Source organism: Faecalicatena faecalis (assembly GCF_012524165.2).
Lineage (GTDB): Bacteria > Bacillota > Clostridia > Lachnospirales > Lachnospiraceae > Faecalicatena_A > Faecalicatena_A faecalis.
In genome coordinates this window covers 1-57,671 of the sequence record NZ_JABACJ020000009.1, presented here as the reverse complement: position 1 = coordinate 57,671, position 57,671 = coordinate 1, and the positions used below count along the sequence as shown (strand labels likewise).

The window sequence follows — 57,671 nt, the reverse complement described above, 5'->3', positions numbered from 1 at the left end:
TTATATAATTCATCTACAGTCTTTGCATGATGGATGTTTCTGGATAACTTCCATGCTGCATCTACAGAGACATATGGATCATAACCGTATACTTCCATTCCCAGATGGGTCGCAGCATTTGCCACCAGCACACCGATTGCTCCCAGACCGATGACACCGAGTGTCTTTCCTTCCAGCTCGGTTCCGGCGAAGGCCTTCTTCTTCTTTTCTGTCATCTTCACCAGGTCACCGTCTTCCTCATGCTCCTGTACCCAGTTGATACCACCAATAATATCACGGGCTGCCAGCAGCATTCCGGCAATCACAAGTTCCTTCACCCCGTTTGCATTTGCTCCCGGTGTATTGAATACAACGATTCCCTTTTCTGCACATTTGTCCAATGGAATATTGTTGACTCCGGCTCCAGCACGGGCGATCACCTTTAGATTCTCACTGAACTCCATCTCATGCATAGCAGCACTTCTGACGATCACTGCATCTGCTTCTTCTACTTTATCAGTCTTTACATAGTTTTCATCAAATTTATCCAACCCTACCTGGGCAATTGGATTCAGGCAATTATACTTATACATATTACAGATTCTCCTCCTCGAATTTTTTCATGAATGTAACCAGCGCTTCTACTCCTTCATACGGCATTGCATTGTAAATGCTTGCACGCATACCGCCCACACTTCTGTGGCCTTTCAGATTCTCAAGTCCGGCAGCCTTAGCCTCTTTGACAAACTTCGCATCCAGATCTGCATCTCCTGTAACAAACGGTACATTCATCAAAGAACGGTCCTTCTTTTCTACAGTACCCTTGAACAACTTGCTCTCATCCAGGAAATCATACAGAAGCTTTGCTTTTTTCTCATTGCGTGCTTTCATTGCTTCCAGACCGCCCATGGCCTTTAACCATTTGAATACCTTTCCACAGATATAAATTCCATATGCCGGCGGTGTATTGTACAGAGATTTTGCATCTGCATGTGTCTTATATGTAAGCATAGTAGGTGTTCCCGGAAGAACATCCTCTGTGATCAGGTCTTCGCGGATAATTACAATGACCATACCAGCCGGTCCGATATTTTTTTGTACGCCGCCATAAATCACACCGTACTTGGTCACATCCACAGGTTCGGATAAAAAGCAGGAGGACACGTCTGCTACCAGGGTCTTTCCCTTTGTATTCGGCAGCTCTTTGAATTTTGTTCCGTAAATTGTGTTGTTCTCACAGATGTAAACATAATCGGCATCCTCGGAAATAGGCAGATCAGAACAGTCCGGGATATAAGAAAATGTCCGGTCTTCAGAAGAAGCAATCTTATTCACCTTTCCATATTTTGCCGCCTCGCTGGCCGCTTTTTTTGCCCACTGTCCTGTCACAATATAATCTGCCACCTTATTTTTCATCAGATTCATCGGAATCATCGCGAACTGTTGGGATGCTCCGCCCTGAAGGAACAGTACTTTATAGTTGTCAGGAATATTCATCAGCTCTCTTAAATCAGCCTCTGCCGTTGTAATGATCTCTTCGAAAGCTTTTGAGCGATGACTCATTTCCATAACCGACATCCCGGTCCCGTTGTAATCTAACATCTCTTCTGCTGCTGACTTTAATACTTCCTCCGGTAATACTGCCGGTCCTGCTGAAAAATTGTACACTCTACCCATCTCTAATTTCCTCCTGAACATTTTAAATATATTAGCACCTTAACATACAGCTTTGCCGCATACCCGGGTAAAATGCCTCCTTACCAGAATAGCCTTAGGATGCATACCGATATGCTGCAAAGCTGCAGGAAAAGATATTTAACTGTGACTGATATCGTTCTCGTCAAAAGCCTCGCTGATTGCTGCCCCCGGTGCTACCATCGGCCATACCTTATCATCACTGTCGATCTGGCAGTCAATTACAACCGGTGCATTCATCTTCACCGCTTCTGCAAATGCTTCTTTAAATTCTTCCTGTGTAGTAACACGGATTCCTTTTGCTCCCATCGCCTCTGCAAGCTTTACAAAATCTACTGCATCATTCAACACCGTCGCAGAATAGCGCTGTTCGTAGAACAGGTTCTGCCACTGGCGCACCATACCGAGTACATGGTTGTTGATCACCACCTGGATCACCGGAATCTGATGTCTGACTGCCGTTGCAATCTCATTCATATTCATGCGGAAACAGCCATCCCCTGCAATGTTGACAACAAGCTTATCTGGACATCCCATCTTAGCGCCCAGGGATGCTCCAAGACCATAGCCCATCGTCCCAAGTCCTCCAGAAGTCAGGAAGGTCCGCGGGTTTGTATATTGATAGAACTGTGCGGCCCACATCTGATGCTGTCCGACTTCTGTGACAATGATTGCATCTCCGTTTGTCTGTTTATAAATCTCCTCTACCACAAATGGTCCTGTCAGGACATCTGTATGGTAGGTGAGCGGATACTTTTCTTTGTATTCCTGAATCTTCTTCATCCAATCTGGATGAGACTGCTGTTCCAGCTTCTCATTGACTCTCTTTAATACTTCTTTCAGATCACCGACCACACCGTCCGTGATCAGGACATTTTTATTCATCTCCGCCGCATCAATATCGAACTGGAGAATCTTCGCATTTTTTGCGAACTTCTTTGTATTACCCGTCACCCTGTCGCTGAACCTGGCGCCGATCACAATCAAGAGATCGCATTCACTGACCCCATAATTGGACGTTTTTGTTCCATGCATTCCGAGCATACCAGTATAGCGGCTATCGGTTCCCGGAAATGCGCCTTTCCCCATCAGAGAATCTGTGACTGGAGCATCCACCTTATTGACGAACTCCATCAATTCACCGCTGGCACCTGAAAGGACTGCTCCGCCTCCCACAAATATGTAAGGCCGCTTCGCCTTGCTGATCATAGCAACCGCAGTATCCACGTCTTTTTGGCAGATATCCTGCGGGTCCATCGGCAGCACTGGTTCAATCTTCACCGGCTTATACTCTGTCTTATTTCCTGTTACATCCTTCGGGATATCAATGAGGACAGGTCCCGGCCTTCCAGTCTGTGCGATACGAAATGCCTTGCGGATCGTCTCTGCCAATTTGCTGACATCCTTTACAATGTAATTATGCTTTGTGATAGGCATGGTGATTCCCGCAATATCAATCTCCTGGAAACTATCCTTTCCAAGGAGTGAGACACCCACATTACATGTGATTGCGACCACTGGAATAGAATCCATATACGCCGTGGCGATTCCTGTCACCAGGTTCGTTGCCCCCGGTCCACTCGTAGCAAAGCATACTCCCACTTTGCCAGTTGCCCTTGCATACCCGTCTGCCGCATGCGCAGCTCCTTGTTCATGGGAGGTCAGGATATGCCTGATCTCATCACTATGTTTATATAATGCATCATATACATTCAAAATTGCTCCGCCCGGATACCCGAAAACCGTATCCACGCCCTGCTCTTTCAAACATTCGATGACAATTTCTGCTCCGGTTAAATGCATAGTAAAACCTCCTAATTCTTCTTTGGTACTTCCAGGATGGCTCCTCTATTGCCTGAAGTTACCATTGCTGCATATCTGGCAAGGTACCCTGTTGTGATCTCAGGCTCTTTTGGCTGCCATTTTGCCCGTCTTGCTTCGAGCTCCTCATCGGAAACATCTAATTCCAGCTTCAGTTCTGGGATATTGATCTTGATGATATCTCCCTCTTCTACCAATGCAATCGGGCCTCCCACTGCTGCTTCCGGTGAAACATGACCGATGGATGCTCCTCTGGATGCTCCGCTGAAGCGTCCGTCTGTAATCAGGGCAACGGTAGAACCGAGTCCATATCCGGCGATTGCAGAGGTCGGATTTAACATCTCCCGCATTCCAGGGCCGCCTTTTGGTCCTTCATAACGAATGACAATGACATCACCCGGATGAATCTGTCCTGTCTTGATAGCCTCTGTGGCAGCCTCATCACTCTCGAAAATCCTTGCCGGGCCTTCATGTACCAACATCTCCGGTACGACTGCAGAACGTTTTACGACACTGCCGTCTGGTGCAAGATTTCCTTTCAGAACGGCAATTCCGCCCGTCTCACTGTATGGGTTGTCAATTGGACGAATAACCTCAGGATTCTTGTTGAGACATCCTTCTATATTCTCTCCCACTGTCCTTCCTGTTACAGTCAAACATTCTGTATTCAGAAGTCCCTTCTTATTCAATTCATTCATCACCGCATAGACGCCGCCCGCTTCGTTCAGGTCTTCGATATAGGTCGGACCTGCTGGTGCGAGATGACAAAGATTCGGTGTTTTCTCACTGATCTTGTTCGCAAAATCAATTTCAAAATCCATTCCGATTTCATGAGCGATGGCTGGAAGATGCAGCATACTGTTCGTAGAACAGCCAAGTGCCATATCCACAGTCAGTGCATTGAGTATCGCCTCTTCTGTCATGATGTCTCTCGGACGGATATTCTTCCGAAGCAGTTCCATGACCTGCATACCAGCATGCTTTGCGAGCTGGAGTCTTGCAGAATAGACCGCCGGGATTGTTCCATTCCCCTGAAGGCCCATTCCCAGAGCCTCTGTCAAACAGTTCATGCTGTTGGCCGTGTACATTCCTGAACAGGAACCACAGGTCGGGCATGCCTTGTTCTCATATTCACATAAATCCTCTTCTGTCATGGTACCTGCCGCATAGGAGCCTACTGCCTCGAACATACTGGAAAGGCTGGTCCTTCCACCCTTTACGTGTCCTGCAAGCATCGGGCCGCCGCTGACAAAAATGGTCGGTACATTGATTCTGGCCGCTGCCATCAAAAGTCCCGGTACATTCTTGTCACAGTTCGGAATCATGACAAGTGCATCAAACTGGTGTGCCATCGCAAGAGCCTCTGTGGAATCTGCAATCAGATCTCTTGTTACAAGGGAGTACTTCATTCCCACATGCCCCATAGCAATTCCGTCGCAGACAGCGATTGCCGGCACCATGATCGGTGTGCCTCCTGCCATTGCAACGCCCATCTTTACGGCTTCTGTAATCTTATCCAGGTTCATGTGTCCCGGAACGATCTCGTTGTAGGAGCTGACAACACCTACGAGTGGTCTGTCCAGTTCCTCCTGCGTCATTCCCAGCGCGTTGAACAATGAACGATGTGGGGCCTGCTGTGTCCCTTTAGTTACTGTATCACTTCTCATCTTAAAAACCTCACTTTCTACTTATGCCGTACTGGCTAATGATATGCTTATTCTATCTACTTAATGTAAGAACAGATTCTGTCGCCCATCTCACTGGTTCCGATCTGTGTCTTTCCTTCTGACATAATATCAATCGTACGATATCCATCTTTTAATACCTGTGCGACCGCATTTTCAATTGCATCTGCCTCTTTGTCCAGATCAAATGAGAACCGCAGCATCATTGCTGCTGATAAAATCGTCGCGATCGGATTTGCAATACCTTTTCCTGCAATATCCGGTGCGGAACCACCGCTTGGCTCATAGAGTCCGAACTTTGTCTCGTTCAGGCTGGCGGATGCCAGCATTCCGATGGACCCTGTCACCATGCTTGCCTCATCTGATAAGATGTCCCCGAACATATTCTCTGTTAAAATGACATCGAATTGTCTTGGATCTTTCACGAGCTGCATTGCACAATTGTCGACCAGCATATGCTCCAATGTCACCTCCGGGTACTCTGTGGCGACCTCTTCTACAACCTTACGCCAAAGCCTGGAGGAATCCAGTACATTCGCTTTATCGACACTTGTCACTTTCTTCCGGCGTTTCATTGCGATATCAAAACCACGCTTCGCGATTCTGCGCACCTCATTCTCGTTATATGTAAGCTCATCATATGCTGTCAGCACGCCATCTACTTCAACTGTCTTTCTCTCTCCAAAATACAGTCCTCCTGTCAGCTCCCTCATGATCATCATGTCAAAGCCGCCATCCGTGATTTCTTCTTTCAGAGGACAGGCACCCTTTAACTCATCATACAGAACAGCCGGACGTAAATTTGCAAAAAGATTCAATTCCTTGCGGATCTTCAAAAGTCCTGCCTCCGGTCTCTTGGAAGGTTCCAACTGATACCATGGGGAAGTCTTCGCATCCCCTCCGATCGATCCCATCAGCACAGCATCGCTTGCCTTCGCCGCTGCAATCGTCTCATCTGTAAGAGGAATCCCGTGTACATCAATCGAAGCTCCTCCCATCAATAACTGTGTATAAGAACACGCATGTCCATATACCTCTCCTACTTTATCCAGAACCTTCATGGCCTCCGTCACGATCTCCGGTCCAATACCGTCCCCTTTAATCACTCCAATATTCAATCTCATAACCCATTACTTCCTTCCAAAAATAGAATTAAAAAATACTAATCTTTATGATAACTTATTTTTCGGCACGTTTCAACCCTTTAATTCGTAAAAGTGTGAAATTAGGGGGTGGGACTTGTTGGATATAGGGGACGCTTTCAGGAGTGGGATGGGGGCTTTGGGGGCTTTTTTGCGGGATAAGCAGCCCTAATGAAAAGGACGCAGGAAATGACAGACACCGCAGACATGCGGGTAAACGCTGGATGCGTTTACCCTGTAGGTCGGCTTGAAATAAGGCGTTGTAAGCCTGATTTCAGCCTGCATTTCCTGCGTCCTTTTCATGAAGGGCTGCTAATCCTGCAAAGATCCCCCCAACGCCCCCATCCCACTCCTGAAAGCTACGTGCATCCAATGGGAAGTTCTACTCCCCGGAGAATTTCAAGGCAGATCAATTCGGATAGGCCTCGTGATTTTTTTTGTTCCACTCGGATGAGCGCAGCCCGTCAGGATGCATATCGTGCTTCCTGGGAGGGCTTAAAGTGCGCGAATAGAGGCACTAACAGGGAAAGAGCTGAATGAAAGGGATGGAAATTGTTTTCCAGAACAATTTCCAAGGCAACACGTATCGAGTAATCATCAAGATTACTCGATATATGTTGCCGCGTCCTTCCATTCAGCTCTTTCTCTGTTAGTGTCTCTTCGCAAACGGTCCGCCCTCCAGGAAGCACGATATGCATCCTGACGGGCGGACCGACTCTACTTACTCATCAACCTTCTGCTTACTCTGCAGATGGTTTCTCTATCTGTGCGATTGCAGCTTTCTGCATTGGTATACGGCAGTTCTTGTTATTGCCGAACTCTACGATTACGTCTTCATCTGTGATATCGATAATGACGCCATAAAAACCGCTTGTTGTCAGTGCGGTATCGCCCACTTCCATTGTTGAAAGCATTGCCTGCACTCTCTTCTGCTCCTTCTTCTGAGGGCGCATCAGCAGGAACCACATACCACCGATGATTACTACATAAATCAGGATGATACCACCCATTCCTGTTGCTCCGCTTGCAGCTAATAAACCATTCATCTTACTTCCTCCTAACTACTATCTTCAAAACAATAAGTTAACTATACACAAAAATGGGGGATTCTTCAAGTATCTTTTGGAATTTCCGCCATTTTTTTTGCTTTTTTACGTTCCTATTTGGCATATCCTGTCTCTGGGTTACGATTCCTTCTGACTGTTCATGCCTTCTAGCTTCTTTTTCTTATATGCCTGGAACTCACCGGTCTCAATAGCAGCACGTATTTCTTCCATCATATGATTATAAAAATACAGGTTATGCAGGACACAAAGGCGCATTCCCAGCATCTCTTTCGCCTTTAAAAGATGACGGATATATCCTCTGCTGTAGCTACGGCATGCCGGGCACTGACATCCTTCCTCTATCGGTCTGTCATCCAGTTCAAACTTTGCATTGAACAGGTTGAGTTTCCCCTGGTTGGTATAGACATGTCCATGTCTTCCGTTGCGTGTCGGATAGACGCAGTCAAAGAAGTCAACGCCTCTTTCTACACCCTCCAGAATATTAGCCGGTGTCCCTACTCCCATCAGATAAGTAGGCTTCTCTACCGGAAGATGCGGTACCACCGCATCCAAGATCCGGTACATCTCTTCATGACTTTCCCCCACGGCAAGGCCTCCGACGGCATAACCGGGCAGATCCAGCTCTGTAATCTGCTTTGCATGTTCAATACGGATATCTTCATAAACACCGCCCTGATTGATTCCAAATAAAAGCTGATTCTTATTGATCGTATCGGGCAGAGAGTTCAGGCGCTCCATTTCCGTCTTACATCTTTTGAGCCAGCGTGTCGTCCTTGCCACAGAATCTCTCATATATTCCCGATCAGCAACACTGGACGGACATTCATCAAATGCCATTGCAATTGTAGAAGCCAGATTAGACTGTATCCTCATGCTCTCCTCTGGTCCCATAAAAATCTTCCGACCATCAACATGAGAGTGGAAATGAACCCCTTCTTCTTTGATTTTCCGCAGGTCTGCCAGTGAGAACACCTGAAAACCACCGGAATCCGTAAGAATCGGCTTGTCCCAATTCATGAACTTATGCAGGCCTCCCATCTTCTTCACGACCTCATCTCCCGGGCGGACATGCAGATGATACGTATTGGATAATTCTACCTGGGTCTTGATTCCTCTTAAATCATCCGTAGAAACTGCCCCTTTGATTGCCGCTGCAGTTCCCACATTCATAAATACCGGAGTCTCTATCACTCCGTGGACCGTATGAAAACGGCCTCGCTTAGCAAGACCGTCTCTTTTGATTAATTCGTACATAATTCCCTCGATTTCTTTTGATTCTAATATTTAAAATAATATCTTAGGCAAAGCGGATATCCAAAATCCGCTTCGCTGCTTCGATAGGGCTTAATAATGAACAATAACCGGCGTTCCTACTGATAACATGCTATACAGAGTTTCCGCCTGCCCATAAGGCATGTTCACGCATCCATGTGATCCAATGCTCGTATACAGATCTCCACCGAATCCTGGCTGCCAGTTCGCATCATGGAAGCCGATTCCTGACCATGTGATCCTCATCCAGAAAGTAACAGGTGTCTCATATTCCGGCTTCCCGGTATCTGGATCGATGTCACCGACAAGCGTCTTATCCCTCTGCATTTCCAGGATGCTGAATACGCCTGCTGTAGTCTCCTTCTCTGGAGTCGGAAGTCCTGTAACAACATCTGATTCCATCGCTACATTTCCATCTACAATATACCACATATGCTGTGCAGACAGATCCACCTCTGCATAAGTATTGCCCCAGTCCTGCGGTGCATGAGCCGCTGCAGTCTGATAGTATGCAGGCTCTTTTGTTACTGTCTCACCATTCTTGATACTGTTGACCAATGCTTCGAACTCTGTATCCTCATCGATCGACCATCCATAGGTTCCACCAGATACTTCCGTGGTCTTCCCTGTCGGAGTGGTTATGGTCCTTGTGGTTCCTACGGTATCATATTTGTCTCCAAATTCTGTAAGCCATCCCTTTACCGCATCCTCGTTAAATGTCACCTTCATATTGTCATCTACGGTAAGCCACTGTGAGATCAAGGCCTTATCCACGACCACATTCTCTGTCATCGTGTATGTAATGCTTGCACTGGCAAATTTATTCAGCTCATCACATGCCTTTTTGACCTCCTCGGAATCCGATGTATACTTCGGTTCAGAGTAGCAGCCTTCCTTTTCCATATCCAATTCCTTTTGGAATTCATTGATATGCTGATGCACCTTCTCTTTGAGCACGTCCACATTCACAGCAGTACCGATGACTTCCGGCTCGATCACATACTTCTCACCATCGAACTTAGGGTACGCGGACTTCGCCGGCACCTGTTCAGCAGTCACCGCCTGCAGGCTGGAAATGGCATTGTTCAGTTCGTCCTCATTATAGGATACCTCAATCGTCACCTTGGAGGAATTCTTGGAGAAAAACGCAGTCGGCCATGCAAAACCATTCTGCTTTTTCAATGCCTTCTCGATATCATCATTCTCTTTATAAGTCAGGCCAATATCCGTACCATCTATGGTATCCGATTTATTATCCTTTTCCTGAACGGTCAGTTTATAACCTTTTACTTGTGCTTTCAGATAATCTTCCACGTCGGAAGCAGTCTTGGCAGAAAAATCCTTGCCGTTAATCTCCGTATTAATATAGAAATGACTCATAAAAAATACAGAAACACCCACATATACAAGGACAAGAGCCGCTACAATAGAGCCGGAAATGATCCAGATCTTCTTACTGCTCTTTTTCTGGCCGCCTTTTCTTCTCCTTGATTTATGTTTCTTCGGTTCCTCATCCGGGAAAAGATCATCCAGATCTTCTGCAAAATCTGTTTCTTCTACAAAATGCTCTTTTTTCGCAGGACCTTTCTTTTTCACCTTTGTATCCACAGGAATCACATTCGGGGCCTTCTGCCTCCTCTGTTCAGTCTCCTGCCTCTGATCTGGCGCCCTATGATTGGGGTTCATTCCTTTCTTAGTGCCCTTCGTTTTCACCGGTTCCTCGTACTCGTCTTCTTCTGGCTCCTCTTCTTCGTCAAAGAAATAATCCTCATCATCTTCGTCTATCTCATCGTCCAGATAATAATCCTCATCTGTCTCATCTATTTCATCAAAGTGGTAGTCTTTATTTTCATCTTTCTCTTCTGCGTGGAAACCGTCTGATTTTGTCATGTCTCGTTCGCTCATTTAGTATTACTCCCCTTTTTTAAATCAATATCTAGTCCACATTATATTACGAATCATAGTAAATGTACAGTAAAAAAGTATGAATTTAAATGAAAATTAAGATTCCGGCTGGTCATGGAAAGGTTCCGTAAAATTTATGATTGCGTGTTGATGCAACTTCTTATATAATAGGTCTATATGCAAAAACAGAAGAGACAGAAAGGAGTATTTACATGAGTGGATCAACATTTGGTAAATTATTCCGCGTAACAACCTGGGGGGAATCCCACGGTGCAGCAATCGGTGCAGTCGTGGACGGATGTCCTGCCGGGCTTACATTATGCGAAGATGATATTCAACAATATCTGAACCGACGAAAGCCGGGACAGAGCAAATATACAACAAAACGACAGGAGGCGGACCAGGTCGAGATTCTTTCCGGTGTATTTGAAGGAAAGACGACGGGTACGCCTATTTCCCTGATTGTACGCAACCAAGACCAGCGTTCCCGCGATTATGGGAACATTGCTTATACCTACCGTCCGGGACATGCGGACTACACATTTACGCAGAAGTATGGATTCCGTGATTACCGCGGCGGCGGCCGTTCTTCCGGCAGAGAGACGATTGGAAGGGTCGCTGCGGGAGCTATTGCTTCCTTATTATTAAATGAGATGGGAATCACCTTTACATCCTACGCAAAATCAGTCGGTCCTGTCACGGTCCCTGAAAAAGAGTATCATTTCGAAGAAATTTCGGAAAATAAACTCTATATGCCAAATAACCAGGCTGCCAAGCAAGCTGCTTCCTTTCTGGATCAGATGATTCAGGACCAGGATTCCTGCGGCGGTACGATTGAATGTCTGGTTCAGGGCCTGCCCGCTGGACTCGGTGAACCTGTTTTTGAGAAACTGGACGCATATCTCGCACAGGCACTTATGTCTATCGGAGCAGTAAAGGCCGTGGAACTCGGCGACGGAATTCTTGCCGCCTCCTCTTTAGGCAGCAAGAACAACGATGCTTTCCTAAAAAAAGAGGACCGTATTGTCAAAGAGACGAATCATTCTGGCGGCGTACTCGGCGGGATGAGTGACGGTTCACCTCTTCTTGTCCGTGCATCAATCAAGCCGACTCCTTCCATTTCACAGAGCCAGCGAACTGTGACGGAATCTGGGGAAGAAACAGAGCTTGTCATACACGGGAGACACGACCCTGTCATTGTCCCACGCGCCGTTGTCGTTGTGGAAGCCATGACAGCAATTACACTTGCGGACCTGCTCCTTGTCAACATGAGCAGCCGGTTGGATAAAATAAAAGCCTATTATACGGAGGATTAGAATGTCAAATAAATTAATTGATATTGTGAATATTACAAAATCATTTGGTGAAAATGTGGTCCTGGATGAATTAAATTTGTATATCCGCGAAAATGAATTTTTGACCCTGCTTGGCCCGAGTGGCTGCGGAAAGACCACACTGCTTCGAATTCTCGGTGGTTTTGAGACCCCGAATTCCGGCGATATTATTTTCGATGGTAAGAACATCAATAACCTGCCGCCGAACAAGCGTCAGTTAAATACAGTATTCCAGAAGTACGCTCTCTTCTCCCACATGTCCATCGCAGAGAACATCGCGTTCGGGCTTAAAATCAAAGGGAAGACAAAGGGCTATATCCAGGATAAGATTCATTATGCCTTAAAACTGGTCAATCTGGAAGGGTATGAGGATCGCACCCCGGATTCCTTAAGCGGCGGCCAGCAGCAGCGTATCGCCATTGCCCGGGCAATCGTGAATGAGCCGAAGGTGCTTCTGCTCGATGAGCCGCTCGGCGCATTGGATTTAAAGCTGCGCCAGGATATGCAGTATGAGCTGATTCGTCTGAAAAACGAACTGGGAATCACCTTCGTTTACGTTACCCATGATCAGGAAGAAGCCCTCACTATGTCAGATACTATCGTGGTCATGAACCAGGGATATATCCAGCAGATCGGCACACCCGAGGATATTTACAACGAACCGCAGAACGCGTTTGTAGCCGATTTCATCGGTGACAGTAATATCCTTCCTGCCACTATGGTAGAGGATAAGGTCGTGAAAATGCTGGGAGCCACCTGGCAGTGCGTGGATGTAGGATTCGGCCGCAACAAACCAGTAGATGCAGTGATCCGTCCTGAGGACATTGACCTGGTCAAGCCAGAGGAAGGCATCATCGAAGGTGTCGTCACACACTTGATTTTCAAAGGAGTCCATTACGAGATGGAGGTCCTTGCCAATAATTATGAACTGCTGGTACACAGCACAGACATGTTCCCTGTCGGAACAGAAGTAGGTATCAAAGTAGACCCATTTGACATTCAGATCATGAAAAAACCAGAATCTGAAGATGCGGAGGCTGTTGGAATTGAAGAATAGAAAATTATTGACCGGTCCCTATCTTTTCTGGGCGGCATCGTTTATTATCATCCCTCTTCTGATGATTGTTTACTATGGTATGACCGACAAAGAGGGACACTTTACATTCATGAATCTTGCCAGGATCACCACGCCTGAGAACCTGAAAGCACTGGGCCTTGCTCTTCTGCTCTCCTTTATCAGCACGCTGATCTGCCTGATACTCGCGTATCCGCTGGCAATGATTCTTTCTGAGAAGTCTGTCAATCAGACCAGCTTTATCGTATTGATCTTCATCCTCCCGATGTGGATGAACTTCCTGCTCAGGACTCTTGCCTGGCAGAACCTGTTGGAGAAAAACGGAATCATCAATATGATTCTCGAATTCTTCCACCTGCCTGACCAGACGCTGATCAATACGCCATATGCAATCGTACTCGGCATGGTGTACAACTTCCTGCCGTTTATGGTGCTGCCGATTTACAATGTCCTCTCGAAAATAGACAAGGACGTTATTTTTGCTGCCCGTGATCTGGGCGCGAACAACATGCAGACATTTTCCAAGATCATTTTTCCGCTCAGTATCCCCGGGATCATCAGTGGAATCACGATGGTTTTCGTGCCATCACTGACCACCTTCGTTATCTCGGACCTGCTCGGTGGAAGCAAGATCCTTCTCATTGGAAATGTCATTGAACAAGAATTTAAACAGGGAAGCAACTGGAATGTCGGTTCCGGGCTTTCTCTTGTGCTGATGATTTTCATCATCGCAAGCATGGCACTGATTGCCAAATATGATAAAGACGGGGAGGGAACTGCATTTTGATAAAAAATGGTCTGAAACGATTTTACTTAATCTTAATTTTTATCCTGCTCTATGCTCCCATCGTCACGTTGATGGTGCTGTCCTTTAACAGCTCCAAATCACGTTCCAAGTGGGGCGGATTCACGGGAAAATGGTATATAGCCCTGTTCCAGAACCAGGATATCATGAACGCACTATACACCACATTGATCATTGCACTTGTGTCCGCACTCGTGGCAACGATCATCGGAACGGCTGCTGCAATCGGAATCCAGGCGATGAAGCCCAAATTCCGTACATTTATGATGGGGGTCACCAATATTCCTATGCTGAATGCCGATATTGTAACAGGTATCTCTTTGATGCTTCTGTTCATCGCATTTCGTTTTTCACTGGGCTTTAAGACAATTTTGCTGGCACACATTACGTTTAATATTCCCTATGTCATCTTAAGCGTCATGCCCAAGCTCAAGCAGACAAGCAAGCATACTTATGAAGCTGCCCTGGATCTGGGAGCTTCGCCGGTATACGCCTTTTTCAAGGTCGTCTTTCCAGATATCATGCCGGGCGTGTTCTCTGGGTTCCTGCTTGCATTCACCATGTCGCTGGATGATTTTGTTATCACGCACTTTACAAAAGGACCAGGCGTTGATACCCTCTCCACAAAAATCTACAGTGAGGTCAGAAAGGGAATTAAGCCAGAGATGTATGCGCTCTCCACGATCATGTTCATCACAGTGCTTGTATTACTGTTCCTGGTGAACATTACACCTGAGAAAAAAGAGAGCTCCTCCGCACAGAAGTTAGAAATAAAAAAGAGACACCGAGTAGCCAGATTTGTTTTCCGCAAACTGGTCCCGACTGCAATGGTGATCGTCATTATAGCCGGAGGATTTTTCTATGGTTCACAAAATGATGCTGCCGGAAATAATCAGGTCATTGTTTACAACTGGGGAGAATATATCGATCCCGATGTCCTGACCTTGTTTGAAAAGGAGACAGGAATCGATGTCGTCTACGAGGAATACGAGACGAATGAAATCATGTATCCCAAGATACAGTCTGGAGCAATTGCCTATGATGTGGTCTGCCCGTCGGATTATATGGTACAGCGAATGATCGAGAACGATCTGCTTGCCGAGATTAATTTTGACAATATGCCGAACATCAAATACATTGACAGTACCTATATGGAGCAATCCCGTCAGTTCGACCCGGAGAACAAATACTCTGTACCTTATCTTTTCGGGACAGTGGGAATCCTCTATAACAAGAAGATGGTCGATGAGCCGATAGACAGTTGGGGCGTGCTCTGGGACCCGAAATATAAAGACAGTATTCTGATGCAGGACAGTGTGCGTGATGCCTTTGGTGTGACTTTAAAATATCTGGGCTACTCACTCAACTCTACGGACCTGGATGAGCTAGAGGCCGCCAAAAAACTGTTGATCGAGCAGAAGCCACTGGTTCAGGCCTATGTAGTGGATCAGGTACGTGATAAAATGATTGGAAATGAAGCCGCTATCGGCGTGATTTATTCTGGCGAAGCGCTCTATACGAAGATGGAAAATCCAGATCTGGAATATGTAATTCCGAAAGAGGGGTCAAACCTCTGGATCGACTCCTGGGTCATTCCTAAGAACGCGAAGCATAAAGAAAATGCAGAGAAATTTATTGACTTCCTCTGCAGACCAGAAATCGCAAAGATGAACTTTGACTATATTACCTACTCTATTCCGAACTCTGAGGGACGTAAGCTGATTGAAGAAGACTGGATGAGGGAAAGCCGGATTGCATTCCCAGAACCGGAAGATCTAATCAACTGTGAGACATTCAAATTCCTGGGAGACGACAACGATGCAGTGTATAACCAGTTGTGGAGAGAAGTAAAATCTAAGTAAAGGTCTTTGAAGGAGGTCCGCCCACCCGAAAGAGGGGATGAGGGGGAGAAAGACCGTTTTCTACAGGCTTGCCGCTTGTGAAACAGCACTAAATAAGAAACAGCCGGATTTTGCCGCACTGAATGGATTCACCGTGTTTGCTGATGCAAACGCGGCTCAGCCATTCATGGAATTTGATTTTGGAGAATCAAATTCCATCGGCAAAATTCGGCTGTTTCTTATTAAGTGCTGCTAACACACGCTATTATGCCTGCTGAAAACGGCCTTTCTCCCCCTCATCCCCTCTTTTGGGCGGGCTGGGCTGCTTCAAGATTGGAAGTGCAGGAAGCATAGCAAAGGATTCATGTCTTAGTTTTTCTAAATAAAATTCAATTTTATACGTTAAAGCAACCGCCTCCGATGAATTCCCGCAATAATGAATTGGTCGGCACGGGCTCGCTTCCGATTCCTACGAAATAATCGAAGAATTTCAGCAGCCTCTTTGCCTCTACGTATTCGGGGCAGTCTTTTCCCATACCAAATAGCAATGGTTCCACGTACTGTTTTAGTACGGCCAGCTCATACACCAGGGAGGAATTGAACATGACATCTGCCTCCTCCTGATAGGGGAAGATGTTCTCCTCCTCTCCTCTTCTCACGGACGGCCACATTGCGATAGTATTCCTTGCGGATGTCCCGCGTGTCCTCGCATCTCTGACGATTCTGCGGATCAGACGGCCATCTGTGGATGGGATGCGGTTATGCTCATCGATGTTGAGCTGTGTCAGTGCACTGATATAAATCTTGAACTTATTATCGTTATTCAGGCTTTCCGTCAATTTGGGATTCAGACAGTGGATGCCCTCGATTACGAGGATATCATTCTTCTCTAATTTTTTCGGTTTGTTCCCATAGGTCCGTTTGCCGGCCTTGAAATCAAAAATAGGCAGAATGACCTCTTCCCCCGCAAGCAGTCCCTGCATATCTTCATTGAACTGCTTGACGTCTATTGCTTCCAAACATTCGAAATTATAATTCCCGTTTTCATCCTTTGGGGTCTGCTCGCGGTCCACAAAATAATTGTCTACCGCTATAGGATGCGGCCTCATTCCATTTACCCTAAGTTCAATGGATAAACGATGGGAAAATGTCGTCTTCCCGGAGGAGGACGGGCCTGCGATCAATACGAATTTTACATTTGGCCGGTCGGCAATCTGTTTCGCGATTTCTGCGATCTGGCGCTCCTGATATGCCTCCTGGACCAATACGACCTCACTCATATCATGCTGTGTCACCATATCATTTAGAGCTCCGACCGTGTCGATTCCCTGAAGATCTCCCCAGGCAATTGATTGTTTGAGGACCTCGAACAGCTTGGGCATAGGAACGAAGGGTTCTACCTTTTCCGGCTCTTCCTTCGTCGGCATCTGGATAATAAAGCCGCCATCGTATAAGTACAAGGCGTAGTATTTCAGATATCCGGCATCCGGCACCATATAGCCATAATAATAATCTTCAAATTCATTCATGCTGTAGATATTGACTTTAGAAACCCGCCTGTATTCAAACAGCCGTTCCTTATCATACATCCCGTGCTTTCTGAAAAGATCCACGGCCTCGGTAGTATGGATAGAACGCTTTTCGATCGGAATTCTCTCTCTAATCAGATCCTGCATACGCATGTCAACCTTATCCAAGAAGGACTGGTTCAATTCCACATTCCCTTCGATGGTACAGAAATACCCCTTACTTAATGAGAAATGGATTCTGACACGCTCGACTTTATCGTGTCCTCCGACATCATGCACTGCTTTTACCATCATAAAACAAAGACTTCTTTTGTATGTCTCGTATCCAATCGAGTCCGCTGTCGTCAAGAACTGGATCTCACAGTCCTCCTCCAAGGTCTTATCCAGCTCCTGAAGACGGAACTGGTTCACAAATACAAGCACGATCTGGTGCTCATACTTCTCCTGAAAATCCTGTGCGATCCGCTGATAAGTAACTCCTGCCTCATACTCCTTTGTCTCATTTTCGATCCGTACTGTACACATTCTCGCTGCCATAACGCATCCTTTCCGCAGGGGACCCCTGCCTGACATTTTTTACGGAAGATCCGATTCCTTGGATTCCATCCGACAGATATTCTCTATAATATATGCAGTTCCATCCTCTTATCAATCAAAATGAAGCTAAAATACCTGGAACGGGTGCACTACCGGTGCCGTCACAACATCCAGGCAGGGAAGCTTTTTCTCCAGGAATTTCTTCATATCCTCAATGAATATGTATTCTGTCCCATAATGTCCTGCATCAATAATGGAAAGTCCCTGTTCCACGGCATCCAGGCCGTCATGGTGGCCGATATCTCCTGTTACGAGCACATCGGCGCCTTTTTCAATCGCCGGCCTGACAGCGCTTTTACCGGAACCTGGTGAGACTGCCAGCGTACTGACCTCACCCTCCATGTCTCCAAATACCTTCACGGAACCCAGTTTTAATCTCTCTTTCACATATACACAGCATTCCTTCAAGGTCATGGGCGCAGCAAGACTTCCAACTCTTCCGATTCCTTCTGGCCCTTCATCCGTATCGGACGTAATATCGAGTACCTCTGTATCCGTAAGTCCCAAGATCTCTCCAGAGAGTTTGGCCATCCCCAGAACGTCATAATTGGTATGCATTGCATAGTAAGAAATATCTGATTGAATCAGTTTTACAATCCTTCTGCTTACAAAGTCTTCATCCGTCACACTTTTTAGTGGTGAGAAAATCAAGGGATGATGGGTAATGAGCATATCCGCCCCAGCCGACTTCGCCGCTTCGATGACCTGATCCGTAGCATCCAGCGCCAGATAGACTTTGTTTACTTCTTTTCCGGCTCTGCCAGCCTGCAGCCCCACATTATCAAAAGACAGTGCTGCACTCTTTGGATATGCAGCCTCAATCACTTGCATAATTTCTTTACACAGCATAATATTCCATTCCTTTCTGCGCCTGTGAAAGCTCCTGGTCCAGTTCTCTCATGCGCTGTCTTGCATGCTCGCTGTCCTGTCCTTCCAGGTTTCTCAGTATCTTCGTTTTCAACTGAATCTCTTTTTCCAGAAACTGCTTTAGAACCGGATGCTTCCCTTCCAACAGAAGCCTGCCGTAACAAACCTCTACGTCTGACCATTCTCTGTGGGGACACTCCTTTTGTCCTGCCCCGCAGGCCTCTTCTTTGTAAGACAGCTCACTGCCTGGCACTTCAATATTTTGCACTTCCCTCTTCACAGGAGGCTTTACCTTCATCATCGGATAGAACTTTCCATCCTCCAGCACCATATCTTCTGCCAGAAATAAAAAACCTTCCTCTAAAAGAAAGGCTCTCACTTTTGCGATCTCCGACTGCGGCTGCAGGATGCACTCCTTAAGTTGCAGCGTTACATCCCAATTTTCTTTCAATATCTTCATAACCAGAGCGCCGCCCATTCCTGCCAGAATCGCCGTGTCTGCCTCCCCCGGAACTAAAGCCTCAAAGCCGTCAGAAAGCCTTAAGGTTATCTTCTCTTCCAGGTGCTTCTCCCTGACATGTGCCCTGGCACGTTCCAGCGGTCCTGCATTTACATCCATGGCAATCGCGAACGGAGCAATACGATGCTCCACAAGATAAATAGGGATATAGGCATGGTCAGTGCCTATATCCGCTGTTTTATATCCGTCAGTCACCAGATCGGCAACTGCCTGTAATCTCTTTGATAATTCCATATTCTTAATCCAAGTAGTCTCTCAGCTTACGGCTGCGGCTTGGATGACGCAGCTTTCTGAGTGCCTTCGCCTCAATCTGGCGGATACGTTCACGGGTAACATCAAACTCTTTACCGACTTCCTCCAGTGTCCGCGCTCTTCCATCGTTCATTCCAAAACGTAAGCGCAGAACCTTCTGCTCTCTGTCTGTCAATGTATCCAGAACCTCATCCAATTGTTCTTTTAATAAAGTCTGTGCTGCTGCCTCCGCTGGAACAGGTACATTGTCATCCTGGATAAAGTCTCCCAGATGACTGTCCTCCTCCTCACCGATCGGAGTCTCTAAGGATACCGGCTCCTGGGAAATCTTTAAGATCTCACGCACACGGTCCACAGGCATGTCCAGCTCCTTTGCGATCTCTTCCGGCGTGGGTTCACGTCCTAATTCCTGGAGCAACTGTCTGGACACACGGATCAGTTTATTAATGGTCTCCACCATATGCACCGGAATACGGATAGTCCTTGCCTGGTCTGCGATGGCTCTTGTGATTGCCTGTCTGATCCACCATGTAGCATAGGTACTGAACTTATACCCCTTGTGATAATCAAACTTCTCGACCGCCTTGATCAGACCAAGATTTCCCTCCTGAATCAGATCCAAGAACAGCATTCCTCTTCCGACATAACGCTTTGCAATGCTGACTACCAGACGTAAGTTCGCCTCTGCCAGTTCCTTCTTCGCATCCTCATCCCCGTCTTCCATGCGCTGCGCCAATTCAATCTCTCTCTCTGCACTTAAAAGTGGAACCTTTCCAATCTCTTTCAGATACATACGGACCGGATCTTCAATACTGACCCCATCCGGCACAGACAGATCAATATTCTCCATATCCACTTCATCTTCGTCAGAAATAATGACCTCAACATCTACATCGTCATCATCTCCACTGATACGAAGCACATCGATATTATTTGACTCCAGATGTTCAAACACCTTCTCCATCTGCTCTGCGTCCAATTCCATGTCGTTGAAAAAGTCATTGATCTCCTGAAGCTCCAGGATACTCTTCTTTTTCTTACCTAACGCAACAAGTTCTTTTAGCTTCTCGTCAAATTTCTGTGTGTTTTCTTCCATGTGTCCTTCCTTCCTTTGCCTATTCCCTGCGAAATAGGGCTATCTTGTTTTATTTTATCCTTATTCAATAGAAATATGCAGTTTCTTTATATCATCAAGCTTTCTCTTCTCTTCCATCAATCTCTGCAATCCGGCCATATCTGTCGGTTCCAGATGCATCGTCCTGTAATCGATGCTGTTGTTCTTCACACGAAGGATGGTTTCTTTAATTGCCTGTTCCTGCTCCTCCTTCGTGGAAAGCTCCCTGATCTTTGTATGAAATAGAGATGCCGCTTCACGATGCTCTTCCTCCGCAGTAAAATGATTCAATATCTTTGCCGGATTCAATTCTCCTGCCTCATACTGTTCATACAAGAGTTCTGCGACCGTCCGGTACAGCTTTTCTGTAAAATCATCTGGACTTATGTACTTCTTGATCGTACCGAATAGCTTCACATCCTCAATCATCCAGGTCAAAAGCAGCTTTTGGGAGACAAGGATTCCGCTCTCCTTCGGCTTCTGTTCTCCAGATGCCGTCTTCGGACGCGCTGCCGGCTTTGCCATTCCTGCCGTGACCGCAGTCTTTGTCACAAGCTTCTGCAGACTTTCCGGGCTGACCTTATATGCTTTTGCCACGGCCTCAACATAATTGTTCCGCTCCAGTTCATCCTCAAAGCTGATCAGCCGCTTCGCCGCCTCTTTAAAAAATGCGGTCTTTCCTTCCGGGGAATCCATGTCATAATCCCTCGCCAGGATTTCCAGACTGAACAGGAATCCGTTTCTCGCATTGCCAATCCGTTTTTCAAACTCTTCCGCCCCCAGATTCTTAATAAACTCATCCGGGTCTTTATAGGGGTCCATGCGGATGACCCTGGCTGAAATCCCCGCATCCTTAAGAATCGGTACGGCTCTAAGAGCTGCCTTTGTTCCGGCCTCATCACTGTCATATGTCAGATAGACTTCCTGAACATATCTCTTGATCAAAGAGGCATGTCCTGTTGTCAGAGCAGTTCCCAGGGATGCCACCGCGTTTGTGAACCCAGCCTGGTGAAGAGAAATCACATCCATATATCCCTCACAGAGCAGGAAATACGGCTTCCTCGATGTACGTGCACGATTCAGTCCATACAGGTTCCGGCTCTTGTCAAAAATAGCGGTCTCTGGAGAGTTCAAGTACTTCGGCTTTCCATCCCCCATGACACGCCCGCCAAATCCGATCACCCGGTTATTGACGTCCATGATCGGGAACATGACCCGATTCCAGAACTTATCATACACACCGTTCTTTTCGTCCGTATTGATCAGTCCCGCCTGACGGATCAGGTCCTCGCTGTATCCCTTCTTCCTTAGATACTGAAACAGGTCATTGCTGTATTTATTCGAATACCCCAGACCGAATGCTTTGATCGTCTCATCTGAAAGTTCCCTGTTCTTTAAGTATGTATATCCGATCTTCCCTTGTTCTGATTTCAACTGCACATAGAAATACTGTGCCGCCACCTTATTGATCTCAAGAAGAGTAGCACGAAGATCCGCCTTCTCCTTTGCTTCCTTCGAATACTCCATCTCCGGGAGCTCCACTCCTGCCCGGTCGGCCAGGAACTTTAAAGCCTCCACAAAGGAAAAATTCTCATACTCCATCAGGAAGGTAAAAACATTCCCTCCGGCCCCGCAGCCAAAACAGTAATACATCTGTTTGGAACGGCTCACTGAAAAAGAGGGCGACTTTTCATTATGGAATGGACAGAGTCCAAAATAAGAACTTCCTTTTTTCTGCAAGCGCACATAACCGGATATTACATCCACGATGTCATTCTTCATTCTTACTTCTTCAACTAATTCCTCTGGATAATACATTCACTGCCCTCCTGCTTTAGACATGTAAGGTCCGGTCCTGATAGACCTTGCGTGGCAAAGACCCCTGCCGGCTAAGTCCCACACTTTACCGAGCCTTAGTGACATGGCATTTTGCCTTACTTTATATATATTCGACAAATCTTCCCGATTTCCTTTTATTTTTTTCACTTCCAGCGCAAAAAGTTCACTTTTTTCTTTTCTAATTCATCCATGCCTCCGGTACAAAAAATTCCTCATATTTTTTTACTGCATAATTATCTGTCATACCCGCTATGTAATCGCACACCACCTGCTCCTTACAGTTGCCCAGCCTGTCGATCGCTTTTAAGTATTGTTCCGGCATCAGCTCCAGATGCCGGATGTAATAATCATATAGCTGCTCGATCAGATGGACCGCCTTATCTTCCTCCCCTTTCGCTTTGGGATTCATATAGACATGCTCGAACATAAAGCTGCGCAGCCCGATCATCGCTTTCTTAACTGGATCTGACATGATGATGGACGGTTTATCCATACTATTTGTAATCACATCATGTACCATCTTGTTAAGACGTTCCTTACTGCTGCCGCCTAATATCCTCCTGTACTCTGCCGGGATATCCTCCTCCACAAGGATGCCGCCCCGGATGGCATCATCAATATCATGGTTGATGTAGGCAATCTTATCTGACAGACGAATCACCTGTCCCTCCAGGGTATGAGGATTTCCAGCCGTTGGATGGTTCAGGATTCCGTCCTTCACTTCCCAAGTCAGGTTCAGCCCCGCCCCCTGCTTCTCCACACAGTCTACCACTCTTAAGCTCTGCTCATTATGCGCAAAATGATACACCTCATTGAGGGCCCTCTCCCCTGCATGACCAAAGGGCGTATGCCCCAGATCATGGCCCAGTGCAATCGCCTCTGCCAGATCTTCGTTTAACCGCAGCGCCTTGGCGATTGTCCGGGCGTTCTGCGACACCTCTAAGGTATGTGTCAGTCTGGTCCTGTAATGGTCTCCCTTTGGCAGCAGAAAGACCTGGGTCTTCTGCTTTAAACGACGAAAAGACTTACAGTGCAGGATACGGTCTCTGTCCCGCTGAAAGACAGGACGGATATCACACTCGGCCTCAGGTCTCTTCCTGCCCCTGGAATTCCTGCTGAAAGTTGCATAGGGGCTTAAATACTCCAATTCACGTTCCTCAAGCTGCTCTCTGATTGTCATAGGCATTTCCTCATACTGAATCCTGACTGTCGGGAATAAAACGGTCTTCTATTTTTATGTTTCTTATTTACTATATTCTGTAATTTTTATTTATTTCCTTTTTATTACTCTTTGATCCGCTTTTCTATCGCTTCGACCACTGTCTCCAACACTTTAATCCGTGCATAGTACTTGTCATTTCCCTCGACCACGATCCATGGCGCATACTCTGTAGAGGTACGGATCAGCATTTCATTGACTGCCTCCTCGTATTGATCCCATTTTTCCCGGTTACGCCAATCCTCATCTGTGATCTTCCACTGCTTTTGTGGGTTCTCCTGACGTGCCTTGAACCTGCGTTCCTGCTCATCTTTATCGATCTGCATCCAGAACTTCATCACAATGGCACCTGCATTGACCAGATCCTTTTCCATATCATTCATTTCCTTGTAGGCCCGTTGCCATTCCTGTTTGGTACAAAAGCCCTCGATCCGCTCCACCATGACACGGCCATACCAGGTCCGGTCAAAAATGGCGATATGCCCGGCCTTCGGCATTGCCCGCCAGAAACGCCACAGATAATGATGTGCCTTTTCTATATCATTCGGAGACGCCGTCGGATTCACCACGAACCCGCGGGGATCCATCTTTTCCGTCAGCCTTTTGATTGCACCGCCTTTGCCGCCAGCATCCCATCCCTCAAAACCAAGTACTACAGGAATCCGCCTTCTATATAATTCGCCATGAAGCAGACTCAGTCTCTTCTGCAGCTTTTTCAATTTGTCCTTGTATTCCTTCTTTGTAAGGCTCAAACTTAAATCGGCCTTGGCAAGAACGGACTCTGTCAGCTCCTTCTGATCTATCTCAGCCGCTGTATTTTCTGCGGGGCTCTTCCCTTCCCCATCCATCTCTGCAATAGCTTCTGCTGCCCGTTCTTTTGCCTTTGACTTTTTCACATGTTCGATTTGCTCTTCCAATGCCTTAATTACGACCGTATAGATCTTGACCGTGGCGAACCTTCTGTCCATGGCTTCAATAATCGTCCATGGCGCATAGTCCGTATCCGTAATATGCAGCATCTCCTCCATCATCTGAGCATATTCCTGATATCTTGCATTACGCTCCAGATCTCCCTGGCTGACACGCCACGCTGTCTCTTTCGAATCCATCAGCTTTTGAAAACGCTTCTTTTGTTCTTTTTTGTCAATATCCAATAAAAGCTTGATCATGACATATCCGTCATCTGTAAGCTGCTTTTCAAAAGAACAGATGGATTGAAAAATATCAGGGATCTCTTTCTTCTTCGTCCTCTTATCGAAGCGTTCGATCAACACTTTCCTGTACCAGCTTCCATCATAGATAGCGATTCGTCCCTTTTCCGGGGTCTTGGTCCAAAACCGCCATAAAAAAGGATGCATCTGTTCTTCTTCTGATTCCTCCTTAATTGCGAACACCTTGAAGCCTCTCGGATCAAGGCTTTGAATCAGCTCTCCGATCTGCAGACCTTTCCCGGACGCTCCAAATCCCTCGAATACGATCATCACAGGGATATTCAATGTCTTGCACTGTCTCTGCAGCTCGCCGAGCCTTGCCATCAGCATTGGCATCTTTGCCTTGTACTCATCTTTGACCATAGATTTTGTAAGATCCACTTTCTCTAACATAATACCTTCCTCCCGACAATTACTGATACTTAGTATGAACGAGTTCCCTGTTTTATAACCGCTGACAGATGCATGCCGCTAAAACCCTTACACAGACTGCTTACTGGGTATGTATATCGCCGCATCCTTTGGGTATATTATTTTTATTATATCACAGAACATGTAAATTCAGCCTATTTTTTACATATTTTGACAATCTGTTTCGAATTTATCGAAAAAGGAGCAGAACTATCAAAAATTTCAAAATATCATATACAAAAAGGATGACATCTGAAATCACTGATATCATCCTTCTTATTATTTACCTTAAATCTGTTTTCATTCTTATTTTAATTTCATCCAGGAAGCAGCCAAGCGGATTCCGAATATTCGCTAGGACTGGCCCCGATTTCCAGGCCAAAAGTTCCTTAGATTCTGCAGAACTCGAGCACACCACTTGGCGGCACCTCATACTGTTTAAATCCTGCTTCCACTGTTGCCTGTTCCTTTTTCAGCAGGTGTCCCGTACAGTCATAACACCGTATCTCATATCTCCCAGCCGATTCTTTGCAGTCCAGATATAGTTTTCCTATGGCAGTCCCATTCACAAAAAGCATTTTCTCATAGATCTGTTCCAGCATGACCACTGCATTCTCATGCCAGACACAAGCCAACTGCCCGTTGCAGGCTCCCTTGATCACATTATAGCGGCTGATCGGGTTGAGCGGCTCAAATGTTCCGTTGATCAGCGGGTCCCGATACTTCTTCCAGATTCCCATATAGAACGCCAGCATCTCCTGATGTTCCTTTGACAGTTCATCCAGCCGCATGGAAATCTGCGGTACACTGAACAGAATGTTGATGATCTGCAGCGCAGCACTCTCGACCGTATCCTTGGGATGCCACATGATCATATCAGAATGTACTGCACTGTTGCGGCACAAAAGCCTGACATCTGTCACTCGGACCCGATTTTCCACCGCATCAAAGGGACAGTCCACAGCTCGGAAAATATTGCCATAGCTGCGCATCATCGGCCCGTTATATGTCTGTCTGAATTCCAGCAGGATATCCGGCTTTTTCGCTTTCAGCCTGCTTGTGCACTCCTTCATCATACAATCTGCTGCCTCGTGGAACGACTCGAAATCCCTCCTTGGATCTGCCTCTTTCCCGCCGAATGGAGTTACCACGAACTCGTCTATAAAATCCATCTTGAATCCGTCCACGTCCCACTCATCTAAAGCCTGTTCGAACAGAGAGATAATGAACTCCCTCACTTTCGGATACCGCGGATCCAGCACATGCCATTGTCTTTTAGCATCAGGGTCAATAAGCATGTCCTGAAAGTTTGAAAAATTCTCTGACTTTTCTCCAATAAACGGAAGGGAATACCAGGGAATCACCTTCATGTCCAGATCATGTACCTTTTTCACAAAGGCTGCCATATCTGGTATTTTAGATGTTGCATTCTGCCAGTCCCCACAGTAAGCATACCCCCGGTTTCCATCCTCCGTCTGCCAGCCATCGTCCAACAGAATACTTCTGCACCCTAATTCCCGGGAAAGGCGGCACTGCTTTAGCAGCGCTTTTTCTTCTACCATCTGATGAAAACTGTACCAGGTCGAATACATAGGCTCCTTTGCATCTGCCGGGACGGCTGCCGGATGATTCCTTTTTTCTTTCTCCCACCAGGCCGCCATCTCATCCAATACCCGGTAATAAGGAAGCCTGCGCAGATCCAGCCGAAGTTCCACATCATATGTCTTTTTAGGGATATGCTCCTCCATGAACATACAGATGCGAAATGCATACTCCCCAGTCTCTTCCACCGGGACTGCCTGGAACTCAAATGTATTCAGCGTATCTGAGATTCCCAGGGCAGCGCGGTTCTGATTGTCTATGCCGATCAGGCACTGGACGGGCGCCCCGGTAAAGCCATTCGTTTTCTTCAGATATTGAAACCAGTCCAGGTTCAACGCCTTGATCAGATGAATCTTGGGGCTCCATATTTCATGAATTTCACATGCCGGAACGACCACCGAGCATACAGTCGGCAAAAAAATCTGTTCTTCTTTACTTTCCACATGGAGCCGGATTGTGACAAGCTCCCCCTCCTCTGTTATCTGCGAGGAAATATGCAGACCCTCCGGCTTTTCTTCAATTAAAAACTGATATTTCCTGTTCTCCATCTTCTGCCTTTCCTATGCTTTCTTATACACTTCTCTTTGCACTGCCAATATAAAGTCGTACTAATCATCAAACTCTGTGATTCGATCCATCATCCTGCGATAACGGAATCGTGCCATCTCATTTTTTTTGAGCACATCCTCCTCATTCCCGGTATACTGGCACCGGATGCAATAGTACTCATCCTTTTCTTTATCATAGAACATATCGATATCCAGATCCCTCATAAAACAGGATGGACATCTGTAATTTAATCTGCCCTTTCCACTTTGAGCCATGTGTTCAGCACCTCCCCATTTTTCATCCTCTTCTTTAGTCCAAGTGTGTACATCGGTGAAAATGCATATCCCTCGCGGATATATGCTGTCACTTCCTCCTTCGCACCCACGGACGCCTTCGTATTGATATTTGGAATCACGACCTCTGCACATACTCCGTTCTCAACCTCCGCCTCCCGGCATTTGTATGCATAGTGGATCGACTCTTCCCGGTCAGTGGACCGGCAGCTTAGTATAATGTCGGTCATATCCTCTGGATATTCTGTTGTGCCATAGCAGCCCGTAAAATATTCCTGTATCTCTATTTCGGCTTCCGGTCTGCTCATCTCAAGAATCTTCCTTTGTATCTTGATCTCTGAGCTTCCCTCCTCAAAGTAGAAAATCGTTTGGAGCTTCACCGTCAGATCCGCAAATTCAATCTCTACCGGATCGAGTGTCAGGATCCTGGTATCACCCTCTTCTCTGAATTTTGCCTTTGTCCTGCACAGACACATATCCACCTCTTCTCCCTGATAGATGATCTTGCAGCTCTTAATCGTTCCCTCGCCAGCATAGTGGGTAAAATATCCGGCTCTGTACTTCTCCTGAATCAAGAAAGGGTAAGAAGCATCCTGCACATGTTTTGTGCCAATTCCCACGGGCCAGTCGATTTTCGCAGCATAAGGACGTAAGTCCACAAGTGCGCCGCCCTGGTTCATATCCACACAGGTGCGCAGATACGGGTCTACATACCAGAAAAGCTGTTTCTTCGATCCATACAGGATATCACGCCAGAGTGCGCACTCGGGCTGTGTGTAGGTCTTATTAGCACGGTAGAAATCCGCGAACTCTGCCATGGTCATCTCTTCTAACTCCCCCTGGTCGCGGAGACTGGCATAATATGCCATACCATCCTCATAACTCTTTAAAAGCAGCTCGTAGGGTGCCTCCCAGCGTCCCATCTTGTTCATCCAGCCCGGTCCTACGAACATCATATTGTAGGCATATCCGCGGTTATACTTTTTCAGGGAACGGTACTGGTCGATGAGGTTATACAGATAGGGATACTGTCCGTCTTTATAAATCATCCCCCGCAGTACATTCTGTGGATGGGTACCAAAATTAGAACCATTGCCGTCAAAGCACGCGATCAAATCCCTTGACAGATGCGGGATCGCCACGATTCCTGAATCCTGCTCCTCATTTTCTGCGGGAGCATGGGTATTTGCTTTAGAGGGAATCCATGGATTCCACGGACCGCCGTCAAACAATGTATACCAAGAATTATTGCAGGTATGATAAGCCTTAGGACCTTCCTCCCAGCAGGTAGCGACCGCACATTTTACGGATGGGTACTGGGTCTTTATATAATGGATCAGATCAGCATCCATATAATAAGAACCTGTCGACTCAGGATAAAATCCGAAACAGTCATAGAACTTCTCGAATACGTCCGTCACGATCGTCTTCTTATCCTCCATCGAGAACATCCAGATGCAGAAATCCTTTGTCTTATATTTTTCACGGAATTCTTCACAGGGAAGACCAAGCAACGTCAATCCGATCTCATCCCTATATGTTTCATGGTGTTCTTTTGCCAGAGCCACTGCCTCCTCATTAAAGAGACTGGCATATGTCATCTGGATGGTGGTCCTGAATCCATTTCTATGGGCGATTTCCTGCTGTGTCTTAAAGATATCCAATGACTCTGTCAGCAGTTTTTCACTCCCCAGATTCTCCTCTTTCCCATGCCCGGTCACTTTTTCTGCATATTCCGGCACCATCTCCGGGCGGTGTATGATATTCAGAATAAATCTATCCATAAATATTTGTCTCTCCTTTTGTTCATTTTAATTTTTTACTGCTCCGGCAATCATACCGTCTACAATATATTTCTGCGCACAACAGTATACGATCAGAATTGGCAGAATCGACAGTACGATGAAAGCACATACGTAGTTCCATTTGTATGTCATATATCCCACAAAACTATAGATACTAAGAGGCACTGTATTTTTTGCAATATCTGTCACGAAGTACAGAGAAATCTGGAAATCGTTCCATACTCCCATGAATACAATAATGACGTTTGTAAATATCGCAGGCTTTAACAGTGGAAATACGACCTGGAAAAACATCCGAAAGAAGCCACAGCCCTCCAGCATAGCTGATTCGTCCAATGACCTCGGGATTCCCTTTACGACACCGGAGTAGATCATGATACTAAGAGGCATCCTGGACGCTACATGAATCAGGATAATGGACAGATAGGTTCCGCTCAATCCAATCATCTTTACGATAATGACCTCGGGAATCAACGCCAGAGGCGCGATCATGCCGATCAGGAAATAATTGGACAGAACCTTGCTGAGCTTATCACTTCTTCTCGTGAGCACAAAGGCAGTTACCGAAGAGACCAGTACGGTCAAAAGCACACTGCAGCCTGTGATCAGAAGACTGTTCTTGAATGCCCTAAGCAAGTTTCCCTGTTCCATGACATAGGAAAAGTTCTCCCATAAGATCTGCTTCGGCATGGAAAGATCCACGATTGCCGCTTCTTCTACTGACTTAAAGGAAGTCAGGATGACCAGGAAAAATGGAAATAGTACCAAAAACGTAGCGATAATACAAATTATGTAGACTGCCGTTCTGGATAATGTTTTTTTTGTTTTGTAATTCATCAGATATCCGGCTCCCTTCTCCTTAAGAAATTCAGTAAAGGTGAAATCACGGCAATGATCAGAAGGAACTGAATCAGACTGATTGCGGATGCATATCCCAGTGTTCCGACTCTCATTGCATCATAGGACAGTTTGCTGATTACCTGGGTGGCGCCATTGGGTCCCCCGTTCGTCATGGACATGACAATATCAAAAATATTAAAACCTCCGATCACACAAAGCGTGATCGTCGTATTTACAGAAGGTCTGACTAAGGGAAGTGTAATGAATCTGGTCGTCTGCCATGCACTTGCCCCGTCGATCCTTGCTGCTTCGTACACATCCCCTGAGATGGACTGCAGGCCTGCCAGGATGATAGCTGTATTAAAACCGATCCACATCCAGGACTCCACCGCACATACCACATAAAGGACAATGTTCGTATTCCCCAGCCAGTTCAGAGCCAGCGAATCCAGGCCGATGCTGCGCAGCGCCTCATTGAGGATTCCTGTATCCGGCTGCAGAATGAAGGTGAATACATAACCTATTACAAGTGCCCCGATGGTACAGGGCAGAAATACAACGGCCCTAAAGAAATTTCTGCCTCTGAACTTCCGATTTAAAAGCAATGCAAAGAGCAGCCCGAACCCTACCTTTAACACGGTGGTCACAAGTGCAAATAAAAAGGTATGTCCCAATGCAGGCAAAAAGCTTTGTGATAAAAACAAATCCTTAAAATTGCTCAATCCTATAAAACTTGGAGATTCAAAATTATAAATACTCCAGTCTGTAAACGAAAATACGAACCCTCCTACGATGGAACAGATATAAAATATCGTAAAGATGATGACCCCAGGGATTGCAAAGGCCAGAGGATAATATTTCCGTTCCAGTTTACTGACATTTTTCCGTTTCACTTTTCTCCTCCTTTTCTGGAAAAAAGGAATGCCGCAATACTCCGCGCTTGGATGATTGCAGCACTCCTTTCTGATACATAGAGGGATTTATTTGAATCCGTCAAATCCCAATTGTTTTCCGACTGTAATTACAGAATCACTCCAGATCTTTGCGCATTCTTCTGGTGTCTTCTGTCCAAGTAATACTGACAGGAATGCGCTGTTCGCATCGTCAGAAGGGGTGATCACATAAGTCTGGTTATAGTGAATCTCTGTTTCTCCTGCGTCGATATAAGACTGTGTGTCTTCCAATGTCTTACTTAAGTTCGTAGCTTCGATATCCTTCCATACGGAAGTACATGCTCTTGTTTCCATATTCAGCTTAATGTTGTCATCTTCTGCCATGAAGCTGAGGAAATCTTTCGCTGCGTCTACATTCTTGCACTGATTGGAGATATAGTATCCACCAGGACCTGCGATTGCAAGCTTGCTGTCGCCGTCTTTAGACGGTGCCGCAAACATTCCGATCTTACCTGCTGCTTCTGGAGCAACCTTCGCATACTCAGGATCTGCCCAGTCGCCCATGTACATCATGGCTGCTTCGCCGCTTCCAATTGCTTTTTGTGCCATCTCATATTTTGCCGTAGCCATATCTGAATTGATATACCCTTTGTCTACATAGCTTTTCAGGCGTTCGAACATCTCATTGAATTCCGGCAGGGAATCCCAACGGATTTCATTCTTATTCAGTTTTTCCAGAGCATCTGGATTTGCACTTAAGATATTCGGCCATTCTCCATTCATGATCTGATTCACTGTCCATGCATCAGCCATAGAAACATAAAGAGGTGTAACTCCTGCACCTTTTAACTTTTCACAGACTGCATCAAATTCATCGAACGTCTTAGGTATCTCGATTCCATTCTTCTCGAACACTTCTGTGTTATAAACAATTCCAAAGGAGTTCACACCGCCGTTCGGGAAGCAGTAGATCTTACCGTCTGAGTTAGTCACAAACTCTTTTCCCGTATCTGTCAGCTTGTCTACCCATGCTTCATCAGACAGGTCTACCAGGTTCTTCTCATGCTGATATGAGCTTGCCTGTGTTCCGGTATCTCCGATGAAGATATCCCACATACCGCTGGTCGACATCTTCGTCTGCAGCAGAGAGTCGAACTGATTATCATCAATCGCCTGGACATCCACTTTGTTGCCCGTCTTCTTTTCCCATGCATCCTTATATGTATTGATATTTGAGATCTCCACATGTGATGCTTTCAGGCCTACGGTAATTGTCACGCCTCCGCCTTTGTCAGTGCTTTCTTTTTTCTCTTTGTCACCACTGTTTCCACAGCCTGCTGCGGCCGTTACCATGACTGCAGCAACTCCAAGTGCAGCAGCACGTTTTGCAACCATTTTCCATTTCATAGCTTTATTCCTCCCTTTTGTGATGGTTTTATTATATCGGCTTATTTTACTGAAAAGAATATAATTTTTTTCCATCTCGTATACACTTTTCTGACTTTTCCCCTTATTTTTTATTTTCCACTATCCCTTTTTACTTCAATCCATTATAATAAAAAAATAATACATACTGCTACACTTATAATTACAGGAGATCCTTAACTTATGAGAAAATCAAAGCTAAAAAACATCCCTTTTAAAACAAAGCTGTTTCTTAGTCTGGGTACTGTTCTGCTGACATTATCGTTGATTGTCTGCATCTTCTTTTCCAGAACCTCTATTCGGAATGCGATGAATAATGATAAGACTTCCATGAATATTGTTCTGGAGCGCATTTCCACCCAGATCAATGAGCTCTATGAACAGATGAACATTGCTGCAACCTCGATCACCAAAAATCCCACACTGAAATCCGTGATCTTAAAGCTGAATACAGCAGACGCCGGAAATGCAGAACTCTATGTGGAGCAGACGCGGCGGGAACGCACGATCCAGACAGCTCTTGGGAATATGATGTTTTCGCCCATCATCTCCAATGTCATCCTGTATAACCAGGACAGGGGCTATTTCTATTATTCCGGGACCTACTATGACGATATGGATTATGTGTATGACAGGCTAGAGAAACTTACCCTGCCCAATCCCGCAGATACGCTGATTTCTATCTACAAGCCTCCCCACCAGAGTGACTGGACGACAGATGAACGTATGGTGCTTTCTGTTCTGCGCAACTTTTCTGATATGACTACCACACAGGATACCATTGTTGAGATCCAGGTACCTGTAAGCCTGATGGATGCGATCTGTACACAGGATTCTTTTGAATCCCAAAAGGAAGTCATGATTCTGGATCAAAGCGGAAATATTGTCTATCCCTACAATAAAGAAATTTCCTCCCTGCCAGCAAAGACTGTCAAGCAGATTCAAAAGCAGATTTCTTCTGGGAAAAGCAGGGATTATACTTATTCCTATTCCTACAGTGCAATGAAAAGTGAGACGACCGGACTTACTATGGTCCTGCTCTCCAATAATACCTCCATCCGTGAACAGGTCATTAGTTACATCTTCACCACGATCATTGTCCTGATCCTGACACTTGCCCTGACGCTGCTGATCATATTTACTTTGATCACACAGATGACCAGGCCTTTGAATGAGCTGATTTCTTATGTGAATGAGCTGAGTCTGGATAGTGATACGAAGCTCAAGCTTCCAGCAGACTCCTTTAATGAATTCGAGCTATTAAATACTTCCATGAATCAGATGGTCACGAATCTAAAGGCATCCATCCAGGAAATCTATGAGCTCCAGATACGGGAAAGCATGGCGAACCTTGCTGCGCTCCAGGCACAGGTAGACCCTCACTTCCTCTATAATGCTCTGAACAGTATCAGTGCCGCCAGCGAGGTCTATGACAGCGAGGTCACTACAGAAATGTGTCAGGAGCTTTCCTCTATGATGCGTTATGTTACTTCCAAAAAGACCGAGGTGCATCTGATCGAGGAGCTGACCCATACAAAAAATTATTTGGAATTTATGAAGATCTCAAATGGGACAAATTTTAACTATCAGATTGAGGTATCCCCAGAGCTTCACACACTGCTGATTCCCAAACTGTCCATTCAGCCATTCGCCGAAAACAGCTTCCGGCACGGTTTTAAGAATACCCTTCCCCCATGGAATTTTTCCATCGTCTGCCGGGCAGAGAAAGATCAATGGGAGATTCTGATCACGGACAATGGCGGGGGATTTAGTAAAGAGGCACTGAACCAGATTTCTACCGCCCCGGTCGCTGCTGCGGGCCTGGAAATCAACGGGCTGGGCCTTAACAATACATTTTCCAGACTTGCACTGCACTTTGGCAGCTCTTTTACCTACCAGGTCGTCAATTTGACTCAGGGCAGCCAGATTATTTTGAAAGGAGTTTTCCATCATGATTAAGGTATTAGTTGCAGAGGATCAAGTCCTGATTCAACAGGACGTCTGCCAAAAAATAATGAAGACCAATAAAGACGTAGAAGTGGTCGGCACGGCCCTGAACGGACAGGAAGCATACAAAAAGATTCTTAAGTTCTGCCCGGATGTTCTGATCACGGATATCCGTATGCCGCTGCAAAGCGGTCTGGAACTGATCCGCCAGTTGAAGGAGGAGCATATACCGATCAAGACCGTCATCTTAAGCGGATACAAGGATTTTGATTATGCCAAAGAAGCTATCCAGCTTGGAGTCGACGAGTATCTGCTCAAACCGGTCAGTATTTCTGATTTGGAATATGTGCTCAACACATTGGAAGAGAAAATCCTCTGGGACCAGAACTCCCGCCTGCATCAGGCATTGTATCAAACTTTGAATGCTGGTGCTTCCATTCCGTCCTCTGTCCTCCATACACTTTCCTTTCAGGAATGCTGCCTTATCCTGCTGAATCTGGACCCCTGTGCTACCTTTTCCTTTCAGGACTGGCTGTCCTATGAGAATGAGCTGGACGAGCTTTTAAAAGGCCCCTTGATACAGAAGTATCTGAAAAAAGGAGAAAGCGTACATATTTGCAGCGGACAGACCTATAACCAGCGGATTCTCGTATTTCTGATGCAGAAGGCTTCCCAGGATAAGCTGGACATGATGATTTCCGAACTACAGAAGCAGCTGCGTCGTTTTACGGTCTCCTCTACATTTTGTGTCTCCAGACCTTTTGTGCATCTTGACAGCCTGCATCAGGAATATCAGCTTCTGAATACACAGTTGAAAAATCAGTTGATCTTCGGTCAATCCGCAGTGCTTCGCGGTCAGAACTTCCTGGAAGAACTCCAGAAGCCTAAAAAGACTTTAAGCGGCTCCTTACTTGAGGATTTCCGTTTTTCTGTAAAATCCAGGAACAGTACTGAATTCCTGAGACACCTGCATACCTTCCTAGAGACCTGCCGCCTGCAGAAGATGACACAAAAGCATCTCAGCGAATATTTAAAACAGTTATTGCACCTCTTTTATGAGGACACATTAAACAGCCAGCTTACCGGAAGAGAGATGGAAATTGATGAATATCTGTCGAATGCCAAGACCTATGAAGAACTGGAGCTGTCCCTGCAGATTCTGTTTGAACAGCTTTTCCGCCAGAAAAACCAGGACAGCGCCCTTTCTGCCTCTTCAGAAGCCTTAATAGAAGATGTTAAGGAATATATCCGTGCGAACTATGGAAAAGAAATGAATATCAATGATATTGCTATCCACTTTTCGATCACCCCTACTTACTTGAGCCGTCTGTTCAAGAAATACTCGGATATTCGTCCCATAGAATATTTGACCAATTACCGGATTCAGCAGGCCTGCGACTATTTTTCCCACTCCCAACTGACTGTGCGGGAGGTGGCCGAACTATGTGGTTACGCTAACCAGTTCTATTTCAGTAAAGTCTTCAAACAGATTACTTCTCTCTCCCCATCTGAATACCGCATCCAGCATCAAGCTGAGGAACAAAATGAGGACGCAGGGCGCATATAAAGTCAACACAAAAGGAGCCGAGTGCATATGCATGCCTCAGCTCCTTCTCAGTCACTATTCAAATTTTACATCTCAGCGATTTTTCGCACGATTGCTTCCATCTCGTCCCATTTCGCTTCCATATCCTCGATCAGCTTGAACTGTGTCCTCGCCCTGTCAAGGTTATGGTTCTCTCTATGAATCCTAAAATAGTGATCCCCCTCCAGGTAATCTGTGAGGAATCGCATTCCACATTCATACGTCATGACCTTTGCTCCCATAGGAAGCATCCTGATCTCGTTCTCTGTCAGACTTCCTCTGCATCCCTCTAAGAATCCCCTGACATAGACCTCAAATAACTCCAGATCACAGGAGACCTTTGTTAGGTCTGTCTCATCTTCGGCCGCCGTATTGGCGCCGAAACGGATAGAATCGCCAAAGTCATTCATCGCAAGACCTGGCATGACCGTGTCCAGATCGATGACACAGATTCCCTTTCTCGTTACATCATCAATCATAATATTATTGAGCTTGGTATCGTTATGGGTAACGCGCAATGGCAGCTCTTTCCTTTTCAGCATATCGCCAAAAACGTCCGCATCTGCCTCCCTATCCAGCACGAAACGAATCTCATCCTGAACAAGTTCTGCCCTTCCCATCTTATCTTCCTCCACTGCTCGTCTAAAATCATTGAATCGTTTCCTCGTATCATGGAACTGCGGAATCGTCTCATGCAGTGTCTCTGCCGGGTAATCAGCAAGGAGGTGCTGGAAGTTTCCGAAGGCAAGCGCGCTCTGGTAGAAATCTTCCTTCGTCTCTACCTGATCGTAACAGGTTGCACCCTCTATGAATATGTATGCTCTCCAATACTCTCCCCTGGAATCGACATAATAACTCTCTTTTTCCTGGGTCGGAATAACATTTAGAGTCTCTCTTTCCGGGTCACCGCCGTTCTCAATAATCCTACGGCGCAGATAGGAAGTCACTCCAATGATATTCTCCATCAGTTCCTTTGGCTTCTGGAACACTTCCTGATTCATCTCCTGTAAGATGACTCTCTTTTCCCCATGCCCTGGAATATCATATGTCAGGAGAAATGTATTGTTAATATGTCCATTTCCATATGGTGCTCTGGACTTTAATGTCCCGATATACTGATACGCTTTCAGCACCTCTTCCAGTTCTGTTTCTGTAATCTTTGTCATAACTTCTCCTTACCTTGTTACTGGTATTTCTTATTGTAGCCGTACAGCATAGCCAAAATTCCAGCCAGCCCTACAAGCTGCAGCAGAAGATGTTTCACTCCAATCGTCTTCTGCCCTACGATGATCAGGGCGAGGCAGACACAAAATACCAGGATATAAAGTATTATTTTCACCCATTTATTCATATCAACTTCCCCCTATCCTTTCAATCCGCCGAGGCTCATGCCCTGTGTCAGCTTCTTCTGTACCAGGATATACAAAATCAGAGTAGGCAGCATGACAATGATCAGACCGGCATAGAGCCGTCCATAGTCAGCCGCTGACTTCTGTGCCTGCATCAACTGCATCAGTCCGACCGGCAGTGTCTTCAATTCCTTTTCTGTCAACAGTGTCATGGAAATGATGTACTCATTCCAGAAAGACAGGAAGTTGAACAGAATAATCGTAATGATACTTGGTCTTGCCATCGGCATCATAATTTTTACCATAGTGTGGAAATATCCGCTTCCATCTACAAACGCAGCTTCCTCATAATCCTTTGGAATGGAGACGAAGAATCCTGAAAGCAGATAAATCGTAAATGGCAGTGCCGTGGCTGCATATATCAGGGCCACCATGAAACGGTTGTTTATGAAAAATCCCGCCCCGAACCACTCTTTGAGCATTTTATCACCGTCTACCAGCATCAGGAAGATCGGAACAACGATGTAGTTCACATTGATGAAAAGACCGCCCATGAACATCACATTGAGGAATTTACTTCCTTTGAACTTATAGCGTGCCAGTACGTAAGCAGCCGGCAGTGCTACTACCAAGAGAATCAGCAGTGCAAGCACTGTTACCATGATAGAATTCAGGAAATAATCTCCCATCTTCGCCTTAGAAAAAGCATCGATAAAGTTCTGGAAATAGAATCCTTTCGGCAGCGTCCACGGATTACCATAAAACTCTGAATTTTCTTTGATAGATGCCAGGAATACCCAGCCAACCGGCACGATAATGCTGACAGCTAAAAGAATCAAGAAAATATACACAATAATTCTGGAGGGTTTGAATTTCTTATTTTTCATTGTCCACACCTCCTAAAATTCAAGCGGTTCCCGCTTCGTAGCAACATTGACTACTGCGGACAGACCGAATGAGAATAAAAATACTACAACGCCGATTGCCATACCATATCCGTATGAGGAGTTGGTGTATGCCTGACCGTACATATAACTTAAAAATACTTCTGTAGATCCATCTGGACCTCCATTTGTAAGAGCTTTTACAAAGAGGAAGCTCAAGTTGATGGAACTGATAATGAAGAAGGTAAGTGTTGTACGGATATTTGTCCATATCAGAGGAAGAGTGATGCTGAAAAACTGAGTCAGCTTTCCTGCACCTTCCAGATTCGCTGATTCATAAAGGCTCTCTGGAACACTGGTCATACTTGCCATGTACATAACCATGTAGTAACCAATCGCCTGCCACACCATCGCAATGACCAGACTGTAGATTACAATGCTCTGATCCCCCAGCCACAGGATCGGCGAGGCGTCTTTCCCTCGAAAGATTCCCAGGATACTGTTCAAAAGACCACTGTTCGGGTCATAAATGGCTGAGAAAATCGCGGAAATTACTACTACGGATAAAATATTAGGAATATAGAATATTACCCTGAAAAAGTTCTGTCCCTTTAAGTTCTCACGTGATAAAATTGCTGCAAAAACCAACGCAAAGAACAGAGTAATGATCGTAACAAGCACGATCAGCAGGATAGAATTCTGGAAGGAACGGAAGAATTTCTGATCCTGGAATAAAATCTTAAAGTTATTAAGTCCGACAAACTGCTTATTATTTGAAAATCCGCCCCACTTATAAAGCGACATCTTAAATACATTAATGGTCGGTATCAGCATGAAAATGATAAATAAAATCACGGATGGTAATACGCAGGCTGCGATAAATCCGCTTCTGCCCTTCTTGTGCCGCATACATATACCTCCTATCCCCGTGCGCTATGTATGATAAAGCGCAGGGAACACGCCTGGAATACCTCCATCTGTGTTCCCTGCCGCTTTAAAGTCTCTCACTGAATTCCTTCAGTAACGTTTCATTGAAACAATGTTTCGACGAAGCAGCGTCCTATCGAAATAATGCTTTCATTACATTGCATCTCTCAGTTTGTCGCTTGCAGCTTCTACATCTGCCTGCCAGTCTTTCACTGTCTTGTCACCGCTCATTACGCTGTTTACTGCGTTGAACAGAGAATCTGTCATAGAAACACCCTCTACAGGATCTGTTGCTGCGAATCCGCCCATAACTGCAACTGCTGCATCATTGTCATAAATGTGATAGTATAACTGGCTGTCTGCATCCAGTTTGTCTGCCATACCTGCGATTGGCTGTACAGCGCCTGATTTTGCGAAGATATCAGCTGCTTTATCAGAATACATAAATGCAACCCACTCTTTTGCAAGATCCTGGTTCTGTGCTTCTGCAGGAATCCACATCTGCTCGAAGAATGTGAAAGAAGATGGCTTCTGATCTTTGGAAACTGCAGGAACTGCTGTGAATCCCCATTCGAATCCGTCTGCTCTCGGAGCATCCTTCATCTCTCCTGGAAGCCATGTTCCATTCGGACAGAAGATTGCTTTGTTGTCGAGAATCAACTGCTGATTCTTTGTAAAGTTATCGTTGTTAGCATTTGCTACTGTCGTAGGTTCTGTGTACTTTGCAAGCATCCCAACTGTATCAAATACAGCGGTAGCCTCCGGTGTCTCCCAGATACCATCTTTGTATGTCATTGCTTCATTGTAGAAATCTGCTCCGCCTGATGACTCAAGAAGTGCATATGTAAATGCATCAAAGTATCCAGGTGTCGGGTATGTGAATAAGGAGATGCCTTCTGCCTTCGCCTTGTCACCTAATTCCCACATCTCATCCCATGTTGTCGGAACTTCCCATCCTTTTTCCTTTAACAGACCTGCATTGTAGAATAATCCACATGGGCTGTAGAACATTGGTGCGTAGTATGTTACGCCGTCGCCATAAGGCATGGTTCCCAATGTGTCCAGGAATCCTGGAAGAATCTTGTCTTTTACTTTCACATCTTCGCCCGGAACTGTCATATCCAGTACGTCTGTGAGTTCAAGAAGACCTTTTTCCTTGGTCAGTGTCTCTGTAAGACCTGCTTCACGTCCTGTTGCACAGTGAACAACGTCAGGATAATCTCCGGCTTTCATGCTTGGGCTGATGACATCTTCAATCTTCTTGTCAACGGTCAGCTCAACTGTTACGCCTTCGTGCGTCTCTTCGAATGCAGTCTTGACTTCTTCCCACATATCCGCACCGTAACCGCCTTCAAATGCTGCTACTTTCAGCACCTGTCCGTCTTTGCCGGAATCCTTGGAAGCTTCGTCTGATTTGCCTTCATCCTTTTTGCCGCCGCATCCGACTGCCAGTGTTCCAACCATTGTTACACAAAGCAGCACGCTTACTAGTTTTCTTTTCATAACATTTTTCCTCCCTGTTAATTAATATTTTCCCTCTGCGGACCTTTTTCCTGCAGAGATATTTTAAGAACGCTTTCGCTGTCCTTAAATTCACTTAAATGGTGTACCAAATAATCTCATTCGCCTCCATGTGAAGCGGGAAGCTGCTTCCATCTCCCTTATATACAACGGTGTCCTGCTCTTCATAGGTGTTATTCACTACACAGTACTTTCCGTTCGCAACATAGGCATGTACTTCTACATTATAATTACTGCTGAACCATCTCTTGAGGTTCTCTTCATCTGATGCAGACCAGATGACCGCCCGATAAAGAAGCCTGCTGTTCTCAAAACTGTATGGGAGTCCACTGATATACACACTTCTTCCCTTTCCGAATTCATGTACAGCGAGCTGTACTTCCTTCTCTCTCTGACAGAGAATGGTCGTTCCATCTAGTGCATAAATGCTCTTCTTGCCTTCCCCAAAATCAATCTCTTCCTTGACATCCTCTGTAATGAAATGTTCATGCTCTTCCCAGTTATACTTATCCCTGTTCAGAGTCATGCCATTCTCCTTCTCAATTCCCAGAACGCTTGCCAGCTGAATGAACCGTCCCTCCCACTGATGGGCTGTCGGTTCTCCCACACCGATGAATCCGCCTCCTTCATATATAAAGCGTTTCACTGCTGTCACGACCTTCTCATCGATCCAATTCTCGCCGCCTGTATATGCGGTATCAGCATCTCCGATATTAAGGAGCACATCGATATCTTTCAAAATATCCGGGTTCTCTCTGATATCATCAAAGTTGATGAACTTCACATCGAACGGTGCACCGCTCAATGCCTCGATGATTCCTGCATAAGAGTAATTCTGCTTATGATAGATTGCATGATGTACCATGTGATTGCCCCATGCACGCATCCTGCCCCAGCAGTTCAGTACGGCGACTCTCTTCACGCAATAAGGTGTCGTTCCTTTGATATTCTCATATAAGACCCTGAATTCATTGCATACAGACTCTACATAATCTATGAATTCTGGGAACTGTAACGCGAGCTTTAGATATCCGCCGTAGCCGATCCGGTCAATCGGACTTCTTAAGATTGCACGTCTTGCAGTCACCCAGTTGAACTTCGCTTCCTTGACTGGATCTCCGCCTTCATGGAATACATCCGGGAAGAAATACGGAAGGAAACGTCCCTCTGTGTAATCCACTCCCTTGATGTCGCTAATCAGTCTAAGTGTAGCACCATTGCCCACACTTCCTACGACAGCATCCAGCCCAATACTTTTGAACTCATCCATGAACGGCTCCATGCCGATCCAATGGTCTCCTAAGAACATCATGGCCTCTTTGCCATACTCATGGGTAATATCCACCATCTCTTTTGCAAGCTTGGCCACTTCTCTTCTCTGAAAGCTCTGAAAATCCTGGAACTCCTTGGAAGGAATCCGATAAGTATTGTTCATATATCCCTGGTCTATGATGAATTCGGGACGGAACTTATAGCCAACCTCCTGCTCGAACTGCTCTAATATATATGGGCTGACCGATGCAGAATATCCATACCAGTCTACATACTTCTCTCTTGCGAGTTCATCAAAAATCAGGGTGAACTGATGGAAAAAAGTCGTATAACGAATCACATCCACATGAGGATTATCCTCCAGATATCTGCGGAGACGCTGCATAGAATACGCTTTTGTCTTAGGCTGCCTTACATCAAATGTAATCTGCTTCTCCACGTCCTTCCAGCCATTCGTCACTGCGTTATACATATGTACCGGATCCCACATAATATAGGTAAGAAAGCTCACCGTATAATCATGGAATAAATCTGCCGGATGTATGATGACATCACCGGACTCCTCATCATATGTCCACTCGCCATAAGGAACGACTTGTCCTGTCGTTCGGTCAATGACCTCCCACCAGCGCTTGATATCATCATGAGTATTCACCGCAAGCATGTCTGGATAGAGATGATCCATAAGATGTATCTTAAGGGTCTCTTCGCAGGCCGTATGAAAATCTGTCATGATGTACATTTGCTGTACTTCATCCATATTGGCTTTTGCCCACGCATTGTCTTTTCTTGTTGTATAATATGTAGAATAGACTTTGGCATTCACATCGCGTAATTCTTCTGGAAAGTCTGTCCCATCACAGTCACGTATGGCATCTGCTCCCCAACGCTTTAAGATTTCTTTTGTCTGAGGTACTACATCCACATCTGTCGGAATCGTTACACGACCAAAAGATAAATTGCTTTCCATAATTTGTCTCCTTTTACATAACGAGACTGTGCCAACTCGTTGAATCCATTTTTCACTTTATACAAATTATTTATTTCATTATATCATTTTTTATAGCATTTGCACAATTATTTATTTCAAGTATACGAATTTAAATGACCCGTATCAACTTATTTATTGCTCTAAAAGTTATATATCTTGTCTTTATTCAAGAGAAATGTTATGATAAATGAGACCAAGACAGATTTCCATGTAAAATTCTACAAAAACCGACAAGGAGTTTTCATATGGCACATATTCAATACTCTCTTACTGACCTATACAACCAGCAGCCATTGGAACGACTGCTTTATATTTCTTCGGCAACCTATGGGAACGACTGGATCAGCATGTTTCATTCCCACAGCTTCGCAGAACTTTTCTATGTCCAGGACGGGCAGGGATATTTTTGCACAGAATCTGAAGAGATTCCCATCGGCAGGGATTCTCTGATTTTAATCAACCCCAATATCCGTCACACAGAGAAATCCTCACAGACACATCCTCTCACCTATATTGTGCTGGGAATCGATAATCTCCATTTTCAATTCGCAGGAAGTGAATATGGGGCTTACCGCGTCTATGATTTCCACAAGCAGAAGGAGGCCTGCCTCCCGCTCATGCAGATGATGCTGGACGAGGCCCGCGGCCATCGCATCTCCTCCGAACTGATCTGTCAGCACTTTTTAAGTATACTGCTCCTAAAAATACTGAGAATCAGCGGCAATCAGTTCACCCCCTATTCCTCAAAGAATATTCCTGCGGAATGTGAGACCCTCAAATATTATATTGACACGCATTACCAGGAAAATATCACATTAGACACCTTAGCTGAGGTCTCTCACTTGAATAAATACTATCTTTCCCATTTGTTCAACAGAGCCTTTGGAATCTCCCCCATCACATACCTATTAGAGCGGAGAATCCTTCACAGCAAGGAGCTACTGAAATCTACTGATTTCAGTATCACACAGATTGCACATACCACCGGGTTTTCCTCTGCCAATTATTTTTCCCAGTCCTTCAAGCGCTACACAGGACTGACCCCTGCCGCATACAGAAAAAACCATCAGGATACATAAAAGGCGGAGAGCCGCTGTGGTGTCATATCACCATACTGCTCTCCGCCTTATTATGAATATTTATCTGTCTATCGCCTTTTTCAGTACCTGATAAAGCTGTGATACATCTACCGGCTTTGTCAGGAAATCATCCATACCTGCAGCCAGAGCTGCATCTTCATCCTCTTTAAAGGAATTTGCTGTCATGGCGATGATCGGGATTGCCTTTGCATCCTGACGTTCCATGCCACGAATTCTACGGCATGCTGTCAATCCATCCATGACAGGCATCTGAATATCCATAAGGATTGCCTGATACTGCCCAGGTCTGCTCTTATCAAATAGCTCCACTGCCGCTTCTCCATTCGCGGCCCGACACACTTCTGCACCCTGCATTTTAAGCAGTTCTATAGAAATCTCCGCATTCAAGTCATTATCCTCTGCAAGAAGGATTGTCTTCCCTTCCAGATAATGCGCCTGCATCGTCTCCGGTTGTTCCTCTTCCATGACTCCGATCGGGAAAGCAGCTGTAAAATAAAATTCACTGCCATGCCCTGGTTCGCTTCTGAGCTTTAATTCCCCGCCCATTAACTGCACAATGGTCTTACTGATTGCAAGTCCAAGTCCTGTCCCCTGACTCTTGGAATAGTTCGGTCCTACCTGTTCAAATGCGCCGAATATCCGCTCCTGATTCTCTTTTGAAATCCCGACTCCATTATCAATGACCTGAAAATGATAGACAACATGTTCCCCATCCTGCTCCTCCAATGTCACACATACACGGACAGTTCCACCCGAAGGCGTGAATTTAAACGCATTCGAAATCAGGTTCGTAAGCACCTGTTTTAACCGGACTGCATCTCCCTTAAGAATATCAGCTCCAAGATTTAGTTCCATATTGAAATTCAGCTTCCGCCGTCTGGCATCTGCTGTCATCATACTTTCCAGTTCATCCATAAGCCTGCCTATCGAAAATGGCTCATCCGCAATTGTCATCATCCCGCTCTCAATGCGGCTCATATCCAGAATATCGCTGATCAGGCTTAAAAGGTAATGGCAGGAGGTACGAATCTTCATCAAATTCTCATGGGCCTTCTTAGGCACTCCTTCCATCATACAAGTCAAATCGCTCAATCCAACGATTGCGTTCATTGGAGTCCGAATCTCATGACTCATACGGGAGAGGAATTCTCCCTTGGCCCTGTTGGCCGCTTCCGCCTTCTCAAGACTGCTCTGCATTCTTGCCGCATGAATTCTTGAGACCGCGACCGCCCCGGCTAAAAGAACAAGGAGCAATGCAACACCCCCAATGATAGATACAAACTTCACCGGGGCACTGTAAATCAGTTCCACAATCGATACACTTCCACTGCCGACAGAAATCATGTTCTGGGTAGTCAGAGCATCCTTCTCCTCACTTGTCATACTGCTGATGGACTTATTGAGCACGGTCAGCAGCTCCGTCTTAACTGGGCTTTTGAGAGCAAAGCTCATATGGTTCAGATCGTTCACCAGGGTATTAGGAATCACATTCGTATAATGGTGCTGCTGGATAGCCCGCTCAATATGATGCGAAACCCCATAGAAAAAATCGACCTCCCCATGGTTGACTGCCTTAAGTGCCTCATTTGTATTCTTATAATACTTTACCCGGGCCGCCTTGATATTGTCGGGCATCTCACGACCCTCAAGGATTGCCCCTGTCAGACCGTCTGACGGGTAACTGACCTTCTTATTCCTTGCGATGATATCATTAAAAGTAGCGTACGGCGTAGACAATGCCATATTCTTTACAATTCCTTCGGCTTCCTTCCCAAGAAAAGCTCCCAGCATATCGGCTTTTCCCTGTTGAACAAGTTCTAATGCTTCATTATATCCCTCTACATACAGATAGGTAAACTCAAGCCCTGTAAACTCACTTACTTTATCCAGTACGTCCGGTATGATTCCATTATGGATATCATGTTCTGACTCCTTACAGAAAAGCGGATGCCAATCCCTCACGACCGCAACAGATACCGTCTTCTTATCCCGGATATAGGCCTCCTCCTCTTCTGTCAGATAGATACTTTCAATACTGCCATCTTTAAAATTCGCTTCATAACGCTCTTCTGCAAAATTCGGATTGGACTCGGTAATTTTCTCCAATGCCATATTCAGTCCATCCAGCACTTCCTGATTCCCCGGTGTAGTCACGATGTAATGGGGCTGAGAATCAAATTCCTCTGCAACACGTAGATTGCCGCTATCTTCTGTGCTGTTCACCAGTAAAAGATCCACATCCCCATTCTCCACATAATAATGCAGATTCTTATTTCTCATCTGGTCATAAGCATACTCTACGATCGTACACTCCACGCCATTGCTCTCCAACGCCACTTCGAGACGCCGCCGATTCTCCTTTGCATTTTTATAAACACCGATCTTCTTTCCATCAATGCTCTTCCAATCAAAATTCTTAATACTTTCATCGTCCTTGCGGGCCAATAATACAGATTTACTATGACCTGTATTATAATCTGGATATGCATAATACGCCTCCCCGCCTTCCAGATAATATGCTCCGCCCATCAAGTCATACTGTCCATCCAAAAAATTCTTCAGCATGGTCGACCCGTCTGATATGTCAATATATTCATACTTCCATCCGGTATAATTGGCGATTTCATTCAGATAATCTACCACCAGTCCATGCCTGTTCCCATGCTCATCCACCTCTGTGAACCCCGGAACATCTGGAAAGGCAACCCGCAGCACGCGCTCCTCCTGAGCCCTTACTTTTTGTCCTATTATAAAAAACAGCCCTATAAATAAAACAGACATTAAAAAAATTCTTATGCTTCTCAACGCTCTCTTTCGTGACCGCGGCATGATGCCCTCCTATTATCTTTCGATTTATTTTAAGCCTGTAAAAGGTACTGCCGGTACTTCAAAACGGAATTCTCCCGGCACCCGCTCTCACAATCACATTTTAACATAGATTCCCCTGACTTGCTATCTAAATAAAGAAAACAAAAAAGAAACCTCTTAATTAAGGTTTCTCATCGCTTTTTAAATATTGAATGCGGAAGATGGGACTTGAACCCACACGAGCGCATTGCTCACAAGATCCTTAGTCTTGCTCGTCTGCCAGTTCCGACACTTCCGCATTTCGTAACGTTTTTTGTTGTTTCCTCGTTACAAATGATATAATACTATGTTTTTCCTCAAATGTCAACAGAATTTTGTATATTTTTTATTTAATTTAAAAAATTCATTTTTGAGTATTAAAACACATCCTGCATTTATATAGAAGAAAGCCAATCAGCAGCCCTTAAATGTACTGCAGATTGGCCATTCTACGGACTTTAAGTCCTTCGTTTCTATTCCATATTCCCAGGAAATCTCGGAATACCATCGAATCCTGCTTTCAGATCCTCATCTGTTGGAATGTAATCTGTCATCAGTCCGTCATGGAATTTCTCGTATGCATACATATCAAAATATCCTGTTCCAGTCAGTCCAAAGAGAATGGTCTTCTCTTCTCCGGTCTCCTTACACTTCATCGCTTCATCAATTGCAACCTTAATTGCATGGCTGCTTTCCGGCGCCGGCAGGATTCCCTCTACTCTTGCGAACTGCTCCGCTGCCTCGAATACTGCTGTCTGCTCCACTGAACGCGCTTCCATGTATCCATCATGATAAAGCTGTGACAAGATAGAACTCATTCCGTGATATCTTAGGCCGCCTGCATGGTTCGCAGATGGGATAAATCCACTTCCCAGTGTATACATCTTCGCTAATGGGCATACCATTCCGGTATCACAGTAATCATAAGCAAATACTCCTCGTGTCAGGCTCGGGCAGGATGCAGGCTCTACTGCGATAAACTGGTAAACTGCCTCTCCTCTTAACTGTTCACCCATGAATGGAGAGATCAATCCCCCTAAATTGGAACCGCCGCCTGCGCAGCCAATGATGATGTCTGGCTTAATTCCGTATTTGTCCATTGCAATCTTTGTCTCCACGCCGATGATGGATTGATGCAGCATTACCTGGCTTAATACGCTTCCCAGAACGTATCTGTATCCTTCTGTATGAGTAGCGACCTCTACCGCCTCTGAAATGGCACATCCAAGACTTCCTGATGTTCCCGGATGCTCTGCCAGAATCTTTCTGCCGACCTCTGTAGACTCAGACGGAGACGGTGTCACACTTGCTCCGTATGTCCTCATCACTTCTCTTCTGAATGGCTTCTGTTCATAGGAACATTTTACCATGTATACCTGGCAATCCAGGTCGAGATATGAACAAGCCATGGATAATGCAGTGCCCCACTGTCCTGCTCCTGTCTCCGTAGTCACACCTTTCAGGCCCTGATCCCTCGCATAATAAGCCTGTGCTATCGCTGAATTCAGCTTATGGCTTCCGCTCGTGTTATTTCCCTCGAACTTATAGTAGATCTTTGCTGGTGTCTGCAGCTTTTCCTCCAGACAGTATGCCCGAACAAGCGGTGCAGGACGATACATTTTATAAAAATCTCTGATTTTCTGCGGAATCTCAATATATCTGTTATCATTATCTAATTCCTGCTTTACTAACTCGTCACAGAACACAACACCAAGTTCTTCTGCTGTCATTGGTTCTAATGTAGCAGGATTTAAAAGTGGAGCCGGCTTATTCTTCATATCGGCACGTACATTGTACCATTCCTTCGGCATCTCGCTTTCTTCCAGATAAATTTTGTAGGGAATTTTGTTCTCGTTCATTTTCATAATCTCCTTTCAACTTTTCCGGGATAAATAGGTAAAAAAATACCCTTATCCCTCACAATAATTTATTGCAGGGACAAGAGTATAAAATATCAAATATATAAAACTCCTGCGGTGCCACCCAGCTTGATGCTTAAAACGCATCCTCTCACGCATACTGACATATGCCGACTTTGTTAACGGAGTACGCTCTCCGGCTCACCTACTATACTTTTCAGGTCGCCCTCAGAAGCCCATTCCTGACTGTCTTTTCCTGCCGCAATCCCACCACCTGCGGCTCTCTGTGTGGTAAGTACAGAAAGTACTTGCTCTTCCTCATCGGTTTACAGAAACTTTACCACGATGAAATCTCATTGTCAAGAGTTTTTTATATTCTTATTTGAATAATAACTTCTCCCGGAAACTGGAAACCATGGTATTTTAATACCTATTATGCACGTCTTCGGCAAAGCACATAAAGTCTTTTAATTCAATGAACATTCCGTTATCCAGCACTGCCTTTCCGCTCATCTTCCCGAACACCTGATGCTGATCTGACGCAATTACAACGGCCGAGATTTTTGCCGCGCGGTCAAGCACAGGCTCAAACTCCATCTCGAACCTTCCGTCACTGGAAGTAAATGTCCATGGTTTCATATAATCCCCCTCTGGGATATGGAAAATGACATCATCTAATTTGTGTGCCTTGCCATCATAGAACAGCATATTCTCGGATGCTGCGCTCGTGTCCCCAAAGCCATATCCTATATTAAATCCGAAGGGCTTTCCACCGACAGTCCCATTGCCGCTCCCCCAATACCAGCGGTTATCATAGGTCCACACTCCCCTGCCCCAGTCCAGAGTTCCATAATCCGTCTCGGGCTTGAACCAGTAAGTAACCTCATCAAAGGCCATATATCCCTCGGCCCGCATACAGTTGATCTTTTGATTATAATAAAAGGCCGTCTTCTTCTCCTTCCACGGTGTTGCGATCACCATTGTGTCCATCGGAGGCTGTGACAGCGTAATCTCACAATGGAACGGCTTACCTTTCCAGAAATCCTTGAAATCACATTTGATCGTCCTCTTCCCCGGCGTGACCAAAAACTCCATACTCAGACGTTTGTCTTTATACTTAATATTGCCCTTATCTGAGGTGGCAGGCATCTTCATCTTCCCCATGGGGAAAGCGTTCAAGATCGTTTCCGTGTGCTCCCAGCCCTCCTTAAAATTCAAAAGGGAGACAGACTGCAGACCAATATAGCCGTCATCTGACAGGGTAAATGCACCTGCAAAATCCTGATTCAATACCAGATAGTAATCCCATTCCTTAATTCGAAACTTTGATGCCTTGATACGACTTCTGTCATATTCCTGGATGAGAGCCTTTGACCATCCTGGTTCCCTTAGGCTTCCGTCCGCCTTCAATAAGGGCTGTCTTTCTGTAACTTCATGATTCCTCATACCGCCATCTCCTATCTGTGTCGTCTTTCTTCTGCCTGAAAATAGAAAAAGCCCGAATCCCGCAGGGGACTGGGCTTCATACTATTCATTTTACTACGCGATCTGAGCTTTTGCAACCTCTGCAAGTGTTGCAAATCCTTCTTTGTCGCTTACTGCCAGCTCAGCTAACATCTTTCTGTTCATATCAACGTTAGCCAGCTTTAAGCCGTGCATAAACTTGCTGTAAGACAGACCGTTCATTCTTGCTGCTGCATTGATACGAGCGATCCATAACTGTCTCATCTGACGTTTACGCTGCTTTCTTCCTGCGTAGGAAGATGTGAGTGCTCTCATAACAGACTGTTTTGCAACTCTGTACTGTTTGGAACGTGCTCCTCTATATCCTTTTGCTAACTTTAAAGTTCTGTTATGTTTTTTCTTAGCGTTCATTCCGCCTTTAATTCTTGCCATTTCTTATTCCTCCTTCATCAACTTCCAAATCTTACAGATATGGTAATACTTTCTTCATGTTCTTTACATTTGTAGCATCTGTGATAGCCGGGTGTCTAAGATTTCTTTTTCTCTTAGTAGACTTTTTCGTTAAGATATGGCTCTTGTATGCTTTATTTCTTTTCAGTTTCCCTGTACCTGTTGCTTTGAAGCGCTTTGCTGCCGCTCTATTTGTTTTGATTTTTGGCATGATGATTTCCTCCTTCATTGTGCGTTTTACTGAGTGCAGTGCACCCGTAATGTTTTATTTTTAACGTTTTTCAGTTAAAACCATGCTCATGTTTCTGCCTTCCATTTTAGCCGGTTTCTCTACGACTGCCACGTCTTCCAGTAAAGCTGCAAAATCATCCAAGATATGCCTGCTCTGCTGTACATGTGCCATCTCTCTTCCGCGGAAACGCAATGTTACTTTCACCTTGTTGCCCTTTGTGATGAACTTCTTTGCGTTGTTAACCTTAGTGTTCAAGTCATTGGTATCAATATTCGGTGAAAGGCGTACTTCCTTCACTTCGACAGTTTTCTGCTTTTTCTTGGCTTCCTTGTCTTTGCGTGTCTGCTCGTATTTATACTTGCCATAATCAATAATCTTGCAGACCGGTGGTTTTGCCATTGGCGCAATCTTCACCAAATCAAGTTCTGCATCCATTGCCATCTTAAGGGCATCCCGGGATGACATGATTCCTAACTGTTCCCCATCCTCACTAACCAGACGGACCTCTTTGTCCCTGATCTGCTCGTTAATCATTAAATCGCTAATTGTCGTATACCTCCGTTGATTGAATTTCCTTTAGGTTCTTCCGCGAATAAAGACAAAAAAACGAGTGAATATCATCCACTCGACTCTCTGCATATGCATACTCTACTCAAGATATGTAAATGCTTCAATATCAGACCAATAGTCACCCGCTTGTGCTATGGTGAGAGTGGATACTCTACTTTATTTTTCGCCTCACGCAGATATTAGGTTATCATACCAATTCATAAATGTCAATACATTTTTTATAATTTTACAATATGATACCTATTGTAGGTCTGTATGGCAATCCTGCAGATATCGCTTGCACTCCCACATGCGGCCATTTTCCTGACTTGTTAATTTTACACCAAATACGCTCTTCTATCAAGAGTATTTTTATGGAAGGCATTCCCAATCCCTTCATTATGACGATTTTTCTTGTATTTTCAGGGGCTTCATGTCATAATAAGACTATTAATGTCTAAATATTAATATTTATAAGGAAGAGAGTTTGAGGAGGTTTACTACATGAACGAAAGCAGAAGCAATTTTACTGGTAAGATTGGCTTTATACTGGCTGCCGCTGGTTCTGCCGTTGGACTGGGAAACATATGGCGTTTTCCCTATCTTGTCGCCAAATATGGCGGAGGAACATTTTTATTGTGCTACATTATTCTCGCTGTAACATTCGGTTTTACACTGATGACCGCAGAGATCGCACTTGGACGTAAGACCGGCTTAAGTGCCATCGGCGCTTTTAAAAAGCTGGATAAGCGCTTTGGTTTCCTGGGCATCCTGGCATCTATCGTTCCAATCATCATCCTGCCCTACTATTCTGTTATCGGCGGATGGGTCATCAAGTATTTTGGAACGTTCATTTCAGGAGGGACGAAGGCCGCTGCAGGAGATACCTATTTCACTGATTTTATCGGCAGCGTAAAGAGCCCGCTCATCTGGTTCATTTTATTCGTCGCTTTTACAGCCGTTGTCGTTATCTTCGGTGTGGAAAAGGGAATTGAAAATGTCAGCAAGTTCCTGATGCCGATCCTGGTCGTACTGACTGTCGGTATTTCCATCTATGTACTGACAATGGACGGAGCTATGGAAGGCTTAAAGTACTATATCATGCCGCATATGTCAGATTTCTCTGTTAAGACACTGCTGGCAGCCATGGGACAGCTTTTCTATTCCATGTCACTTGCCATGGGGATTATGATTACATATGGTTCTTATATGAAGAAGTCAACGAATCTGGAGAGTTCTGTCAGACAGATCGAGATTTTCGATACAGGAATCGCATTCTTTGCAGGACTCATGATCGTACCGGCTGTCTTCACCTTCTCTGGCGGAGATGAATCTGCACTCGGTGCAGGACCTGGTTTGATGTTCATCACACTGCCGAAGGTATTTGCAAGCATGCCGATGGGAACCGTAATCGGTACGGTATTTTTCGTACTCGTTTTCTTTGCGGCCCTGACCTCCGCTATTTCCCTGATGGAGACAATCGTATCGATCTTCATGGACAAATTCAAATGGAACAGAAAGTTCACCTGTATTATCGTGACAGCTTATGTATTATTAATGGGAATTCCATCTTCCCTCGGCTTTGGCATCTGGGATTTCATTCAGCCGCTGGGAATGTCTATACTGGATTTCATGGACTTTATCAGTAATAGTGTATTGATGCCGATCGTAGCCCTGTTTACTTGTATCTTCGTTGGATTCGTCATCAAGCCTAAGACGATCATCGAGGAGGCATCTGCCGAAGGAAGCAAGTTCAAAAGCAAAGGATTATTCACTGTAATGATTCGCTACATAGCTCCACTGTTCCTGATTGCGATCTTGATCAGCTCCGTACTTGGTGCTTTTGGATTCGAGTTCTTCAGCCTGTAATTTGCAAGAAGCTGTACTCAAATTTATAACATAAAATTTTATTCAACAAAAAATGGATGGACATGGCTCATAAGAACCTGTCCATCCATTTTTATCTTTATTTTATTCTACTTATCTCTGGCTGCCCATAAAGAATACGGCAACTACTCCCGGTCCCGTATGGCTTCCAATTACAGTTCCGATGTTATTGATCAATATCTGTGAAACACCCATCTTCTCTCTTACAAGACCAGCCACATATTCCGCATCATCAATGCAGTCTCCGTGTGTGATCATGACCATATCATTCTCCCAACCCTTGGATTGCTCCACGGCCATATCTACGATCTTGTTCAGTGACTTCTTCCTGCCCCGCTCTTTTGCAATGACCTGAAGCTTCCCTTCATTGTCCATATGAATGATCGGCTTGATCTGTACCATGGTCCCTAAGACTGCTGTCGCCTTGGAAACGCGGCCGCCACGATGCAGGTGGTTCAAATCATCTACCGTAACATTATGGCAAATATGAAGCTTATTCTCCTCCACCCACTGTGCGATCTCGTCGATGCTCTTTCCTGCTTCTTTCAGCTTTAGTACCTTGTAAAGCAGAAGTCCTTCTCCCAGACATGCACAGAGTGTATCGATTACGATGATCTTAGCGTCCGGGTACTCTTCTGACAGTTCTTCCCCAGCGATACGCATACTGTTGTATGTACCGCTCAGGCCAGAAGAAAATCCTAAGTGAAGGATATCTTTTCCCTCTTTCAAGAACGGCTCGAATGCTTCCTTCGCCTCATCGGGATTCACCTGGGATGTAACAGACATCTTGCCTTCCCTAAGCTTCTGGAAAAACTCTTTGCCGCTTAAGCCGTACATATCTGTATAGGTCTGTCCATCAATAGTATATCTCAAAGGGATGACTGGTACATTTCTCTCCTTCACCCACTCTCTCGGTAAATCTACGGTGCTGTTGACTGTAATTACAAATTCTCTCATATCCTTCCCTCCTATATTATAAGCTTACTCTATCATATCATTTTTTTGCTCGTTACGCAAAATCTTTTTTGCCGTAATGATAAAGAGTATCACTGTGATCGCAACAGAACTAAAATCCGCAATTGGCTCTGCACGGTAAACTCCCATGACTCCCATGAACTTCGGGAGGATAATCGCAAGCGGAATCAAAAGGATGACCTTACGCAGAAGCGCAATAATCAGGGATACCTTTGCCTCGCCAAGTGCCAGGAAGGTAGACTGACATGTCATCTGGATTCCGAACACCGTAATTCCCAGGAAATAAATCGGCATCACGGAACATGTCAGTTCAATCAGGTCCGTATTTGCTGTAAATACCTTTGCATAGATGGATGGATACGTAATTGCGATTCCCGCCAAAATAATCGTTGCAGCCAGACACACACTTACCACCCTGATAAAGGTACCCTTCACACGGTCCAGCTTTCCTGCGCCATAATTATAACTCATGATCGGCTGTACCCCCTGTGAGACACCCTGTACAGGAACGATGATCAGCTGCATAATACTGCTCATGATCGACATGGTGCCGACATAAAGGTCTCCGCCATACTTCTGCAGACCTGAATTCAAGGTAATCATCACAAGGCTCTCTGTGCTCTGCATAATAAAAGGAGATACTCCCAGAGCCGCGATGCTGCCCACTGTCTTTGCATTCAAACGGACATACTTTTTACGGATTCGGATGACGCTCTTCTTCGATGTCAAGAATCGGATAACCCACACAGCACTGAGTGCCTGCGAAATAATGGTAGCTAAAGCAGCTCCGCGCACACCCATACCAAAAACAAAAATAAAAATCGGATCAAGTACAATATTTGTCACTGCCCCGATCAATACAGAGAGCATTGCCGTTTTCGCGTTCCCCTGTCCGCTGATATAAGTATTGAGTCCCACTGCGAACTGTACAAATATAGTTCCCAGCAGATAAATGCTTATGTACTGGCTGGCATATACAATGGTGGTGTCACTGGCACCAAATGCATACAAAATCGGATTTTTAAATACGGAGAAGACGACCGTCAGGATCACAGAAAAAATCAACAGCATTCCTACACTATTGCCAAGAATCTGCTCTGCCTTCTCATAATTTTTCTTTCCCAACTGAATGGAGGCCAGTGGTGCCCCGCCCATCCCGGCAAACGCACTGAATGCCGATATGACCATCAAAATCGGAAATGTGACCCCGACTCCCGTCAGGGCCATGTCTCCATATCCATGGATATGACCGATATAAATACGGTCCACAATGTTATACAATACATTGATGATCTGCGCTGCCACAGCCGGAAGGGCCATCTCAATGATCAGCTTTCCAAGCGGCGCGCTCCCCAACTTCTCATCCTGCTTGATGCTGCCCGGACCCTTCTTTTTTACAGTTTCCATTTTCTCTCCCAAATCAAACAACCTCTTTCCTATATAAATTCTTTCAGATTCTGCCTGTTCCTACCTTTTGTACCACTATTTAACAGAAAAAAAACATAACTAATATAGTATACCACAAATACTAAGTTCGTGAAATACCTCACTAAGTATTTGGGTATATGTCTTACTAGGCTCGGCAACACCTCGCCAAGTGCGAGCATTATACCACAAATACTAAGTTCGTGGTATATTCATTTATTGGAGTTTTACATTCAGGTAGCTTCGGCCGGACAGTGTTTTGTTGAATACGAGGAAGCATATGATGAGGATGCAGCCTGCTACAAATCCGACCAGATTGAATACTGCAGTAAGGATCAACAGCATCAGTCTCATGAATTTCAAGGCATATCCTAATTCGAAGTTTGGCTGGGTATAGTTCGCCACCGCAACGAAGGCCATGTAAAGCATGACTTCTGAATTGAACCATCCTGACTGCACGGAAAACTCACCCATAACAAGACCTGCGATCACACTGAGCGGGGTACTTAACATGCTCGGGGTATTCAGCGCCGCAAGCCTTAATCCATCTATCGCAAGTTCCAGGATGAGCAGTTGGAAGATCAAAGGAATATTGACCGTATCCTTGACAGCCACGAACTTGAAGACTTCTGGAATCCAGCTTGTATTCTGCATAAATAATAAAAATAGCGGAGTCAGAAATACCGTCAGGATTGTGATCAATGCCCTGGAGACTTTCAGATAGATTCCCGTCAGGGTCGGAAAATAGTAATCATTCGCCTCCTCGATCATATCGAGAATGGAAGTCGGAAGAATCATTGCAGATGGGGAGTTATCTACCATGATCACGATTTTCCCCTCCAGCAGACAGGCCGCCGCTGTATCCGGGCGTTCTGTGAACTTAAACTTAGGAAACGGGTTGAACCATTTTCTCTTGAACATTGCCTCCGCAAGACTCTGTTGGTTCATCCTTAAATCATCAATATCAAGCTCATTGATCCTGTTCTGTACATTTTTTAAAAGCTCCTGATCTACTCGGTCAGACATGTAACAGAGCGCTACATCCGTCCGGCTCGTCTGCCCGGCCTCCACCATCTCCATAATCAGATGTGGATCACGAATCCTCCGGCGCATTAGTGCCGTGTTGAACACGATTGTCTCTACGAATCCATCCCTGGAACCGCGTAAGGACTTATCCTTATCAGGCTCTTCCACCCCTCTTGCCGGATAAGTGCGGCAGTCGATGGCAATACAAACCTCATAGCCTTCTATAAAAAGACAGGTAACACCAGAGAGGACATTTCGAAACACCTGATCAAAGTCACTGATCACATCCACCTCTACATAGGGAAGGCACTGCTGTGCAAAGGCGGTCGCATCCTTCGGCATGTCTTCCGCCTTCACTCCAAAAAATGTGGTCATGATCTTAAGCATCGTCTCATCCTTTGTAAATCCATCTATAAAATAGAAGGACGCCTGCTTCCCTCCGATCGTCATATCCCTTCGAATAATATCAAAGCTGTCCTGAACCGGAAGCACCTGATTCACATAGTCTATATTTTCCTGAAATGAACTGCTGACCTTTTTCGTACTTTTTTCAATCATAGAATGTCTACCCCTTCTTGTCATAAACTCAATCTGTCAGATTTGTAACATAAAACATCTATGGATAGAATTCCCGACTGCTTCCAAATTATGCAGAGAATAAAAAAGACGGAACCTTCTTATGACAATGTCACTAAGTTAAGATTAATGAAAGGCTTCTATACTATATCAATAGTATAGAGGTCTTTTTTTGTATTTTCTCATAAAACAGTTGACAGGCATCAAAAAATATGTGG

The 57,671-nt window shown here is 45.3% G+C and carries 45 protein-coding genes and 1 tRNA gene (1 of these 46 running past the window's edge); 9 read left to right on the top strand and 37 right to left on the bottom strand.

Annotation, left to right across the window (positions count from 1 at the left end; genetic code table 11):
• The 8 genes from HGO97_RS10985 to HGO97_RS10950 form a co-directional block, all read right to left on the bottom strand.
• Window positions 1–572 carry the 5' end (the start) of a phosphoglycerate dehydrogenase gene (locus HGO97_RS10985; protein WP_216241556.1) on the bottom strand. 592 nt of this gene lie to the left of the window's left edge, so 572 of the gene's 1,164 nt are visible here — the first part of the coding sequence; it begins with the start codon at window positions 570–572; its stop codon lies off the left edge, out of view.
• A gap of 1 nt (window position 573) precedes the next feature.
• A complete protein-coding gene (gene serC / locus HGO97_RS10980; protein ID WP_216241554.1) occupies window positions 574–1,656 on the bottom strand; it encodes a 3-phosphoserine/phosphohydroxythreonine transaminase in 1,083 nt (360 codons plus the stop codon).
• Window positions 1,657–1,794: 138 nt separating this feature from the next.
• Window positions 1,795–3,477 (bottom strand): biosynthetic-type acetolactate synthase large subunit, encoded by a 1,683-nt coding sequence (ilvB, locus tag HGO97_RS10975; RefSeq protein ID WP_216241551.1) that lies wholly within the window; start codon window positions 3,475–3,477, stop codon window positions 1,795–1,797.
• A gap of 11 nt (window positions 3,478–3,488) precedes the next feature.
• Entirely contained in the window at window positions 3,489–5,162 is a 1,674-nt protein-coding gene (ilvD, locus tag HGO97_RS10970) for a dihydroxy-acid dehydratase (protein ID WP_216241549.1), read from the bottom strand.
• A gap of 56 nt (window positions 5,163–5,218) precedes the next feature.
• Window positions 5,219–6,304, bottom strand: coding sequence for a 3-isopropylmalate dehydrogenase (leuB, locus tag HGO97_RS10965; protein WP_216241547.1), 1,086 nt, complete (start codon window positions 6,302–6,304; stop codon window positions 5,219–5,221).
• Between the two features lie 758 nt (window positions 6,305–7,062).
• Window positions 7,063–7,368 (bottom strand): preprotein translocase subunit YajC, encoded by a 306-nt coding sequence (gene yajC, locus HGO97_RS10960; protein WP_216241545.1) that lies wholly within the window; start codon window positions 7,366–7,368, stop codon window positions 7,063–7,065.
• A 138-nt stretch (window positions 7,369–7,506) separates the two neighbouring features.
• Window positions 7,507–8,643: a tRNA guanosine(34) transglycosylase Tgt gene (tgt, locus tag HGO97_RS10955; RefSeq protein WP_216241542.1), complete on the bottom strand. Its 1,137-nt coding sequence runs from the start codon at window positions 8,641–8,643 to the stop codon at window positions 7,507–7,509.
• A gap of 90 nt (window positions 8,644–8,733) precedes the next feature.
• Window positions 8,734–10,566 (bottom strand): L,D-transpeptidase family protein, encoded by a 1,833-nt coding sequence (locus HGO97_RS10950; protein ID WP_330654238.1) that lies wholly within the window; start codon window positions 10,564–10,566, stop codon window positions 8,734–8,736.
• 212 nt (window positions 10,567–10,778) lie between these two features.
• Between HGO97_RS10950 and aroC the strand changes: the two genes are divergently transcribed.
• From aroC to HGO97_RS10925, 5 genes are read left to right on the top strand one after another with little or no spacing between them, the layout of a single operon-like run.
• Window positions 10,779–11,882, top strand: a complete 1,104-nt coding sequence (gene aroC, locus HGO97_RS10945) for a chorismate synthase (RefSeq protein ID WP_216241540.1) — start codon at window positions 10,779–10,781, stop codon at window positions 11,880–11,882.
• A 1-nt stretch (window position 11,883) separates the two neighbouring features.
• Window positions 11,884–12,957: an ABC transporter ATP-binding protein gene (locus HGO97_RS10940; RefSeq protein ID WP_216241537.1), complete on the top strand. Its 1,074-nt coding sequence runs from the start codon at window positions 11,884–11,886 to the stop codon at window positions 12,955–12,957.
• On the top strand, window positions 12,947–13,762 hold the full coding sequence (locus tag HGO97_RS10935) for an ABC transporter permease (RefSeq protein ID WP_246597407.1): 816 nt from the start codon (window positions 12,947–12,949) through the stop codon (window positions 13,760–13,762). Before HGO97_RS10940 ends, HGO97_RS10935 begins: the two co-directional genes overlap by 11 nt.
• A complete protein-coding gene (locus HGO97_RS10930) occupies window positions 13,759–15,642 on the top strand; it encodes an extracellular solute-binding protein (protein WP_216241532.1) in 1,884 nt (627 codons plus the stop codon). Before HGO97_RS10935 ends, HGO97_RS10930 begins: the two co-directional genes overlap by 4 nt.
• Window positions 15,643–15,679: 37 nt before the next feature.
• Window positions 15,680–15,877, top strand: a complete 198-nt coding sequence (locus tag HGO97_RS10925) for a hypothetical protein (RefSeq protein WP_216241530.1) — start codon at window positions 15,680–15,682, stop codon at window positions 15,875–15,877.
• A gap of 139 nt (window positions 15,878–16,016) precedes the next feature.
• Here the strand turns inward: HGO97_RS10925 and HGO97_RS10920 are convergent, their stop codons facing one another.
• The 13 genes from HGO97_RS10920 to HGO97_RS10860 all read right to left on the bottom strand — a co-directional run bounded on the left by HGO97_RS10920 (window position 16,017) and on the right by HGO97_RS10860 (window position 32,569).
• Entirely contained in the window at window positions 16,017–17,687 is a 1,671-nt protein-coding gene (locus HGO97_RS10920) for a nucleoside kinase (protein ID WP_216241528.1), read from the bottom strand.
• 126 nt (window positions 17,688–17,813) lie between these two features.
• Complete coding sequence (locus tag HGO97_RS10915; RefSeq protein WP_216241525.1) at window positions 17,814–18,596, bottom strand: Nif3-like dinuclear metal center hexameric protein; 783 nt, start codon at window positions 18,594–18,596, stop codon at window positions 17,814–17,816.
• The gene (locus HGO97_RS10910) at window positions 18,586–19,368 is read right to left on the bottom strand and encodes a tRNA (adenine(22)-N(1))-methyltransferase (protein WP_216241523.1); all 783 of its coding nucleotides are present in this window, start codon (window positions 19,366–19,368) and stop codon (window positions 18,586–18,588) included. The genes HGO97_RS10915 and HGO97_RS10910 overlap by 11 nt, the downstream gene beginning before the upstream one ends.
• Before the next feature lie 4 nt (window positions 19,369–19,372).
• On the bottom strand, window positions 19,373–20,482 hold the full coding sequence (gene rpoD / locus HGO97_RS10905) for an RNA polymerase sigma factor RpoD (RefSeq protein WP_216241522.1): 1,110 nt from the start codon (window positions 20,480–20,482) through the stop codon (window positions 19,373–19,375).
• Between the two features lie 60 nt (window positions 20,483–20,542).
• Window positions 20,543–22,318: a DNA primase gene (gene dnaG, locus HGO97_RS10900; protein WP_216241520.1), complete on the bottom strand. Its 1,776-nt coding sequence runs from the start codon at window positions 22,316–22,318 to the stop codon at window positions 20,543–20,545.
• A 199-nt stretch (window positions 22,319–22,517) separates the two neighbouring features.
• Complete coding sequence (locus HGO97_RS10895) at window positions 22,518–23,519, bottom strand: deoxyguanosinetriphosphate triphosphohydrolase (protein ID WP_216241518.1); 1,002 nt, start codon at window positions 23,517–23,519, stop codon at window positions 22,518–22,520.
• A gap of 104 nt (window positions 23,520–23,623) precedes the next feature.
• A complete protein-coding gene (gene pap / locus HGO97_RS10890; RefSeq protein WP_216241516.1) occupies window positions 23,624–25,162 on the bottom strand; it encodes a polyphosphate:AMP phosphotransferase in 1,539 nt (512 codons plus the stop codon).
• Between the two features lie 407 nt (window positions 25,163–25,569).
• Entirely contained in the window at window positions 25,570–27,330 is a 1,761-nt protein-coding gene (locus HGO97_RS10885) for a glycoside hydrolase family 36 protein (RefSeq protein ID WP_216241515.1), read from the bottom strand.
• Window positions 27,331–27,390: 60 nt separating this feature from the next.
• Window positions 27,391–27,606, bottom strand: a complete 216-nt coding sequence (locus HGO97_RS10880; RefSeq protein WP_216241512.1) for a hypothetical protein — start codon at window positions 27,604–27,606, stop codon at window positions 27,391–27,393.
• On the bottom strand, window positions 27,579–29,408 hold the full coding sequence (locus HGO97_RS10875) for a hypothetical protein (RefSeq protein WP_216241510.1): 1,830 nt from the start codon (window positions 29,406–29,408) through the stop codon (window positions 27,579–27,581). The genes HGO97_RS10880 and HGO97_RS10875 overlap by 28 nt, the downstream gene beginning before the upstream one ends.
• A 27-nt stretch (window positions 29,409–29,435) precedes the next feature.
• Window positions 29,436–30,266 (bottom strand): carbohydrate ABC transporter permease, encoded by an 831-nt coding sequence (locus tag HGO97_RS10870; RefSeq protein ID WP_216241508.1) that lies wholly within the window; start codon window positions 30,264–30,266, stop codon window positions 29,436–29,438.
• Window positions 30,266–31,162: a carbohydrate ABC transporter permease gene (locus HGO97_RS10865; RefSeq protein ID WP_216241506.1), complete on the bottom strand. Its 897-nt coding sequence runs from the start codon at window positions 31,160–31,162 to the stop codon at window positions 30,266–30,268. Before HGO97_RS10865 ends, HGO97_RS10870 begins: the two co-directional genes overlap by 1 nt.
• Window positions 31,163–31,249: 87 nt before the next feature.
• Complete coding sequence (locus HGO97_RS10860) at window positions 31,250–32,569, bottom strand: ABC transporter substrate-binding protein (RefSeq protein WP_246597406.1); 1,320 nt, start codon at window positions 32,567–32,569, stop codon at window positions 31,250–31,252.
• A gap of 201 nt (window positions 32,570–32,770) precedes the next feature.
• Here HGO97_RS10860 and HGO97_RS10855 point away from each other — a divergent pair, with 201 nt between their 5' ends.
• Together HGO97_RS10855 and HGO97_RS10850 are read left to right on the top strand one after the other, a co-directional pair.
• Window positions 32,771–34,546, top strand: coding sequence for a sensor histidine kinase (locus HGO97_RS10855; RefSeq protein ID WP_216241504.1), 1,776 nt, complete (start codon window positions 32,771–32,773; stop codon window positions 34,544–34,546).
• Window positions 34,539–36,101, top strand: a complete 1,563-nt coding sequence (locus HGO97_RS10850) for a response regulator (RefSeq protein WP_216241502.1) — start codon at window positions 34,539–34,541, stop codon at window positions 36,099–36,101. Before HGO97_RS10855 ends, HGO97_RS10850 begins: the two co-directional genes overlap by 8 nt.
• A 65-nt stretch (window positions 36,102–36,166) precedes the next feature.
• Here the strand turns inward: HGO97_RS10850 and HGO97_RS10845 are convergent, their stop codons facing one another.
• The 6 genes from HGO97_RS10845 to gnpA all read right to left on the bottom strand — a co-directional run bounded on the left by HGO97_RS10845 (window position 36,167) and on the right by gnpA (window position 43,042).
• Window positions 36,167–37,285 (bottom strand): phosphotransferase enzyme family protein, encoded by a 1,119-nt coding sequence (locus HGO97_RS10845; RefSeq protein ID WP_216241500.1) that lies wholly within the window; start codon window positions 37,283–37,285, stop codon window positions 36,167–36,169.
• Between the two features lie 17 nt (window positions 37,286–37,302).
• Window positions 37,303–37,470, bottom strand: a complete 168-nt coding sequence (locus tag HGO97_RS10840; protein WP_216241498.1) for a DUF6903 family protein — start codon at window positions 37,468–37,470, stop codon at window positions 37,303–37,305.
• 12 nt (window positions 37,471–37,482) lie between these two features.
• A complete protein-coding gene (locus HGO97_RS10835; RefSeq protein WP_216241495.1) occupies window positions 37,483–38,355 on the bottom strand; it encodes a carbohydrate ABC transporter permease in 873 nt (290 codons plus the stop codon).
• Window positions 38,356–38,367: 12 nt separating this feature from the next.
• Window positions 38,368–39,261, bottom strand: a complete 894-nt coding sequence (locus HGO97_RS10830; protein ID WP_216241492.1) for a carbohydrate ABC transporter permease — start codon at window positions 39,259–39,261, stop codon at window positions 38,368–38,370.
• Window positions 39,262–39,432: 171 nt separating this feature from the next.
• Window positions 39,433–40,782, bottom strand: a complete 1,350-nt coding sequence (locus HGO97_RS10825) for a carbohydrate ABC transporter substrate-binding protein (protein WP_216241489.1) — start codon at window positions 40,780–40,782, stop codon at window positions 39,433–39,435.
• Between the two features lie 94 nt (window positions 40,783–40,876).
• A complete protein-coding gene (gnpA, locus tag HGO97_RS10820; protein WP_216241487.1) occupies window positions 40,877–43,042 on the bottom strand; it encodes a 1,3-beta-galactosyl-N-acetylhexosamine phosphorylase in 2,166 nt (721 codons plus the stop codon).
• Between the two features lie 266 nt (window positions 43,043–43,308).
• On the opposite strand from gnpA, the gene HGO97_RS10815 reads away from it, so the two are divergent.
• Window positions 43,309–44,142 (top strand): helix-turn-helix transcriptional regulator, encoded by an 834-nt coding sequence (locus HGO97_RS10815; protein ID WP_216241485.1) that lies wholly within the window; start codon window positions 43,309–43,311, stop codon window positions 44,140–44,142.
• Window positions 44,143–44,202: 60 nt separating this feature from the next.
• Here HGO97_RS10815 and HGO97_RS10810 read toward each other — a convergent pair whose 3' ends face one another.
• From HGO97_RS10810 to infC, 7 genes are all read right to left on the bottom strand, one after another.
• Complete coding sequence (locus tag HGO97_RS10810) at window positions 44,203–46,878, bottom strand: ATP-binding protein (protein WP_330654237.1); 2,676 nt, start codon at window positions 46,876–46,878, stop codon at window positions 44,203–44,205.
• A gap of 306 nt (window positions 46,879–47,184) precedes the next feature.
• Window positions 47,185–47,269: transfer RNA gene (locus tag HGO97_RS10805), tRNA-Leu, on the bottom strand.
• Between the two features lie 214 nt (window positions 47,270–47,483).
• Window positions 47,484–48,869: a TrpB-like pyridoxal phosphate-dependent enzyme gene (locus HGO97_RS10800; RefSeq protein WP_216241481.1), complete on the bottom strand. Its 1,386-nt coding sequence runs from the start codon at window positions 48,867–48,869 to the stop codon at window positions 47,484–47,486.
• A gap of 423 nt (window positions 48,870–49,292) precedes the next feature.
• Window positions 49,293–50,315, bottom strand: a complete 1,023-nt coding sequence (locus HGO97_RS10795; protein WP_216241478.1) for a DUF2804 domain-containing protein — start codon at window positions 50,313–50,315, stop codon at window positions 49,293–49,295.
• 93 nt (window positions 50,316–50,408) lie between these two features.
• Window positions 50,409–50,765: a 50S ribosomal protein L20 gene (gene rplT / locus HGO97_RS10790; RefSeq protein ID WP_216241477.1), complete on the bottom strand. Its 357-nt coding sequence runs from the start codon at window positions 50,763–50,765 to the stop codon at window positions 50,409–50,411.
• Window positions 50,766–50,796: 31 nt separating this feature from the next.
• Window positions 50,797–50,994 carry a 50S ribosomal protein L35 gene (gene rpmI, locus HGO97_RS10785; RefSeq protein WP_216241475.1) on the bottom strand — a complete coding sequence of 66 codons (198 nt, stop codon included), beginning with the start codon at window positions 50,992–50,994 and terminating at the stop codon, window positions 50,797–50,799.
• 60 nt (window positions 50,995–51,054) lie between these two features.
• Window positions 51,055–51,549 carry a translation initiation factor IF-3 gene (infC, locus tag HGO97_RS10780; protein WP_216241472.1) on the bottom strand — a complete coding sequence of 165 codons (495 nt, stop codon included), beginning with the start codon at window positions 51,547–51,549 and terminating at the stop codon, window positions 51,055–51,057.
• A 519-nt stretch (window positions 51,550–52,068) separates the two neighbouring features.
• Here infC and HGO97_RS10775 point away from each other — a divergent pair.
• Window positions 52,069–53,433, top strand: a complete 1,365-nt coding sequence (locus HGO97_RS10775) for a sodium-dependent transporter (protein WP_216241469.1) — start codon at window positions 52,069–52,071, stop codon at window positions 53,431–53,433.
• Window positions 53,434–53,544: 111 nt separating this feature from the next.
• Here the strand turns inward: HGO97_RS10775 and HGO97_RS10770 are convergent, their stop codons facing one another.
• The 3 genes from HGO97_RS10770 to HGO97_RS10760 all read right to left on the bottom strand — a co-directional run bounded on the left by HGO97_RS10770 (window position 53,545) and on the right by HGO97_RS10760 (window position 57,435).
• Window positions 53,545–54,408 (bottom strand): DegV family protein, encoded by an 864-nt coding sequence (locus tag HGO97_RS10770; protein ID WP_216241465.1) that lies wholly within the window; start codon window positions 54,406–54,408, stop codon window positions 53,545–53,547.
• 24 nt (window positions 54,409–54,432) lie between these two features.
• Window positions 54,433–55,833 carry an MATE family efflux transporter gene (locus HGO97_RS10765; RefSeq protein WP_216241462.1) on the bottom strand — a complete coding sequence of 467 codons (1,401 nt, stop codon included), beginning with the start codon at window positions 55,831–55,833 and terminating at the stop codon, window positions 54,433–54,435.
• 234 nt (window positions 55,834–56,067) lie between these two features.
• Window positions 56,068–57,435, bottom strand: a complete 1,368-nt coding sequence (locus tag HGO97_RS10760) for a spore germination protein (RefSeq protein ID WP_216241460.1) — start codon at window positions 57,433–57,435, stop codon at window positions 56,068–56,070.
• Between the last annotated feature and the right edge of the window lie 236 nt (window positions 57,436–57,671).

What these genes read in the sequence shown, in the direction of transcription:
- serC (WP_216241554.1), bottom strand. Translation starts at nt 1,656, where the DNA reads ATGGGTAGAGTGTACAATTTTTCAGCAGGACCGGCAGTATTACCGGAG.
- ilvB (WP_216241551.1), bottom strand. Translation starts at nt 3,477, where the DNA reads ATGCATTTAACCGGAGCAGAAATTGTCATCGAATGTTTGAAAGAGCAG.
- ilvD (WP_216241549.1), bottom strand. Translation starts at nt 5,162, where the DNA reads ATGAGAAGTGATACAGTAACTAAAGGGACACAGCAGGCCCCACATCGT.
- leuB (WP_216241547.1), bottom strand. Translation starts at nt 6,304, where the DNA reads ATGAGATTGAATATTGGAGTGATTAAAGGGGACGGTATTGGACCGGAG.
- yajC (WP_216241545.1), bottom strand. Translation starts at nt 7,368, where the DNA reads ATGAATGGTTTATTAGCTGCAAGCGGAGCAACAGGAATGGGTGGTATC.
- tgt (WP_216241542.1), bottom strand. Translation starts at nt 8,643, where the DNA reads ATGTACGAATTAATCAAAAGAGACGGTCTTGCTAAGCGAGGCCGTTTT.
- HGO97_RS10950 (WP_330654238.1), bottom strand. Translation starts at nt 10,566, where the DNA reads ATGAGCGAACGAGACATGACAAAATCAGACGGTTTCCACGCAGAAGAG.
- aroC (WP_216241540.1), top strand. Translation starts at nt 10,779, where the DNA reads ATGAGTGGATCAACATTTGGTAAATTATTCCGCGTAACAACCTGGGGG.
- HGO97_RS10940 (WP_216241537.1), top strand. Translation starts at nt 11,884, where the DNA reads ATGTCAAATAAATTAATTGATATTGTGAATATTACAAAATCATTTGGT.
- HGO97_RS10925 (WP_216241530.1), top strand. Translation starts at nt 15,680, where the DNA reads ATGAGGGGGAGAAAGACCGTTTTCTACAGGCTTGCCGCTTGTGAAACA.
- HGO97_RS10920 (WP_216241528.1), bottom strand. Translation starts at nt 17,687, where the DNA reads ATGGCAGCGAGAATGTGTACAGTACGGATCGAAAATGAGACAAAGGAG.
- HGO97_RS10915 (WP_216241525.1), bottom strand. Translation starts at nt 18,596, where the DNA reads ATGCTGTGTAAAGAAATTATGCAAGTGATTGAGGCTGCATATCCAAAG.
- HGO97_RS10910 (WP_216241523.1), bottom strand. Translation starts at nt 19,368, where the DNA reads ATGGAATTATCAAAGAGATTACAGGCAGTTGCCGATCTGGTGACTGAC.
- rpoD (WP_216241522.1), bottom strand. Translation starts at nt 20,482, where the DNA reads ATGGAAGAAAACACACAGAAATTTGACGAGAAGCTAAAAGAACTTGTT.
- dnaG (WP_216241520.1), bottom strand. Translation starts at nt 22,318, where the DNA reads ATGTATTATCCAGAGGAATTAGTTGAAGAAGTAAGAATGAAGAATGAC.
- HGO97_RS10895 (WP_216241518.1), bottom strand. Translation starts at nt 23,519, where the DNA reads ATGACAATCAGAGAGCAGCTTGAGGAACGTGAATTGGAGTATTTAAGC.
- pap (WP_216241516.1), bottom strand. Translation starts at nt 25,162, where the DNA reads ATGTTAGAGAAAGTGGATCTTACAAAATCTATGGTCAAAGATGAGTAC.
- HGO97_RS10885 (WP_216241515.1), bottom strand. Translation starts at nt 27,330, where the DNA reads ATGGAGAACAGGAAATATCAGTTTTTAATTGAAGAAAAGCCGGAGGGT.
- HGO97_RS10880 (WP_216241512.1), bottom strand. Translation starts at nt 27,606, where the DNA reads ATGGCTCAAAGTGGAAAGGGCAGATTAAATTACAGATGTCCATCCTGT.
- HGO97_RS10875 (WP_216241510.1), bottom strand. Translation starts at nt 29,408, where the DNA reads ATGGATAGATTTATTCTGAATATCATACACCGCCCGGAGATGGTGCCG.
- HGO97_RS10870 (WP_216241508.1), bottom strand. Translation starts at nt 30,266, where the DNA reads ATGAATTACAAAACAAAAAAAACATTATCCAGAACGGCAGTCTACATA.
- HGO97_RS10860 (WP_246597406.1), bottom strand. Translation starts at nt 32,569, where the DNA reads ATGAAATGGAAAATGGTTGCAAAACGTGCTGCTGCACTTGGAGTTGCT.
- HGO97_RS10855 (WP_216241504.1), top strand. Translation starts at nt 32,771, where the DNA reads ATGAGAAAATCAAAGCTAAAAAACATCCCTTTTAAAACAAAGCTGTTT.
- HGO97_RS10850 (WP_216241502.1), top strand. Translation starts at nt 34,539, where the DNA reads ATGATTAAGGTATTAGTTGCAGAGGATCAAGTCCTGATTCAACAGGAC.
- HGO97_RS10845 (WP_216241500.1), bottom strand. Translation starts at nt 37,285, where the DNA reads ATGACAAAGATTACAGAAACAGAACTGGAAGAGGTGCTGAAAGCGTAT.
- HGO97_RS10840 (WP_216241498.1), bottom strand. Translation starts at nt 37,470, where the DNA reads ATGAATAAATGGGTGAAAATAATACTTTATATCCTGGTATTTTGTGTC.
- HGO97_RS10835 (WP_216241495.1), bottom strand. Translation starts at nt 38,355, where the DNA reads ATGAAAAATAAGAAATTCAAACCCTCCAGAATTATTGTGTATATTTTC.
- HGO97_RS10830 (WP_216241492.1), bottom strand. Translation starts at nt 39,261, where the DNA reads ATGCGGCACAAGAAGGGCAGAAGCGGATTTATCGCAGCCTGCGTATTA.
- HGO97_RS10825 (WP_216241489.1), bottom strand. Translation starts at nt 40,782, where the DNA reads ATGAAAAGAAAACTAGTAAGCGTGCTGCTTTGTGTAACAATGGTTGGA.
- gnpA (WP_216241487.1), bottom strand. Translation starts at nt 43,042, where the DNA reads ATGGAAAGCAATTTATCTTTTGGTCGTGTAACGATTCCGACAGATGTG.
- HGO97_RS10815 (WP_216241485.1), top strand. Translation starts at nt 43,309, where the DNA reads ATGGCACATATTCAATACTCTCTTACTGACCTATACAACCAGCAGCCA.
- HGO97_RS10800 (WP_216241481.1), bottom strand. Translation starts at nt 48,869, where the DNA reads ATGAACGAGAACAAAATTCCCTACAAAATTTATCTGGAAGAAAGCGAG.
- HGO97_RS10795 (WP_216241478.1), bottom strand. Translation starts at nt 50,315, where the DNA reads ATGAGGAATCATGAAGTTACAGAAAGACAGCCCTTATTGAAGGCGGAC.
- rplT (WP_216241477.1), bottom strand. Translation starts at nt 50,765, where the DNA reads ATGGCAAGAATTAAAGGCGGAATGAACGCTAAGAAAAAACATAACAGA.
- rpmI (WP_216241475.1), bottom strand. Translation starts at nt 50,994, where the DNA reads ATGCCAAAAATCAAAACAAATAGAGCGGCAGCAAAGCGCTTCAAAGCA.
- infC (WP_216241472.1), bottom strand. Translation starts at nt 51,549, where the DNA reads ATGATTAACGAGCAGATCAGGGACAAAGAGGTCCGTCTGGTTAGTGAG.
- HGO97_RS10775 (WP_216241469.1), top strand. Translation starts at nt 52,069, where the DNA reads ATGAACGAAAGCAGAAGCAATTTTACTGGTAAGATTGGCTTTATACTG.
- HGO97_RS10770 (WP_216241465.1), bottom strand. Translation starts at nt 54,408, where the DNA reads ATGAGAGAATTTGTAATTACAGTCAACAGCACCGTAGATTTACCGAGA.
- HGO97_RS10765 (WP_216241462.1), bottom strand. Translation starts at nt 55,833, where the DNA reads ATGGAAACTGTAAAAAAGAAGGGTCCGGGCAGCATCAAGCAGGATGAG.
- HGO97_RS10760 (WP_216241460.1), bottom strand. Translation starts at nt 57,435, where the DNA reads ATGATTGAAAAAAGTACGAAAAAGGTCAGCAGTTCATTTCAGGAAAAT.